The sequence below is a fragment of the Lysobacter enzymogenes genome (assembly GCF_017168095.1).
Lineage (GTDB): Bacteria > Pseudomonadota > Gammaproteobacteria > Xanthomonadales > Xanthomonadaceae > Lysobacter > Lysobacter enzymogenes_D.
On the sequence record NZ_LXSD01000298.1, the window covers coordinates 1 to 46054 of the forward strand.

General features: G+C 68.5%; 46 protein-coding genes and 1 pseudogene. 27 read left to right on the forward strand and 20 right to left on the reverse strand.

The window, feature by feature from the left end:
- The first annotated feature begins 237 nt into the window (after positions 1 to 237).
- The 3 genes from A7A76_RS09660 (at position 238) to A7A76_RS09670 (ending at position 4928) form a co-directional block, all read left to right on the forward strand.
- A complete protein-coding gene (locus A7A76_RS09660; protein WP_206411008.1) occupies positions 238 to 2622 on the forward strand; it encodes a TonB-dependent receptor in 2385 nt (794 codons plus the stop codon).
- Positions 2623 to 3066: 444 nt separating this feature from the next.
- Complete coding sequence (locus A7A76_RS09665) at positions 3067 to 4218, forward strand: metallophosphoesterase (protein WP_206411009.1); 1152 nt, start codon at positions 3067 to 3069, stop codon at positions 4216 to 4218.
- 191 nt (positions 4219 to 4409) lie between these two features.
- Positions 4410 to 4928 carry a hypothetical protein gene (locus A7A76_RS09670; RefSeq protein ID WP_206411010.1) on the forward strand — a complete coding sequence of 173 codons (519 nt, stop codon included), beginning with the start codon at positions 4410 to 4412 and terminating at the stop codon, positions 4926 to 4928.
- 71 nt (positions 4929 to 4999) lie between these two features.
- On the opposite strand, the gene A7A76_RS09675 is transcribed toward A7A76_RS09670, so the two are convergent.
- On the reverse strand, positions 5000 to 5428 hold the full coding sequence (locus A7A76_RS09675; protein ID WP_206411011.1) for an OsmC family protein: 429 nt from the start codon (positions 5426 to 5428) through the stop codon (positions 5000 to 5002).
- A 929-nt stretch (positions 5429 to 6357) separates the two neighbouring features.
- On the opposite strand from A7A76_RS09675, the gene A7A76_RS09680 reads away from it, so the two are divergent.
- Positions 6358 to 7512 carry a hypothetical protein gene (locus A7A76_RS09680; protein WP_206411012.1) on the forward strand — a complete coding sequence of 385 codons (1155 nt, stop codon included), beginning with the start codon at positions 6358 to 6360 and terminating at the stop codon, positions 7510 to 7512.
- Positions 7513 to 7603: 91 nt separating this feature from the next.
- Here the strand turns inward: A7A76_RS09680 and A7A76_RS09685 are convergent, their stop codons facing one another.
- From A7A76_RS09685 to A7A76_RS09700, 4 genes are all read right to left on the reverse strand, one after another.
- Entirely contained in the window at positions 7604 to 9712 is a 2109-nt protein-coding gene (locus A7A76_RS09685; protein ID WP_206411013.1) for an NHL repeat-containing protein, read from the reverse strand.
- 270 nt (positions 9713 to 9982) lie between these two features.
- On the reverse strand, positions 9983 to 10900 hold the full coding sequence (gene bla / locus A7A76_RS09690) for a class A beta-lactamase (protein ID WP_206411014.1): 918 nt from the start codon (positions 10898 to 10900) through the stop codon (positions 9983 to 9985).
- Positions 10901 to 11007: 107 nt separating this feature from the next.
- Complete coding sequence (gene bla, locus A7A76_RS09695) at positions 11008 to 11919, reverse strand: class A beta-lactamase (RefSeq protein ID WP_206411015.1); 912 nt, start codon at positions 11917 to 11919, stop codon at positions 11008 to 11010.
- Positions 11920 to 12494: 575 nt separating this feature from the next.
- On the reverse strand, positions 12495 to 14057 hold the full coding sequence (locus A7A76_RS09700; RefSeq protein WP_206411016.1) for an MFS transporter: 1563 nt from the start codon (positions 14055 to 14057) through the stop codon (positions 12495 to 12497).
- Positions 14058 to 14362: 305 nt separating this feature from the next.
- Between A7A76_RS09700 and A7A76_RS09705 the strand changes: the two genes are divergently transcribed.
- The 9 genes from A7A76_RS09705 (at position 14363) to A7A76_RS09740 (ending at position 24222) form a co-directional block, all read left to right on the forward strand.
- The gene (locus A7A76_RS09705; protein WP_206411017.1) at positions 14363 to 15244 is read left to right on the forward strand and encodes a LysR family transcriptional regulator; all 882 of its coding nucleotides are present in this window, start codon (positions 14363 to 14365) and stop codon (positions 15242 to 15244) included.
- A gap of 60 nt (positions 15245 to 15304) precedes the next feature.
- On the forward strand, positions 15305 to 15760 hold the full coding sequence (locus tag A7A76_RS26430) for a DUF6053 domain-containing protein (protein ID WP_428995117.1): 456 nt from the start codon (positions 15305 to 15307) through the stop codon (positions 15758 to 15760).
- 232 nt (positions 15761 to 15992) lie between these two features.
- Entirely contained in the window at positions 15993 to 17636 is a 1644-nt protein-coding gene (locus tag A7A76_RS09710; RefSeq protein ID WP_241200844.1) for a M28 family metallopeptidase, read from the forward strand.
- Positions 17637 to 17939: 303 nt separating this feature from the next.
- Positions 17940 to 19499, forward strand: coding sequence for a hypothetical protein (locus tag A7A76_RS09715; protein WP_206411019.1), 1560 nt, complete (start codon positions 17940 to 17942; stop codon positions 19497 to 19499).
- Positions 19500 to 20437: 938 nt separating this feature from the next.
- The gene (locus A7A76_RS09720) at positions 20438 to 21142 is read left to right on the forward strand and encodes a hypothetical protein (protein ID WP_206411020.1); all 705 of its coding nucleotides are present in this window, start codon (positions 20438 to 20440) and stop codon (positions 21140 to 21142) included.
- Positions 21143 to 21178: 36 nt separating this feature from the next.
- Positions 21179 to 22624 (forward strand): peptidoglycan-binding domain-containing protein, encoded by a 1446-nt coding sequence (locus A7A76_RS09725; protein WP_206411021.1) that lies wholly within the window; start codon positions 21179 to 21181, stop codon positions 22622 to 22624.
- A gap of 84 nt (positions 22625 to 22708) precedes the next feature.
- Entirely contained in the window at positions 22709 to 23164 is a 456-nt protein-coding gene (locus A7A76_RS09730; RefSeq protein WP_206411022.1) for a hypothetical protein, read from the forward strand.
- 142 nt (positions 23165 to 23306) lie between these two features.
- The gene (locus A7A76_RS09735) at positions 23307 to 23717 is read left to right on the forward strand and encodes a hypothetical protein (RefSeq protein WP_206411023.1); all 411 of its coding nucleotides are present in this window, start codon (positions 23307 to 23309) and stop codon (positions 23715 to 23717) included.
- A gap of 157 nt (positions 23718 to 23874) precedes the next feature.
- Positions 23875 to 24222: a hypothetical protein gene (locus A7A76_RS09740; RefSeq protein WP_206411024.1), complete on the forward strand. Its 348-nt coding sequence runs from the start codon at positions 23875 to 23877 to the stop codon at positions 24220 to 24222.
- A 102-nt stretch (positions 24223 to 24324) separates the two neighbouring features.
- On the opposite strand, the gene A7A76_RS09745 is transcribed toward A7A76_RS09740, so the two are convergent.
- The 5 genes from A7A76_RS09745 to A7A76_RS09765 all read right to left on the reverse strand — a co-directional run bounded on the left by A7A76_RS09745 (position 24325) and on the right by A7A76_RS09765 (position 29059).
- The gene (locus A7A76_RS09745) at positions 24325 to 25116 is read right to left on the reverse strand and encodes a hypothetical protein (protein WP_206411025.1); all 792 of its coding nucleotides are present in this window, start codon (positions 25114 to 25116) and stop codon (positions 24325 to 24327) included.
- Positions 25113 to 26780 carry an alkaline phosphatase gene (locus A7A76_RS09750; RefSeq protein ID WP_206411026.1) on the reverse strand — a complete coding sequence of 556 codons (1668 nt, stop codon included), beginning with the start codon at positions 26778 to 26780 and terminating at the stop codon, positions 25113 to 25115. The genes A7A76_RS09745 and A7A76_RS09750 overlap by 4 nt, the downstream gene beginning before the upstream one ends.
- Positions 26781 to 27544: 764 nt before the next feature.
- On the reverse strand, positions 27545 to 28015 hold the full coding sequence (locus A7A76_RS09755; protein WP_206411027.1) for an SRPBCC family protein: 471 nt from the start codon (positions 28013 to 28015) through the stop codon (positions 27545 to 27547).
- Complete coding sequence (locus A7A76_RS09760; RefSeq protein WP_206411028.1) at positions 28012 to 28377, reverse strand: ArsR/SmtB family transcription factor; 366 nt, start codon at positions 28375 to 28377, stop codon at positions 28012 to 28014. The genes A7A76_RS09755 and A7A76_RS09760 overlap by 4 nt, the downstream gene beginning before the upstream one ends.
- A 4-nt stretch (positions 28378 to 28381) precedes the next feature.
- Positions 28382 to 29059, reverse strand: coding sequence for a glutathione S-transferase family protein (locus A7A76_RS09765; RefSeq protein WP_206411029.1), 678 nt, complete (start codon positions 29057 to 29059; stop codon positions 28382 to 28384).
- Between the two features lie 170 nt (positions 29060 to 29229).
- Between A7A76_RS09765 and A7A76_RS09770 the strand changes: the two genes are divergently transcribed.
- Both A7A76_RS09770 and A7A76_RS09775 read left to right on the forward strand, forming a co-directional pair.
- Positions 29230 to 29739, forward strand: a complete 510-nt coding sequence (locus A7A76_RS09770) for an STM3941 family protein (protein ID WP_206411030.1) — start codon at positions 29230 to 29232, stop codon at positions 29737 to 29739.
- Positions 29736 to 30158, forward strand: coding sequence for a hypothetical protein (locus tag A7A76_RS09775; protein ID WP_206411031.1), 423 nt, complete (start codon positions 29736 to 29738; stop codon positions 30156 to 30158). Before A7A76_RS09770 ends, A7A76_RS09775 begins: the two co-directional genes overlap by 4 nt.
- 17 nt (positions 30159 to 30175) lie before the next feature.
- On the opposite strand, the gene fabR is transcribed toward A7A76_RS09775, so the two are convergent.
- Positions 30176 to 30838 (reverse strand): HTH-type transcriptional repressor FabR, encoded by a 663-nt coding sequence (gene fabR, locus A7A76_RS09780; RefSeq protein ID WP_241200845.1) that lies wholly within the window; start codon positions 30836 to 30838, stop codon positions 30176 to 30178.
- A gap of 112 nt (positions 30839 to 30950) precedes the next feature.
- On the opposite strand from fabR, the gene A7A76_RS09785 reads away from it, so the two are divergent.
- Together A7A76_RS09785 and A7A76_RS09790 are read left to right on the forward strand one after the other, a co-directional pair.
- Positions 30951 to 32057 (forward strand): ferredoxin reductase, encoded by a 1107-nt coding sequence (locus A7A76_RS09785; protein WP_206411033.1) that lies wholly within the window; start codon positions 30951 to 30953, stop codon positions 32055 to 32057.
- Between the two features lie 26 nt (positions 32058 to 32083).
- A complete protein-coding gene (locus tag A7A76_RS09790; RefSeq protein WP_206411034.1) occupies positions 32084 to 33229 on the forward strand; it encodes a fatty acid desaturase family protein in 1146 nt (381 codons plus the stop codon).
- A 96-nt stretch (positions 33230 to 33325) separates the two neighbouring features.
- Here the strand turns inward: A7A76_RS09790 and A7A76_RS09795 are convergent, their stop codons facing one another.
- Positions 33326 to 34036: a glutathione S-transferase family protein gene (locus A7A76_RS09795; protein ID WP_206411035.1), complete on the reverse strand. Its 711-nt coding sequence runs from the start codon at positions 34034 to 34036 to the stop codon at positions 33326 to 33328.
- Between the two features lie 104 nt (positions 34037 to 34140).
- Between A7A76_RS09795 and A7A76_RS09800 the strand changes: the two genes are divergently transcribed.
- Genes A7A76_RS09800 through A7A76_RS26440 form a run of 3 tightly spaced genes read left to right on the forward strand, consistent with a single transcriptional unit; the run spans position 34141 to position 35201 of the window.
- Complete coding sequence (locus tag A7A76_RS09800) at positions 34141 to 35058, forward strand: LysR substrate-binding domain-containing protein (protein WP_206411036.1); 918 nt, start codon at positions 34141 to 34143, stop codon at positions 35056 to 35058.
- A 13-nt stretch (positions 35059 to 35071) separates the two neighbouring features.
- Positions 35072 to 35146 (forward strand): DUF6053 domain-containing protein, encoded by a 75-nt coding sequence (locus A7A76_RS26435; RefSeq protein ID WP_428995118.1) that lies wholly within the window; start codon positions 35072 to 35074, stop codon positions 35144 to 35146.
- Positions 35112 to 35201, forward strand: a complete 90-nt coding sequence (locus A7A76_RS26440; RefSeq protein ID WP_428995119.1) for a DUF6053 domain-containing protein — start codon at positions 35112 to 35114, stop codon at positions 35199 to 35201. Before A7A76_RS26435 ends, A7A76_RS26440 begins: the two co-directional genes overlap by 35 nt.
- 62 nt (positions 35202 to 35263) lie before the next feature.
- On the opposite strand, the gene A7A76_RS09805 is transcribed toward A7A76_RS26440, so the two are convergent.
- On the reverse strand, positions 35264 to 35743 hold the full coding sequence (locus tag A7A76_RS09805) for an Lrp/AsnC family transcriptional regulator (protein WP_206411037.1): 480 nt from the start codon (positions 35741 to 35743) through the stop codon (positions 35264 to 35266).
- A gap of 135 nt (positions 35744 to 35878) precedes the next feature.
- Here A7A76_RS09805 and A7A76_RS09810 point away from each other — a divergent pair, with 135 nt between their 5' ends.
- A complete protein-coding gene (locus tag A7A76_RS09810; protein WP_206411038.1) occupies positions 35879 to 36496 on the forward strand; it encodes a glutathione S-transferase in 618 nt (205 codons plus the stop codon).
- A 23-nt stretch (positions 36497 to 36519) separates the two neighbouring features.
- On the opposite strand, the pseudogene A7A76_RS26445 reads toward A7A76_RS09810, so the two are convergent.
- The 4 genes and pseudogenes from A7A76_RS26445 to A7A76_RS09825 all read right to left on the reverse strand — a co-directional run.
- A pseudogene (locus A7A76_RS26445) lies at positions 36520 to 36579 on the reverse strand (DUF6053 domain-containing protein); the annotation flags it as partial.
- A 60-nt stretch (positions 36580 to 36639) separates the two neighbouring features.
- Positions 36640 to 37488 (reverse strand): sterol desaturase family protein, encoded by an 849-nt coding sequence (locus tag A7A76_RS09815; protein WP_206411039.1) that lies wholly within the window; start codon positions 37486 to 37488, stop codon positions 36640 to 36642.
- Positions 37488 to 37985 carry an SRPBCC family protein gene (locus A7A76_RS09820; protein WP_206411040.1) on the reverse strand — a complete coding sequence of 166 codons (498 nt, stop codon included), beginning with the start codon at positions 37983 to 37985 and terminating at the stop codon, positions 37488 to 37490. Before A7A76_RS09820 ends, A7A76_RS09815 begins: the two co-directional genes overlap by 1 nt.
- 145 nt (positions 37986 to 38130) lie before the next feature.
- Positions 38131 to 38817, reverse strand: coding sequence for an SIR2 family NAD-dependent protein deacylase (locus A7A76_RS09825; RefSeq protein ID WP_206411041.1), 687 nt, complete (start codon positions 38815 to 38817; stop codon positions 38131 to 38133).
- Positions 38818 to 39019: 202 nt separating this feature from the next.
- Here A7A76_RS09825 and A7A76_RS09830 point away from each other — a divergent pair, with 202 nt between their 5' ends.
- Positions 39020 to 40540 carry an amidohydrolase family protein gene (locus A7A76_RS09830; RefSeq protein WP_206411042.1) on the forward strand — a complete coding sequence of 507 codons (1521 nt, stop codon included), beginning with the start codon at positions 39020 to 39022 and terminating at the stop codon, positions 40538 to 40540.
- A gap of 10 nt (positions 40541 to 40550) precedes the next feature.
- Here A7A76_RS09830 and A7A76_RS09835 read toward each other — a convergent pair whose 3' ends face one another.
- Complete coding sequence (locus A7A76_RS09835; protein WP_206411043.1) at positions 40551 to 41459, reverse strand: hypothetical protein; 909 nt, start codon at positions 41457 to 41459, stop codon at positions 40551 to 40553.
- Between the two features lie 54 nt (positions 41460 to 41513).
- Complete coding sequence (ftrA, locus tag A7A76_RS09840; RefSeq protein WP_206411044.1) at positions 41514 to 42536, reverse strand: transcriptional regulator FtrA; 1023 nt, start codon at positions 42534 to 42536, stop codon at positions 41514 to 41516.
- Between the two features lie 92 nt (positions 42537 to 42628).
- Between ftrA and A7A76_RS09845 the strand changes: the two genes are divergently transcribed.
- The 4 genes from A7A76_RS09845 (at position 42629) to A7A76_RS09860 (ending at position 45191) form a co-directional block, all read left to right on the forward strand.
- Complete coding sequence (locus A7A76_RS09845; protein ID WP_206411045.1) at positions 42629 to 43039, forward strand: rhodanese-like domain-containing protein; 411 nt, start codon at positions 42629 to 42631, stop codon at positions 43037 to 43039.
- 59 nt (positions 43040 to 43098) lie between these two features.
- Positions 43099 to 43512, forward strand: coding sequence for a RidA family protein (locus tag A7A76_RS09850; RefSeq protein WP_206411046.1), 414 nt, complete (start codon positions 43099 to 43101; stop codon positions 43510 to 43512).
- Positions 43513 to 43657: 145 nt separating this feature from the next.
- A complete protein-coding gene (locus tag A7A76_RS09855) occupies positions 43658 to 44203 on the forward strand; it encodes an HD domain-containing protein (RefSeq protein WP_206411047.1) in 546 nt (181 codons plus the stop codon).
- Between the two features lie 100 nt (positions 44204 to 44303).
- On the forward strand, positions 44304 to 45191 hold the full coding sequence (locus A7A76_RS09860; protein ID WP_206411048.1) for an aldo/keto reductase: 888 nt from the start codon (positions 44304 to 44306) through the stop codon (positions 45189 to 45191).
- Positions 45192 to 45316: 125 nt separating this feature from the next.
- Here A7A76_RS09860 and A7A76_RS09865 read toward each other — a convergent pair whose 3' ends face one another.
- Complete coding sequence (locus A7A76_RS09865; RefSeq protein ID WP_206411049.1) at positions 45317 to 45706, reverse strand: YciI family protein; 390 nt, start codon at positions 45704 to 45706, stop codon at positions 45317 to 45319.
- Between the two features lie 144 nt (positions 45707 to 45850).
- On the opposite strand from A7A76_RS09865, the gene A7A76_RS09870 reads away from it, so the two are divergent.
- The coding region (locus A7A76_RS09870; RefSeq protein ID WP_206411050.1) for a hypothetical protein at positions 45851 to 46054 on the forward strand (204 nt) is incomplete at its 3' end.

The window sequence follows — 46054 nt, forward strand, 5'->3', positions numbered from 1 at the left end:
CCTCGCCGCGCGCGCACCACCGCGCCCGATCGACGGCGCTCCGGCCTCGCGCCAACCGCCGCGCCCCCGCCGTTTCCAGCGCCGACCCGCGCCCGCCGGGCTCGGCACAGCGCCTGCCACGGACGTGCAACACAGGTGACATACCTTGCCGCGGCGCGGAGAATACCGCCCCCCGCGGCCGGCCTCGCGCCAGCCGGACGCACTCGCAGCCAGGCGCCACGAAAGGATCCCACCCCCATGTCCGTTGTTTCCGCCGCACGCCTGCCGCAGCGCAGCCGCGTCGCCGTCCGTCCTTCCCGCCCGCTGGCGAAGACCGCGCTGGCCAGCGCCTGCGCCGGCCTGCTGCTGCTCGGCGCCGCGCTGCCGGCCGCCGCCCAGGATGCTCAGGCGAACGGCGCGTCGGCGGCGGAAAAACGCGCCGCCGACGCCAAGGCGACCTCGCTCGACGCCATCACCGTCACCGCCGAGCGCCGCGAGCAGAACCTGCAGGACGTGCCGGTCTCGGTCGGCGTGGTCCAGGGCGAGGCCATGCGCGCCTTCACCGCCGGCGGCGACGACACCTTGCTGGCGCTGTCGGGCAAGGTGCCCAGCTTCTACGCCGAAACCACCACCGGCCGCATCTTCCCGCGCTTCTATATCCGCGGCCTGGGCAATATCGATTTCTACCTCGGCGCGTCGCAGCCGGTGTCGATCATCCAGGACGATGTCGTGCTCGAGCACGTCGTGCTCAAGTCCAACCCGGTGTTCGACGTCGACCAGGTCGAAGTGCTGCGCGGTCCGCAGGGCTCGCTGTTCGGCCGCAACACCACCGCCGGCATCGTCAAGTTCGACAGCATCAAGCCGAGCCAGGACTACTCCGGCCGCCTGAGCGCCAGCTACGGCACCTACAACACCGTCTCGCTCGACGGCGGCATCGGCGGCCCGATCAACGATGTGCTGTCGTTCCGCGTCTCGGCGCTGTACCAGCACCGCGACGACTGGGTCGACAACACCTACGCCGGCCCCAGCGCCGACGGCACGGTGTCGCCGAAGAAGGACGCGATGGGCGGCTACGACGACCGCAACCTGCGCGTGCAGTTGTTGCTGCAGCCCAGCGAGACCTTCTCGCTGCTGGCCTCGGCCCACGCCCGCGACTACGAAGGTACCTCGACCCTGTTCCTGCGCAACGCGCTGAGCAAGGGCTCCAACGAAGTGCGCGTGCCGCGCGACAAAGTCGCCTACGACGAAGCCGACAACAACCCGCAGGCCTACAAGACCTACGGCGGCTCGCTGAAGGCCACCTGGCGCTTCAACGACCTGTCGCTGACCTCGATCAGCGCCTACGAGACCACCTCGGGCTACAGCCGCGGCGACACCGACGGCGGCGCGGCGGCGAACTATCCGGTGAACGGGCTGCCCAACGGCTACGGCCAGTCGATGGGCCAGGTGCGCGATCTCGACCAGTACACCCAGGAAATCCGCCTGGCCAGCGAAAGCGACAATCCGCTGCAATGGCAGGTCGGCGCGTTCTACTTCGACGGCAGCGATACCACCGATTTCTACCAGCGCGCCTGGTTCCTCAAGGGCGCCGCGCGCAACCCCAACAACTGGGTGCGCCTGCGCAACAGCAATACCTCGTGGGCGGCGTTCGGCCAGCTGAGCTACAAGTTCACCGACAAGTTCACCGTCACCGCCGGCGTGCGCGAAACCCGCGACAGCAAGCACACCCGGCTGCTCAAGACCGCCGACACCGTCGCCGGCGTGTCCACCTACAAGGGCCGCCGCGACGTGAAGATGTCCGACACCACGCCCAGCTGGGATCTGAGCGCGATGTACGAGATCGATCCGCAGCTCAGCGTCTACGGCCGCGTCGCCCGCGGTTTCCGCGGCCCGACCATCCAGGGCCGCTCGGCGGTGTTCAACGCCGACTTCACCACCGCCGACTCGGAAACCATCGTGTCGTGGGAAGCCGGCGTGAAGTCGAGCCTGTTCGACAACCGCCTGCGCCTGAACGCCGCCGCGTTCACCTATACCGTCGACGACATCCAGCTCAACGGCAACGACTCCAACGGCAACGGCGTGCTGTTCAACGCCGACAAGGCGCGCGCCTACGGCCTGGAAGCCGATCTGGACTGGCGCCCGATCCCGAACCTGTCGATCACCGCCGGCGCCAGCTGGCTGCACAGCGAGATCCAGGACAAGCGCGTCTACGCCCAGGTCTGCGGCCTCAACGGCGTGGTGGTTTGCACCGTCAACGACCCGACCATCAAGATCGGTTCCAACGTGTTCGCCCAGATCGACGGCAACCCGCTGCCGAACGCGCCCAAGTACAACCTCAGCCTCGGCGCGCGCTACGACATTCCGGTGAACGACGCCGGCGCGTTCTTCGTCGCCGCCGACTGGAACAAGCAGGGCTACACCAGCTTCGTGCTGTACGACTCCAAGGAGTTCAACTCGCGCGGCAACTTCGAAGGCGGCCTGCGCGTGGGCTACACCGGCGGCTACGGCGCGTACGAAGTGGCGCTGTTCGCGCGCAACATCACCAACGAGAAGAACCTCAAGGGCGTGATCGAGAACTACATGGCGGCGGTGTACAACGAGCCGCGCGTGGTCGGCGTGTCGGTCAACCTCAACTGGCCGTGAGCCGTCGCGCCGGCCCGCCGTGCGGGGGCTGGCGCGGGGCGGCCTGAGTTCGCTCTGGACGGGGCTCTTCGGAGCCCCGTTTTTTATTGGGTGGGCGGCAAGCGGAGCTGCGTCGATGGGGCTTCGAGGCGGGGGCGCTGCTGGCTGCATCGAGGGAAGCGAGAGCGAAGGCAACGTCAAAATAGGTTCCGGCTTTCGCCGGAATGACGGGAGTGGAGGCGCCGTCTCCAAGGGCCGTCATTCCGGCGAAAGCCGGAACCCATTTTGATATGGCTGTTCGCCCTGTCGATCCTCAGCGACGCCCGCAGCCGCCTCCACTCAGCGAGCGCGGCCCGGCCACCGGCTGCCATCGCTTCCCGCCTGCCGCTGCAAGCTCCGGCCCTTGCCCATCCCCGCACCAGACGCCAAGCTCGCACGCTGTCCGTCGAATCCGCGGGAGCCCGCTTGAACGCGTTCGCTGTTCGTTCCTGGAGCCTGGGCCTGGCCCTGTACGCCGCCTGCCTGGGCAGCGCCCTCGCCGAAGCGCCGACCGCCGCCGCGCCGGCGTCCGCCGCGGCCGAAGCCGCATTCGACGACGGTCCCTACATCCGCTACGGCGACGGCGAGATCGTCGCGCGCTGGGTCTGCGCGGGCAACGTCGTCGAACGCCGCTACCCGGCCAAGCGCTGGCCGGTGCGGGTGCCGCCGCGCTGCGGCGTCGACCGCCCGATCCTGGTGCGCGCGCCGGCGCCGCCACAGGCCGACGCGCCGGCCGGCGCGGTCGCGCGGATCGCGGTGCTGTCGGACGTGCACGGCCAGTACGACCTGCTGGCGCGGCTGCTGCGCAGCAACGGCATCGTCGGCCGCGACCTGCGCTGGCGCTACGGGCGCGGCCATCTGGTCGTGGTCGGCGACGTGTTCGACCGCGGCCCCAAGGTCAACCAGGCGCTGTGGCTGCTGTACGCACTGGAGCAACAGGCGCGCGACGCCGGCGGCGCGGTGCATTACCTGATCGGCAACCACGAAACCATGGCCCTGGGCGGCGACCTGCGCTACGTCAACGCCGGCTATCAGCGCAGCGCCGCCGCGCTGGGCCAGAGCTATCCGCAGCTGTACGGCCCCGACACGGTGCTCGGCCAATGGCTGCGCACGCGCCAGACCATCGCCCGGGTCGGCGACAGCCTGTTCGTGCACGGCGGCATCGCGCCCGACTACGTCGCCGCCGATTTCGACACCGAACGCAGCAACGCCGGCTACCGCGCCTCGCTCGGCACGCCCAAGGCGCAGTGGAAGGACGACCCGACGCTGCTGCCGCTGTACAACGGCAAGACCAGCCCGATCTGGTACCGCGGCTATTTCACCGACCCCGCGCTGACGCAGGCGCAGGTCGACGGCATCGCCGCCAAGCTCGGCGTCGCCCGCATCGTGGTCGGCCACACCACCCACCACCACATCGCCAGTTACTTCGACGGCCGCGTGATCGGCGTGGACAGCGGCATCAAGAACGGCGAGAGCGGCGAGATCCTGCTGATCGAAAACGGCCGGTTCAGCCGCGGCACCGCCGACGGCGCGCGCTTGCCGCTGCTGCCCGGCGAGCGGCTCAAGGACGAAGACTGAACGCGGCGGCGCCGTTGTGCCGGCGCGCGCGCACAGCGAGTGTGCGCGGCGTCGGCCGCGCGCCGAGAACCTGATCGGACCCCGAGCGCACCGCCGCACGCTGCAATATCCGTTGCGCATGCCTGCGCTATCCTCGCGCCGCTCGCGCAGCGCAGGCCGCGTGGCGCATTCATACGACAGGAGCTGCAAGGATGAATACGCGCAAGTCGGTTCGGGCCGCGGCGATCGCGGCGGTGTGGGCGCTGGCGCTGGCCGGCGCGGGGTTGCCGGCGGCGGCGGCCGATTGGGTACACAGCGGCCGTTACCAGTACTTCAGCGAAGGTCCGCTCGGCGGCAACGGCGTCAACGACTGCCAGAATGGCGCCACCCCGCTGCCCTCGGGCGATTGCGTCGCCGACCCGGCCACCGGCTGGGCCGCCAACTTCAACGCGGCGATGGCCGCGGCCGACGCGGTCGAGGCCAGCGGCATCTGCGTGCTCGGCTATCAGTATCCGTCCTCGTGCCGCTTCGCCGGCTACGCGATCAACGGCCGCGGCGTATCGACGGCGGAGACCTTCGACGCGCTGCGCGACCTGCCGCGCCCTTGCCTCGCCGGCACCCACGCGGTGGCCTACGTGATCGCGCGCCGCGTCGTCGACAGCCAGGACGGCAGCGCGGACGATCGCGGCATCGAAAGCGACTACCTGGCCGACGAATACCGTTGCCGCTGAGCTTGCGGCGCTGAAGCGGATCCGCCGTCGCGATCGCCGTCGCCATCAGCGGCGGCGATCGGGCGTGCGTTTCAGCCCTGCGCGGCCGCGTCCAACGCCGTGGCGATGCGCACCTCGCCGGTCAGCACCTTGTGGATCGGGCAGGCGTTGGCGATCTGCAGCAGGCGCTCGCGCTGCTCGTCGCTGAGTTCGCCGCGCAGGACGATGCGGCGTTCGATGTCGGTGCCGGCGGCGGGCTTGCCGTCCGGATTGAAGCGCAGCGCCACCTCGACCTGCGCCAGCGGCCATTGCTTGCGCTCAGCGTACATGCGCACGGTGATCGCGGTGCAGGCGCCCAGGCTCGACAGCAGCAGGCGTTCGGGCGACGGCGCGGTGTCGCCGCCGCCGACCTCGGCCGGCTCGTCGGCCTGCCAGCGATGTTGGCCGTCGTCGACGAAGGTGACGAGATAGGGCGCGGCTTCGCTGCTGGCGTGGACGGTGGGAACGGCGGCGGTGGACATGCGGGGCTCCTGGGACGGGGGACGAGGGCGTTGCGTCCACGACAGTAAGGCCGATGCGCGCGCGGCGACAGAGGGGATGGCCGCATGCAGCGTCCTACGCGGCGAACGCCGTGGTGGGGCAGATAGGGTAGTCGTTGCGAGGTGGGTTTCGCCTCGTCTCCCTCACTCCGTCATTCCCGCGAAAGCGGGAATCCAGAGACTTCAGAGTCATGTCGCGATGAAGCCCTGGATCCCCGCCTTCGCGGGGATGACGTTAGGTGGGTTTCGCCTCGTCTCCCTCACTCCGTCATTCCCGCGAAGGCGGGAATCCAGAGACTTCAGAGTCATGTCGCGATGAAGCCCTGGATCCCCGCTTTCGCGGGGATGACGATGGGTGGGTTTTGCCGCGCCTCTCTCCACTTCGTCATTCCCGCGAAGGCGGGAATCCAGAGACTTCAGAGTCATGTCGCGGTGAAGCCCTGGATCCCCGCTTTCGCGGGGATGACGACGGGTGGGTTTTGCGACATGACGGTGAATGAGCTCGCCTCGCCTCTCTCACCCGGTCATTCCCGCGAAGGCGGGAATCCAGAGACTTCAGAATCATGTCGCGATGAAGCCCTGGATCCCCGCCTTCGCGGGGATGACGGTAGGTGGGTTTTGCCGCGCCTCTCTCACCCCGTCATTCCCGCGAAGGCGGGAATCCAGAGACTTCAGCGTCATGCCTCACCGAGCTTGCGTCGCACATGCAATGTCGCGGTCGCGGCTCGCGCCGCTCCTACAGGGAGATCGCGGGGATGACGGTAGGAGAGAGGCGACAGGCGCCAGCTGCCTCCGCGTTCGCGACAGCCCTCCCACCCCCCATTGGCTTCACTGCATAAAGGTGACCTTCGACAGTGGGAAGCGCCCCCGCGCCGCACCGATCATCGGGCGATCCCATCGGAGAGACCGCCATGCCGTTCAAACCGCTCGCGCTGCTGCTGGCGCTGTCGCCGCTGTGCGCCGCCGCGCAGACCTTCGGCGTGGCCGTGGATTCCAAGGTGATCCTGCGCAACGGCGCCGGCGCGATTCCCGAACGCCCGGCCGGCGATTCGGCCGCGTTCTTCAAGCTCGAAGACGGGCGCCTGCGCAAGCTCGGCGAGGTCGCGGTGCCGACCAGCTATCTCGGCCCGCCGACCTCCATCGCGGTGTCGCCGCGCGGCGATCTCGCGCTGGTGGTCTCGTCGTCCAAGGTCGATCCGGCCGATCCCACGCGCTACGCCGCCGACGACCGGCTGTCGGTGGTGGACCTGTCGGGCAAGGCGCCCAGGCTCGTGCAGACCCTCGCGCTCGGCGTGCGCCCCTCGTCGGTCAAGTTCGACCGCAGCGGCGACACCGCGCTGGTCTCGTCCAATCCCGACAACGGTTTCGTCTACCTGTCGATCCGCGGCCGTCGCGCCGCGATCGCCGAAAAGTCGACGCTGGCGCCGAACATGGGCCCGCTGTCGAGCGCGTTCGCGCCCGACGGCAAGCGCGTGCTGGTCGCGCAGTCCGACGCCCAGCGCGTGTCGCTGTACGACTGGCGCGACGGCCGCATCGTCCAGCCTGCGATCCGCGACATGGCCGCCGGCGTCACCCCGTTCACCGTCGCCTGGTGCGGCGCCGACCTCGCCGTGGTCGGCAATTTCGGCATTCCCGACAGCGGCAACGGCGATATCGACACGGTCAGCCTGATCGATCTGGCCGGCGCCAGGCCGCGGGTGATCGACACCGTCGCGGTCGGCTCCGCGCCCGAGGACGTGGCCTGTTCGCCCGACGGCCGCTACGCCGCCGCCGCGGTGCAGAACATGAGCAATCGCCCGGCCGACCATCCCTGGCATTCGCCGCACAGCCTGGTGGTGCTGCTGAAGATCGAAGACCGCCGCCTGCGCCGCATCGACGCCGCGCCGATCGGCGCCTGGGCCGAAGGCGTGGCCTTCGGCGACGACAGCCGCACCGTGCTGGCGCAGAGCATCGACGACCGCGCCCTGCACCTGCTGCGGATCGAAAACGAGCGCCTGAAACCGGCCGGCGCGCCGGTGGTGTTCGGCAACGGCGCGCCGGCCGCGATCGGCGTGGCCGGGCGTTGATGGCAGCGCTTTCGAACCCGCGCGTTGCCCCGCTGCGCGCCGCCGCAAACCCGGATGCGTTGCGGCCCGCAAGCCGCGCCGCCGCGGCGCGTCACTGCACCCGGATCGCCAGCTCGCGTCGCCCGCCGGCCTCGTTGCCGCTGTAATCGCGCGCCGTCACCCGCAGCGTGTAATCGCCCGGCGCCAGTTCGCTGGGCAGCCACAGGCCTTCGCTGACCCGGCCGCCGCGCACGGTGTTGCTGAGCACGTAGCGGAAGCGGGTGACCGCGCTGCCGTGCACGGTGATGCCGCTGCCGGGCGCATAGATGATCTGGGTGGCGTCGTCGGGCGGCAGGCGGTCGAACTCGATGTTCATGCGCGGCGCTTCGTAGCCCGGCAGCGGTTCGCCGTTGGCGTCGAGCCATTGGTAGCCCAGCGTGTACAGGCCCAGGCGCCGGCGCGGCAGGTTGTCGTCGACCTGATCCCAGCCTTCGGCGACGATCTGCAGCCCCGACAGCGCGCGCGACACCAGCAGGCGGCCGTCGCGCTTGTCCTTCAGCGGCTGGCCCAGCGTGTCGATCAGTTCGATGCGCTCCAGCCGCGGCGCCACGTGATCGGCGTAACCGACGAAGTTCAGCGCGATGGCGTTGCGCTCGTAGCCGCTCGGGCCCAGGCTCAGATGCACGTGCGCCATCGGATTGATCGTGCCGAGCGTGTCGCCGACGACGAAGCGTGTGCCGCGCCGCAGGCGCATGCGTTCGAGTCGCCTGTCGTCGCCGTAGATCGGCTTGAACCGGGCCGGATCGAGCGGCTCGCCGCGCGCGTTGCGGCCCACGCGCATGTGGATGTAGGCCAGCCGGCCGAGCTCGGCGCCTTCGCCGAGATTGCCGAAGCCCCACGAGGCCACCGGCGCCGACACCTTGGCGTCGGCGATCGCCAGCACCGCCTGGCCGATGTCGCCGCGGATGTCGAGGCCGCCGTGCAGGTGATGGCGCGCCTCGCCGTTGCCGTCGCCGCGCACTTCGCCGAGCGTGCCGACCACTTCGTGCCAGCCGTCCTGCGGCTGCAGCGGCCAGCGGCCGGCGGTGTCGGGCAGCGGGTCCGCCTCGGCCGGGCCGACCGGGCCGTTGGCCAGCGGCGCCACCGCCGGCGCCGCAGGCGCGATGCGATGCAGGCGGTGGCTGGCCGCGTCGGTCGCGTACAGCGAACCGTCGCCGCCGAGCGCGAGTCCGCCGGGACGCGACAGGCGTTGATCCTGGGTATCGCCGCTGATCACCACCCAGTTGCCGTCGCGACGGATCTGGAAAATCATGCCCATCGACTGATCGGCGACGTAGAACAGGCCGTCGTGGGTGATCGCCAGCGCCGCCGGCCGCGCCAGCGGGCTCTGACCCAAGGTCGAGGGCAGCAAGGACAGCGTCGACACATCGCCATCGGGTTGCACCCGCCGCAGCGCCTTGTTGCGCGTATCGGCGACCCACAGCAGACCTTGCGCATCCAGCGCCAGCGCGGTCGGCGTATCGAATTGCGCGATCGCCGCCGCGCCGTCGGCGAAGCCGGGCTTGCCGTTGCCGGCCAGCGTGCTCACCGTGCCGTCGGGCTCGATCACGCGGATGCGGTCGTTGTAGGTATCGGCGACGAACACGCGCCCGCGCCGGCTCACCGCCACGCCCATCGGCCCGTCGAACTGCGCTTGCCTGCCTGCGCCGTCGCGATAACCGGGCGTGCCGTCGCCGGCCAGCGTGGTGACTTCGCCGCGCTTGGAAATCTTGCGGATCGCATGGTTGCCGGTGTCGGCGACGTACAGATTGCCGTCGCCGTCCAAGGCCAGGCCCGAGGGCGTATTGAACGCAGCGGCCAGACCGACGCCGTCGACGAAGCCTTCCCTGGAGCCGGCCACCGTCGCCACGCGCCCGTCGGGCGTCATCAGGCGGATGCGGTTGTTGTCGCCGGCATCGCTGAAGTACAGCGTGCCGTCGCCGCTGCGCACCAAGCCGTAAGGATCGTCCAGGCGTGCCTGCCGTGCCGCGCCGTTGCGCAGGCCGCGCACGCCGTCGCCGGCGATCCACTCCACCTGCGCGCTCCAGTCGTACGGCGTCGGCGGCGGCGGAGCGGGCTTGAGCGCGAGCAGCGCGCCCGGCTTGGGCTGGAATACGAAGGTGGCGGCGAGGGCGAGGCCGGTGGCGGCGACGGCGAGCAGGATCCAGGGCTTGCGGGACATGCGGTTCCTTGTGGCGCGCGCCGGTTCGCGGCGCGCGGGGGCTTCGGTTCCGATTCTAGACCGGCACTTTCTAGACCGGCACTTTCTAAACCGGCAGCTTCTGAACCGGCACGTTCCGAACCCGTACTTTCCCGGCCTGCACTGCGCGATCTCTCGGCCGCGCGCCACGACGGCTTCGTTTGCCCGGCTTCGATAGGAGCGTTGTGGAGGCGCCGGCAGGCGTGCCCGCGGTCGCGGCTGCGATCGCAAGCGCAATCGCGTCGTTGCCGCTTACGCCTCGACGATCCAATGCGCGGCCAAGGTCCGCGCCACATCGGCCAGCACCGCGTTGCGCAGTTCGTCGTCGCCCCAGGCGTCGGTGAGGTAGCTGGCGATCAGCACCGGCTTGCGCCGGCCCGGCCAGACGATGGCGATGTCGTTGGCGGTGCCCTGGCCGGTGCCGGTCTTGTGGCCGACGCGCCAGCGCCGAGGCAGGCCCGCGCGCAGCCGCGTGGCGCCGGTCTTGCTGGCCAGCATCCAGTCGGTCAGGCGCTGGCGCGAGGCCGGCGTCAAGGCATCGCCGAGCAGCAGACGCTGCAGGGTGGCGAGCATGGCGTTGGGCGTGGTGGTGTCGTTGGCGTCGCCCGCGCGCAGCGGCGCGCCGGGCGTGCGCTGCAGGCGCGAGACGTCGTCGCCGATGCCGTGCAGGAACCGGTTGACCCCGGCCGGATCGCCGGCCAGCGGCAGCAGCAGATTGGCCGCGGTGTTGTCGCTGATCGTCATCGACGCTTCGCACAACTGGGCGACGCTGGCGCTGCCGCCGGCGCGGGCGATCGGCGCGGTGGCCGGCGAATACGGCACCAGCGCGGCCGGCGGCACGGCGATGCGCGCGTGCAGATCGATCTCGCCGAGCTCGGCCTTGCGCAGCACCGCCGCGACCAGCGGCAACTTGTAGGTGCTGCACATGGTGAAGCGCTCGTCGCCGCGGGTGGCCCAGCGGCGGCCGTCGGCGGTATCGAGCACCGCCACGCCCAGGCGCCCGCCGCTGCGTTGTTCGAGCTTGGCAAGACGCTCGCCGAGCGCGTCGCCGCCGTTGGGTTCATCGCCTTCGACGGGCGCGGCCGCAACCACGTGCGGGGCGAAGCCGGCGCCCGCACCGGCGATCAGCAGGAAGGTCACCGCGCTTTCCAGGAAATTGCGTCGTTGCATGGCCGGGCTCCAACGGAAGAGGAGCCTGGATTATTCGAAGCGGCGGACGCGGCCACAAACGAAGAATTCTCGTCCCAGGCAAAAGATTTCCTGCTGGCGCGGCGGCCTCAGGCTGCGCCGATCCAGTGCTGCGCCAGCGCGCGCGCCGCATCGGCGAGGATCGCGCTGCGCGCGTCGTCCTCGCCCTGCGCCTGGGTCAGATAGGTCGCGATGAACACCGGCTTGCGTCTTTGCGGCCAGACGATGGCGATGTCGTTGGTGGTGCCGTTGCCGCTGCCGGTCTTGTCGCCGATGCGCCAGTCTTTCGGCAGCCCCGCGCGCAGGCGCTTGTCGCCGGTCTGGTTGGCGATCAGCCAATCGGTGAGCTGGCGGCGCGAGGCGGCGCTCAGCGCATCGCCGAGCAGCAGCGTGCGCATGCTCGCCAGCATCGCGTTGGGCGAGGTGGTGTCGCGCGGGTCGCCGGGCAGGGCAGTGTTGAGCTCGGGCTCGTTGCGGTCCAGGCGGGTGACCTTGTCGCCGATGCCGCGCAGGAAGCGGGTCAGCCCGGCCGGATTACCGACCAGCGGCAGCAGCAGATTGGCGGCGGCGTTGTCGCTGATGGTCATGGTCGCCTCGCACAACTGGGCGAGGCTGGCGCTGCCGCCGGCCTCGGCGATCGGCGTGGTGATCGGCGAATGCGCGATCAGCGCCGACTTCGGCACGGCGAGCCGCTGCTGCATGTCGAGCTCGCCCCGATCGGCCTTGCGCAGCACCGCCGCGGCGAGCAGGAACTTGAACGTGCTGCACATGGCGAAGCGCTCGTCGCCGCGCACATCGAAACGGCGGCCGTCGGCGGTGTCGAGCGCCGACACGCCCAGGCGCCCGCCGCTGCGCTTTTCCAGTTCGGCCAGGCGCGCGCGCAGCGCGGCATCGGCGGACGCGGCGGGCTTCGGGCTCAGCGCCGACACGCCGAAACTGGCCGCGGCGCCGCCGGCGAGCAGCAAAGTGCCGGTGCATTGGAGGAACGCGCGTCGTTGCATGGGGGACTCCTTCGGGGCGGACCCCGATTATTGGCAGCGCTGCGGGCGGCGGCAAACGAGGAATTCTCGCGGCTGGCAAAAGAAATCCTTGCAGCGGATGGGGAGGCGCGCCGCAGTTTGCGCAAACGGTCCGATGGCGTGTCGGATCGAGATGAACGGGCGATGCGCCCCCGCGCTGCATCGCGATCTCCCTGTAGGAGCGGCGCGAGCCGCGACCGCGACACTGCGCCTGCGACGAAACGTTCGCCGCGAGCCGTTACGCCGCGGTCGCGACTCGCGTCGCTCCTACAGGGTCTTCGGCCACTACGCGATCTTCCTGTAGGAGCGGCGCAAGCCGCGACCGCGACTCTACGCTTGCGACGAAACGTTCGCCACGAGCCGATACCCCGCAGTCGCGACTCGCGTCGCTCCTACAGGGTCTCCGGCCACTACGCGATCTTCCTGTAGGAGCGGCGCAAGCCGCGACCGCGACACCGCGCTTGCGACGAAACGTTCGCCGCGAGCCGTTACCCCGCAGTCGCGACTCGCGTCGCTCCTACAGGGGGCTTCGGCCGCTTCGCCTTCGTCTTGCGGCGTCAATGGCAAGCCCGCAACGTCGAATTCGTCCGCGCCGCCTCGCCCCGCGCATGCGCAAGCCGCTGCGCCGCGAACAGCCGCCAGCTCAGCGCCGCCAGCGCCACGACACCCGCTCCGCCGTACCACCACAGCCAGGCGAATCCGTGCACCAGCGCCTGGTGCGCGGCCGCACCGGCGTCGGTGCCCAGGCCGAGGCGCTGCGCCGCATCCAGATCGCCGACCGCGATACGCGCCGCCAGCGCGCGCAGGGTCGCGCCGTCCAGCGCCGCGCCGACGGCGCTGCGCAGATGCGCGGCGATGCCCGCGATCAGGATCAAGCCCATCAGCGCGATATTGATCGCCAGCGTGATCAGGCGCGCGCTCATGTCGATGCCCGAGGCCATGCCGGTGCGCGAGGCCGGCACCGAGCCGGTGGTGGTGTTGCTCACCAAGGTGTTGGTCAGCCCCAAGCCGATGCCCGACAGCACCGCGCCGGGAAGGATCGTCTTCCAACTGGCGGCGTCCGGCAGGCTGCCCGCGTACATCGCCAGGAACCCGACGCCGATCAACGCCAACCCCAACGGAATGATCCGCCCGGCGCCATAGCGCTGCGCCCAGCGCTCGGCCAGCGGCGGCATCGCCAGGGTCGGCACGGTGTAGGCGAGCAGGGCGGTGCCGGCGCGGACCGCGTCGTAGCCCAGCGCGCTCTGGAAATAGATCGGCAGATAGATCATCAGCGGCCAGAAACTGAAGTTCATCCCGATCGAGCCCATGATCGCGCCGGAAAACGCGCGGATGCGGAACACGCCGAAGTCGAACATCGGATGCGCGCGGCGCCGTTCGATGCGCACGAACGCGACCAGGCTCACCACCGCGGCGGCCAGCACCGCCAGCAACGGCGCATCGCCGTAGCCGGTTTCCGGCGCCTGGGTGATGTAGTACGTGAGCCCCAGCACCGCCAACGACAGCGTCGCCAAGCCGGCCACGTCGAGCGGATGGTTCTGCGCCTCGCGCGATTCCTGCGCGCCCAGCGCCACCATCGCCCAGGTCAGCGCCGCCAGCGGCGCGTGCACCAGGAACACCCACGGCCAGCTCGACAGCGCGACGATGCCGCCGCCGATGATCGGCCCGAACCCCAGGCCGAAGCCGAACACGATGCCGAACACCGCGAACGCGCGGCTGCGCTCGCGGCCTTCGCGGAACTGGTGCGAAAGGATCGCGAACTGGCTGGTCAGCATCGCGCCGCCGGCCAGTCCTTGCAGGAAGCGTCCGGCGATCAGCACCGGCATGTTCGGCGCCAGCCCGCACAGCAGCGAGGTCAGGCCGAAGGCGACGGTGCTGATGACGAACACGCGCCGGCGCCCGTAGCGGTCGGCGAAGGTGCCGGCGGCCATCAGCACCGTGGTGCAGGCCAGGGTGTAGGCGTTCATCACCCACTGCAGGTCGCGCAGGCTGCCGTGCAGCTGTTTTTCCAGGGTCGGCAGGATCACCGGCACGCTGGAGATCTCCAGGCCGAACATCAGCGCGGCCAGGCTGATCGCGCCGAGGGCGAGCGCGTTGCGTGTGGAGACGGACAAAGTCATGAGGGCATCCGTGTAGGTGGTCGGCGAAGCGCGGGCGAGCGGACGCGCCGCGGGCCCGCGGGCTTCGCGTGTGGGGCAGGGCGGGGCGAGCGGACGCGCCGGCGGATCAGCCTCGCGCGGGGCTGCTGCCAGCGTGGTGGCGGTGGCGCCGGTTCGCGCGAACCGGTCGCTGCGGCGGAATGCCGGCGGCGATGCGCGCGGCATCGTCCCGGCAGCGCAGCCATTGTGTTCCCCGGCTACTCATGAGGGAAATGATTTGATTTTGTAGAATCCATCGACAGCCATCATCAATCGTGAGGCGCGCCATGGACTTCGACCCGACCCTGCTGCGCACCTTCGTCGCCGTGGTCGAAACCGGCGGCTTCACCCGCGCCGGCGAGCGCCTGCACCTGACCCAGTCGGCGATCAGCCACCAGATCCGCCGGCTCGAAGACCAGGTCGGCCGCGCCTTGCTCCACCGCACCACGCGCCGGCTGACGCTGACCGAGGACGGCGAGGACTTCCTGCGCCACGCGCAACAGATCCTGCAGTCGCTGGAAGCGCTGGCGCGGCGCTTCCAGCCCTCGCCGATCGCCGGCAGCGTGCGCTTCGGCGTGCCCGAGAACTTCATCGGCGACCGCCTGCCCGGCCTGCTGCGCCAGTTCGCCTGCGCGTTCCCGAACGTGCGCATGGACGTCAACGTCAGCATGAGCATGGACCTGCGGCAGATGGTCGACAACGACGAACTCGACCTGGCCGTGGTCATCGGCCTGCCCGAACGCAGCGGCGAACAGGTGCTGCGGCGCACGCGCTTCGTCTGGGTCGCCGCCGATCATTTCGACATCGCCGCCGGCCGCTCGCTGCCGTTCGCGTTCTTTCCTTCGCCCTGCGTCAACCGCCACATCGGCGTGTCCGCACTCGACGGCACCGGCGTGGACTGGCATGTGGTGTTCACCTCGCCGAGCCAGCAAGGCCTGCTCGCCGCGGTCGCCGCGGGGCTGGGGATCACGGTGATGGTCGAAGACGACGTCGAGCCCGGCATGCGCATCGTCGACGGCCACTACGGCCTGCCGAAACTGCCGCCGGCCGAGTTCGTGCTGCTGCGCCGCCCGGGCGCGTGCACGCCGGCGGTGGCCGCGTTCGGGCGGATGATCGAAGAACTGCCCGACAGCGCGCCGAGCCCGGCGCGCACATTGCGCAGCGCCTGAGCACAGCCGGCGTGCTCTTGCCGGTGGTCTTTGTCGGGATAGGTCCTGCCAGCGCTTCTTGTGGGAGGGCCTTCAGGCCCGATGCTCTTGTTTCAGATCGAAGTGAACCGAGCGCAGAGCATCGGGCCTGAAGGCCGTCCCACAAAAGCGCGCGATACCGCGCGACCTGCAGACACGAGTGGTTCGACCTCAGCGGCGTTATCCAACCTGGTTCGCCGCATGCGCGGGCGTGGCCAACGCGCGCCGGCATTCGCAATGGCGCGGTCGCGGCTCGCGCCGCTCCTACAGGCAGATCGCGACACGGCCGAAGCCCCTGTAGGAGCGACGCAAGTCGCGACCGCGCCACTACAAATGCCGGCGCCACCCAACCCACACAACCGCCCAAACCGCCCCGAGCCCACCGAAGCCTCCTGTAGGAGCGACGCAAGTCGCGACCGCGCCACCTCCACCACCGGCGCAACCCGCCGGCCGCGATATCCCCCGGCCGCCCCTCTGATCGCCGAATCCCCCCTGTGACGCCGCTCACGCCTCGCCACTGGCTGTCGCGGCCACGACGGGCACCGGCACCGCGCCCCGGCCCGGCGGCCACCCCGCGAAAATCCCCGCGCCACCCGCCCGCGAACCGCCGCCCCATCCGCCAATAGACCCGTCACGCCGGGCTGGCTAGTATCGGCCGACCACCCCTGGGGCCCCACCTATGAAATTGATCGCCACACCGTTGGCGGTGCTTTGCGCCGCCGTCCTGTCGATGCCCGCCTACGCCGCCAAGCCGGCCAAGGCGCCGAAAGCGCCGAAGACGCCGCTGTTCGACACCAAGCGCCTGTCCGAGGAAGTCAAAGTCCTGTCCTCCGACGAGTTCGAAGGCCGCGGCCCGGCCACCGAGGGCGAGAAGAAGACCATCGATTACCTGATCGCCCAGTTCAAGGCGGCCGGCGTCCAGCCCGGCGGCGACCTCAAGGACGGCAAGCGCCTGTGGACCCAGGCCGTGCCCCTGCTGCGCTCGCAGATCAGCGGCACCCCGACCCTGTCGGTGGCGGTGAAGAAGAAGGCCCGCCCGCTGGTACAGGGCAACGACATCGCCGTGCGCGCCGCGCTCGACGGCTCCAAGGCGGTCAACATCAAGAACGCGCCGCTGGTGTTCGCCGGCTACGGCGTCAGCGCCCCCGAGCGCCAGTGGGACGACTTCAAGGGCATGGACCTCAAGGGCAAGGTCGCCGTGGTCCTGATCAACGACCCGGACTTCGAAACCGGCGCCGGCCCGTTCGGCGGCAAGGCCATGACCTACTACGGCCGCTGGACCTACAAGTACGAAGAAGCCGCCCGCCGCGGCGCGCTCGGCCTGCTGATCGTGCACGAGACCGACCCGGCGTCCTACGGCTGGGCCACGGTCAAGAACTCCAACACCAACACCATGTTCGACGTGGTCCGCGACAACCCCGGCGCGACCCACCCGACCCTGGAAGGCTGGATCCAGCGCGACACCGCGGTGAGCCTGTTCAAGAGCGCCGGCCTGGACTTCGAAAAGCTCAAGAAGCAGGCCCAGACCCGCGAGTTCAAGCCGGTGGTGCTGAAGAACGTCACGTTCTCGGCCAACTACAACGTCGACAGCGAAGTGATCACCTCGCAGAACGTCGTCGGCCGCGTCGAAGGCAGCAAGCGCCCCGACGAAACCGTCATCTACAGCGCGCACTGGGACCACCTCGGCATCGGCCAGCCCGATGCCAAGGGCGACACCGTCTACAACGGCGCCATCGACAACGCCACCGGCACCGCCGCGCTGATCGAAATGGGCCGCACCTTCGCCAAGGCCAAGAAGCCGCTGCGCTCGGTCGTGTTCCTGGCGGTGACCGCGGAAGAAAAGGGCCTGCTCGGCTCGGAGTACTACAGCGCCAAGCCGCTGTACCCGCTGGCCAAGACCGTCGCCGTCATCAACACCGACGCGCTCGACCCGGGCGGCATCGCGCGCGACTTCACCACCTCCGGCAGCGCCAAGCAGGAACTGCTGGACGAACTGATCGCCACCGCCGCCAAGTGGAACGTCGCCTACGCGCCCGACCCCAAGCCCGAAGCCGGCCACTTCTTCCGCTCCGACCACTTCCCCTTCGCCAAGCGCGGCGTCCCGGCGGTGTCGTTCGGCTCGGGCGAAGACAAGGTCGACGGCGGCGTCGCCGCGGGCAAGGCCGAAGCCGAGGCCTACGTGAAGGACCGCTACCACCAGCCGGCCGACCAGTGGGAAGCCAGCTGGACCTTCCAGGGCATGGCGCGGGATTTGCAGATTCTCTATACGTTGGGGAGCGATCTGGCGAATTCGACGCGGTGGCCGAATTGGGCGGAGGATTCGGAGTTCAGGGCGGCTAGGGATGAGTCGGCGGATCAGCGCGCTACAAAATAAGTAGATTCAAATCCCAGTAGGTAGTAGCTCGAGTGATGCGATTGGAGCTGAAATGGCCGCGGTTCAGTCCAAACTGACCGCGGCTTTTTTATTTTGATTGCTGAGATCGCGATAGTGTAACGATGGCGCTAGGGCATTGAATTTTCCACAAATTTTGTGTGTGTTATGCGTACTTGCTGCATCGTCTGTATCAAATATGTAACTCTCGTTGGAGTGCGTAGTTGTTAGGGTGCGCCTTTGCGTGCTAAAGCTGTTGCCCGCTATGGAGCAGTTGTCTTTGGGCTTGTCAAAGGAGGGGGGGCAATGGCGAGTAAAGAGAAGGAGCTGAATAAGCTTCGTGTACTAATTCAGGAAAATCTTCGCGTACAACGAGGCGGGGCGGATCGAGTTAAGTACATTGATGGCGGAACTGCGCTGGTAGATGCGATCAGTAGACAGAATCACGTTGTTTTCGCGAGGCGAGGGTGTGGCAAGTCTCTATTGCTGCATTCATCCGCAGGCATGTTGGGTGACGGCAATAAAGCCATTTATCTGAACTGCGAGGACTTCAAAAGGCATTCCTTTCCTAATGTGCTGATAGAGATACTTGATGCGTTATTCGGTGAGTTGGAAGCGCATCTTTGGGGATGGTTTGGAAAGAAGAAAAAATCCAAATTATTGATTCAAAAAATTCGTCAGGATCTTGCTTCATTGCGGCAGAAGGAAGATGTGTCAGAGCAGCAGGTTCGCGAAGTCGAAGCGAACGGAAGCGGGAGGTCAGGCGGGGCTGATGTCGAGGTGATGGCTCCTGGCGGGGCGGGTTTCAAGTTGGGGGCTAAGCAAGAAGAAACGAAGAAGAAAGAGATCGAAAGAACATTCAAGACGCGGAGCGACAAACTTCGGGACTTAGATAACTGGCTTCCTTCACTAAAAAAGCAAATCGCTGAGTTCTTTGCGTTGTCCTCTTCCGTGGAAACAGTTTTAATCCAGGTTGACGATTTTTATCATCTTCGCCGTGAAGATCAGCCTTTTGTCGTCGATTACATACATAGGCTCTGTAAGGATGTGCCGCTATATTTCAAAGTGGCTACCTTGAAGCATGCATCAATTCTATATGTTGATCGTGATGGACAGCCTATTGGCGCCCAAGAGCGCCATGACTATCAGCCGATCAATATTGACTATACATTAAGCGATTTTCAAAAGACGCAAGGTCAAAACAAAAGAATTCTCACTGAGTTCTGCCGTTTGGCAGGGCTTGGTGCTAACGCAGTCCCTACTCTATTTAAAGGGGAGGGCTTCTCGCGCTTAGTCATGGCTGGCGGCGGAGTGCCGCGAGATACGTTGTCTCTTTTTCTAGAAGCACTTCGTGATGCGCAAGCCAATGGTGATGGGCGTATCGGTAAAGATGACGTGCGCGTTTTGAGTCGGTCTAATTTTGAGCGCCGTATTGAGGAACTCAAACATGACTCTCAAACGGGCGATCATGAGCCCCTTATAAAGGGGATTTACGTGTTGCGAGAATTCTGCCTTGAGAAGAAAACTAGCTGCTTTCTGATTGCAGAGCGTGTGCTCCAACAAGATGATCAGTTCAGGAGCTTGATTTATCGGCTGCTTGACTATCGGATTGTTCATAACGCCGGGACCGCTCTCACTCATAAGTCGCATTCCGGATCCTTCCAGGCATTTGCGATAGACATTGGTTGCTATGCGCACCTGCGTAAGCTGCAAGGAAGGATGAATGAAGTTGATCTTTCAAAGGCCGACGCACATGAGCGACTTCGATCTGCTCCTGTGTTGGATTTGACCTCGTTTCAGAGCAAGTGGACATCTGTTCCAAGCGACGCAGAAGCTCGGATGACTAACGAAGAGGTCGAGCATTAAGGTCGAAGTGAAAAGTCCATATGGACTGCTGGAAACCGTGCGTTGGCGTGGCACTATTCAACTATTGCATGGATTCGAGATGAGAAAGCCCTTGCTCTTCGGCAGGTCCGTATGAGTTCAAATTCCGTCAAGCCTACAGGTCGTCTCGTATATGGGCCGGCCTGCTAGGGGATTTACTCTCGCCTACTTCTAAGCCGCCTCTAAGCCGACAACAGCGATGTAGTTGAGTGGTCTTCGTTTTGAGCGTGCTGCCCGAGAGCGATCAACGCGAACTTGAGGTGGAGTTGACGGCGCGGGTGAGCACGTCGGAGGTTAGGGAGCCTTCGCGCGTTGCTCGCCGATCCTCTCGTGCAGCCTTGGCGCCCGTCCGCGCCAACTCGCCATTGGATGATCCCAGGCGCGCTCCACGGGGGGGGCGTGCAAGTTTTAAGTATTTTTTCAATCCGCGATTCCAAAAAAGCTCTGCGCGAGTTCTAAAAAGCTCCATGTGTAAGCCTAATTAGCTGACACGAGCCCCCGAAAAGCTTCACGCGTACGCCAAATTGGCTCGTTCGAGTCCGAAACTTGCTCACGGGAGAGCAAAAAAGCCTCTGGCGAGTCACGAATTAGCTTATCGAAGAGCGAAAAAGACTCTCGCGAATTAAAGCGTGGCGCTTCGGAGGACAGAAAAGGCCTACGGGAGTCTGGCTGCCGCGCTCCAACGCATACGGAGTCAGTGGCGGCTTCCGGGATCGTTGCATCCGATGATGAAGATCTCTCTTGAGTTGGGGGGGGGGCGGACTTGGCATAGAGGCGGCGTGCATTGAGCACGCGAGTTCACCCTTTATGTCTCCACCAGCCACACTAAAGGTGAGCAGCGCTCCCGCGGCAACGAACTGGAACTTCCCGTGCGGGACTGGGCAGCCTAATGTGGCCGTCAGCGTGATAGGAGAAAGCGCATGGGCTTTGCTCAGGGGCGTCTGGTTTACGGTGTAACCAACCGGTTTTTTCGGGCCGCGATGATGGCGAGCGTGTTGGTGTCGCTGCTGGCCTGCGACAACGAAGTGAGTTCGCCTGCGCAGGCGACTCCTGTTGCCGCGGCGGCGTCTCAGGACAGGAAGGCATATACACCGAAGGCATCGGTAAGCGAGAGCGCTCAGCCCGAACCCGCCTGCCCTTCCCAGCAATTCGACACCTTCCTCAAGGCCTTCGCGAACAGTGCGGATCTGCAGGACGCCTTCTCGTCGCATCCCGTCCGCCACAAGTATCCGTACTACTGGAAGCACAACACCCAACCCGGCGACCCGGCGCATCCGAAGTGGGTGGTGGACGACGAGCCCGGCGCTGCGCGGGTCAAGTACCGCTACGACGCGGCCAGCGACCGGTTCATCTGGTCGGGCAAGAAGCTAAAGGCGGGCCAGCGGTGGACCAGCATTCAAGCGGACGAGACGGACGTTTCCTACGCGGCGCTTGCCGACTTCCGCATTCGGCGCGTGTCCGGTGTCCGCTATGAGGTCGAGTACGACGAAGGAGATATCGATACCTACGAACTGATCTCCGGCTGCTGGCGTTTCGCCCAGCGCTGGGAGCGCGAAGCGATCGTGGAGTGCAAGTGGCCTGATGAGTGCCGCAGCCAGCGCGAGTTCGAGGCGCCGATGAAGTAGGGCTACGCGACAGATCAAAGGCAGAAGGAGTCGGTCATGGACGACAAAGACGGTACGCCCTACAGGGTTGAGCAACTGGGCCCGCCGCGGGGACGCGCGGGGTTGCAGATCAACGAACCGGTAGCGGACTTCGACGGACTGGCCACGCATCATCCGGGCGACAACCGGCATGCGAAGTTGCGGGATGGGTTGGTGGTGGACGGCCAATCGGGGCGATTGCACGCCGTTATCGGCGGGGAAATCCAGGAAATCGAAATGGCCCGGGGCGGCAGGGATTTCGGTGGGTTGAAGCCCGATCAGGTTTTGCTGAAGAAAGATTTCCTCCTGGAAGACTCCACCAAGCCCCGAGGTGGCGGCCGCGATGTGGACGTGCCCGCGCCGGTGGACGGCTATGTACAGAGAATCAGCCGGGGCGAAGGTCTGGTCGATATTTACGACCGAAAGGACGGCGATCTGATCGCCCGCTTGCGGCATATGAGCAAGATTCCCGACCTGGAGGGGAAACAGGTCGTCTATGGACAGACGCTGGGTCAGCAAGACGATGTGGCGACCAAAGGCAAGCATGTCCACCTCGAGATGGACACCCGTTATTACCGGCAGTTCGAGAACTATGTCGCCGACCTGACCGAGGGGCGATTCAAGTTGGAGCCGGAGCATCGCGCAGGCGTCCGGCCTCGTCCCGTCATGGATGACGGCATGCTGAGATTGGGCGAATCCAGCACACGCATACGGGATTTGCAGGAACATCTGAACGGACTTGGCTACATAGGCGCGGACGGGCAGGCATTGACGGCCGACGGCGTCTATCGATTGAACATGCAACGCGCCGTGTTGGACTACCAACGCGAGCAGTGCCTGCCGCAAACCGGTGATATCAGCCGCGAGATGCTGCAAGCGGTGCCTGCGCGAACACCGGGCCCGTTCGATCCGGCGTTGGGAGGCATCCCCGCACAGGGATTGCCGTATGCCCCAATGCCGCATCCCTTCGGTATGGGCTCCGATGATCGCCCCTGCGCGCCGCCGACGCCTCAGCAAATCGAGGACGCTGCGGAAAGGCGCCGGCCGTTGGAGCCGGTGTTTTCCGTGGCGCCGCCGTCGATCTCCAACGATCCGTTGGTGCAATCGATCCGCGAACGGCTGCCGCAGGCGTTTGCCAGTCACGGGGCCGTGCCGCCGGAGACGGATCTGGACCGCATCGCCGCCGGTTTGGCGGTCGAATGCCGTAAGCAAGGCATCGAGCGTCCCGACCATATCGTGGTCGGCAATCCGGCGGCCGATGGTTCCGGACGCCACGTTTTCGCCGTGGTGGGGGATCTGCGCGATCCGGCCAGTCATCGGGTCGACGTGGCCGGTCAGGCCGCGGCGCAAGTTCCGGCTGAAGCGTCGCTGCGCAAGCTCGATGAGCTGCAGGCTTCGGCGCCTGCGTTGGCGCAGGCGGATCAGGCTCAGGAACCACAGAAGGCTCCGGCGATGCGAGTTTGATGGGCACGTAAGCGTCGGCGACAATGCGCAACGCAATCGCAGTAGACGGCCGCGCAGATACGTACAGACGACGATGGAGCCCAGATGAAACTGGTTGCAGATGTGATCCGCCTGTCGTCCGGTTGCCCGTCTTGGCGGCTGTATGCGACCGATGGCCCGAAGAGCGCCTGCGATGCCGTGACCGGTACGTTGTTAGACCTGGTCGGAATGGCGCACGACACGATCGAGGAGGTGTTCGGCTTGCTCGATCGGGTGCAATCGGGAAGCTATGTCCGCGAGCATCCGCAATTGGCCGATTTCGGCTTCAATGATGTACTGGTGTGGGTGTGCCCGCCCGAGGCCGCGCCGGGCTCGCTGACGATTTCCAAGGAGTATGTGCCCGAGTGGTCGCTGGAGTTCGGTGCGCCGCAACGGTTTACCACGGCCCAGCTTCGCGCTGCGGTCTCGCACTTCGAGGCGTTCAAGCGTGCGGTCGATTTGCGCGACCTGGAAGCGTCGGTGGGTTATCGGTCCGAAACCTCGTTCGTATGGGAGCCATAATGGTCGGTTTGGACCTGGCCCATGCGCGGCGGAGCATTGACGGAGTGCGCACGCGTTCCATGACCGGGCTTCGCTCCTCACGGCGTCGCGGCGGGCAGGCGCGACTTCGCGCAGCCGCATTGATGCGAGGGACGCCAGCGCCATGATCGTCTATCGCTTCGGACCGCATAGCGCCGACGAGCTGACCGTGTGGTTCGACATGGCCGGCGCCGAAACCATGCTCTGCGCGTTGAATGCATTGGCGACGAGCGAACAGGACGAGACCAGCGAAGAGCTGCATGCGACACGCCTGCTTGAGGCATCGGCGGCTCCGGCCCGCATCGTGCTGGCGCGCTCGGCGCAGGATGCGATGGTCAAGTCCGATGCTGCGGTGCGTTTGTCGATGGCCGACGAAACCGTGGACTATGCGGTCATCAAGCTGCGCGACTTCCTCGGCTCCAGGGATTTCTCCCCGGCCGAGTTCGCGGCCTTCGTGCGCGAGGGCCGCAAGTACGATACCCAGGTCTATTTCTGCAGGCTCGACGAGCAGACCGCGCTGCGCGCCGGCGGGTGACGGCTTGCGGGCGATGCCGCGCGGTTGCCATTTGTGACCGAACGCAGATAACGCTCGCCTGATCGATGTCCCGCCCATGCCATGATGAATGGCCCGCGCAGTGGAAGCGCATGGCGCTTCGGCTGGCGGCGCTCATCGTTATTCAAGGAGGAAGTACATGATCGGCAAGAAGCTAAGCGTCCTGGCCGTGGGCCTGGCTGCGTTCGGGTTTTGCGCGATGGCGCAGGCCGCCCTGGTTCGCGAGGTGCGGACCTACTGGATCTACGGTTATCCGCAGGAGCCCCACACCCGCGATGCCTGGGTCTACTGCCTGCCTGGCGAGATCGCCACCGGCGGCGGTTACGACACCAACGAGATCTTCGAGCTGAAGATCATCAAGAGCGCGCCGATCACCTACGCGCCCGATGGCCGGCAGGGGTGGACGGTCCGCTACGTAAGTCCGTATGGCGTGCCGACTGCGATCAGCATGGGGACGATCCATGTGATCTGCATGAAGGAGCAGTAGTTCGCCGGTTTCATGCAAGTCGTCACGGGCGGCGCCTCGGCGTCGCCCGTGACGTGGGCCTGCAGCTGAGCGGAGGGCATCGGGAGCGAACTCCCTTCCGCGTCAATGCGCGTGGCCGTTGCGCTTGATGTAGGCGGCGGCGAACGGGTCGAGTTCCATGTCGCCGAGGTCGGCGTAGTCAGTCTCTCGATAATCGCCGGTGGCGGTAAATGCGGTTTGCGCGCCGACGCGTTCGAGCTTGACCAGCTTCAGTTCGTAGAATCCGGCGTCGCCCTTCTTCGGTTTCGCCGGGCCCGTGCGGTAGTACGCCGGCAGGCCTTCGCCAGACAGCCATTCCAGCGCGATCGCTCGCCCTTCCGCGCTTTCGCCGCGATAGCGCTCCGCGCTCAAGCCCAACACCTTGGCCGAACCATCGCGTCGGAGCGTCTCGCGCAACCGCGGATTGATCGGGCTAGCCAGCTGTTCCCACTGCGGCATGCGGCCGGTGGTGCGCAGGTCGCCCGGAGCCCAGGCCACACTGCGTTTTTCCGCGGCGAACAGCTCCAGCCGGGCGATGCCGTCGGGCGTCTGCCGCCACAGTTCGACCGGTTCGCCGGGTTGGCGGTATTCGATGCGATCGGCGGTGCGCACCAGGGTCAGCGTGCGTTCGCCGCGGGCGTCGCGCACGGTGTAGTGCGCGACCAAGGCCTGCGCGTCCGGCGCGGCGGCGGGGGCGATCACGGCGTCCGCGACGCCGGCGGCAGGCGCGGCGTTCGCCGTGGCCGCGTCGCCGGCCCAAGCGGGGCCGGCGAGTGCGAACACGAAAGCGAGCGCGAGGACGCTACCCATCCCGACCCGCCGCACGCCGGCGGCAGGTCGCTTCGATCCAGAACCCATCACGGCCGCAGCGATCACAGCTTGGCCTGATTGCGCGCCATGCCTTCGCGCAGGTCCTCTTCCATCAGCGGCGCGGCCAGGGCGCCGCGGCCGTGGCTCCAGTTGCCGTTGCCGCAGTAGCCGAACAGCGCGCACAGGAAGGCGCTGGTGTTGCGCTGCGACTGCGCCATCACGTGGAAGATCGTGTTCTGCTCGACCACGCCCTGGAACGCGTGCGCGCCGGGGCCGCGGGCGTAGATGCCGACGTCTTCGGCGGCGTGGGTCTCGTCGCCCAGCGGCACGGTCGCTTCCTGCAGGTAGTCCGGGTGCGCGGTGTCGACGTTGCTCAGGTCCGGGCGCGCGTTCGGGCCGCGGTAGCCGGGGCCGTTGACGTAGCCCAGCGTGGTGTAGGGCTTGCCGTTCTTGTCCAGGGCGAGCTGGCCGTTGGTGACGACCTTGCCGAGGATGTCGTTGCCTCGGTCCGGGTAGCCGGCGACGGTGAAGGTGTGGCTGTGGTCGGCGGTGACGATGATCAGGGTGTCGCGCTCGTCGGTCTTCTTCAGCGCGGTGCGCACGGCGTCGGACAGGGCGATGGCGTCGGTCAGCGCGCGGCTGGCGTTGCCGGCGTGGTGGGCGTGGTCGACGCGGCCGCCTTCGACCATCAGGAAGTAGCCCTTGCGGCTGTTGTTGTCGAGCACGTCGATGGCCTTGGCGGTCATCTCGGCCAGGCTCGGTTCCTTGCCGGTGTCGTTCGGGCGGTCCTGTTCGTATTCCATGTGCGAGCGTTCGAACAGGCCGAGCAGGTGGCGGGTGCGGCGCGGGTCGATGGCGTCGAACTGGGCCTTGTTCCAGACGTAGCTGGCGCCGGCGCGCTTGCTCCATTCCTGCGGCAGGTTGCGGCCGTCCTTGCGCCGGCCGGCGGCGCCGGCGTCTTCCGGGTCGCTCACGGTGTTGGGCAGGAAATAGCTGCGGCCGCCGCCGAGCGCGACTTCCAGGCCGTCGCCGTAGGGGAATTCGATCAGCTGGCGGGCGATGTCCTTGCAGCCGTTGGCCTTGGCTTCGGCGCTGAGTTCGGCGTCGCTTTCCCAGTCGCGGTTGGGCGTATGCGCATAGGTCGCCGCCGGGGTGGCGTGGGTGATGCGCGCGGTGCTGACGATGCCGGTGGCCAGGCCCAGTGCCTCGGACAGTTCCAGCATGGTGACCACGCCCTGGCCGCGCGCGGACGCGCAGTCGCCGTACTTGGCCTTCTGGGTGACGCTGAGCACGCCCTGGTTGGTCTTGATGCCGGTGACCATCGCGGTCATGGTCGGCGCCGAGTCCGGGGTCTGGCCGTCGACCGAGTAGGTCTTGGACAGACTCACGTAGGGCAGCTTTTCGAACGAGAGGAAGTTCTCCTCGCCGCTGCCGCCCTTGAGCTGGCCTTCGCGGATGCGCGCGGCGGCGACGGTGGAGATGCCCATGCCGTCGCCGACGAACAGGATCACGTTCTTGGCCTTGAACGGCAGCGGGCGCAGGTTGGCGCCGTCGCGCGCGGTTTTGGCGCCTTCCTCGAACCAGCGCTGCGCGCTCTCTTCGCGCGGCGGCGCCTTGCGCGCGGCCTGCCTGGGCGCGGCCAGCGCGGGCAGCGCGATCAGCACGGTGGACAGGGCGGCGCCCAGAATGGTGTAAGCGGGCAGGGCGGTACGATGCGTGGAAGCGCGCATGGGACGGGGCTCGTCGGTGGTTCGGGGGAGCGGCCACTGTCGGACGGCTTGATTGCAGTCGCATGACTGACTGGGAAGCGCATCGCAGAAGCGCGACCTGCATCGTGATTGGCGCGCCGTGCGCTCGCGCACGGACGTGCGGCGCGCTTCGCGATGGCGTTCGCAGTTCGCCGCTGCGCGCGCGAGCGCTTCCCGTTTCGCCCCGATTCGTTCCCGCAATCGTCCTCGCCGCGGTGCGTGCGCCTGAGTAGTGTGGAGCTCGCGGGGCGGACGTGCGCTGCGTGTCGTTCGGCGGGCAGTCCGGGCTGCAGGAGCGTCCCGGCCGTTTTTCATTCATCCAAGGAATCGGACAGGAGCAAGCTTCGCCTGCGGCGCGCACGCGCCGGCGGCGTTCGTCAAGCCGTGGTCGCTCGGCAACGGCTGGGTGCATCAGCACGATGAGGATTGGTTCAACCAGAACGCCTGGTGCGGCTAACCGGACGGTGCGATGAGCGGCGGCGGCAACACCTGGCGCGGCATCGCCCGCATGCGCTGATCGTTCACGCGACGCCGAATCCGCGTTACCGCCGCACCGCGGCCGCCGCCGTTCTCCCTGTGGACGGCGCCGGCTCGCGGTGCGGTTCTATTTCGGCCGAAACGGAGCCGCGAGGTCCGACGGTAGGAGCTGCGCAAGCTGCGACCGCGACATCGCGCTTACCGCGCAACCGGCTACCCCACGGTCGCAGCTCGCGCAGCTGCTACCGTCGGCATCGAGGCCGCGTCGATCAGTGCGGCGGCGCTTCGTGCAGATACAGGGCGATGTTCTCGAACAATACCTGCGTCCCCTCGCGCCGGTCCTCGAGCGTCTGCAAGCCGTCGAAGAACGCCAGTTGCTCAGTGAACACCATGCGCGCCCCGTCGCCGTCGGCGTGGAACTGCACCGTCGCCAGCGACGCGGTCAGCCGGTCGTCGCCGACGTCCATCGAGAAGCCGTACACGATGCGCTGGTTCTCGACGATGTCGAAGTAATGGCCATGAAAGCGGTGGATCAACCCGCCCGGCCCGCGATTGACGATGACCTCCTCGCCGCCGCAGCGGAAGTCCATGCGGTGTTCGATCACCTCCATGCCGTCCTGGCACGTACTCCAGGCGCGCTTGGCCTGAGGGTCGGCCCAGGCGCGGAACAGCTTCCGCGGGCTGGCCGCGAACCGGCGTTCGATGGTGAATTCGCCGTGCTGCACGCTGCGCTCGCTCATGCTTCGTCCTCGTCGTCGGGTTGGCTGGCCAGATAGCGTTCGAGCGCGTCGAACTGCATCTGGTAGCGGGCCTTGCGCTGCGCGAGCCAGGTTTCCACCAGGGCCAGCGCGTCCGGCGCGATGCGGTAGGTGCGCACGCGGCCGCGTTTTTCCGAAAGCACTATGCCGCCGGATTCGAGCACGGCCAGATGCTTGACCACCGACGGCAGCGCCATCGCCAGCGGTTGAGCCAGTTCCGACACCGAGGCCGGGCCGGCGCTGAGACGGTCGATCATGCTGCGGCGGCTGGCGTCGGCGAGCGCCTGGAACAAGCGGTCCAGGCGCGCGGGGTCTTCGCTGCGGCGTCCGGTGCGCGGCGGCATGGCGTCAGTCCTGCAGGAAGCGCGCGGGGATCGCCGCGTGGAACGGGTACATCGGGAAGTAGGGCCGCGCCTCGGCCAGGGTGCGGCGCACCGAGGCGCGGTCCATCAGGCGTTCGTAATAGCTGCGCAGGCGCGCGTGTTCGGGCGCGAACGGCGCGACGATGGCGGCGTAGAACAGCGCCGGCGCGGCCGCGCAATCGGCCAGGGTGAACGCGTCGCCGCAGATCCATTCGTGCAGCGCCTGGCGTTCGATCATGGCGTAGGCGGTGGTGAGGGTGGCGCGCGCATCGGCGACGCCGCGCGGGTCTTTCTCATTGGGGCCGCGCAGTTCCTCCAGCACGATGCGCTGCATCGGCGTCTGCACGTACAGATCGAAGAAGCGGTCCCACAGGCGCACCTCCAGGCGCGCGTCGGCATCGGCCGGCAGCAGCGCGCGCGGGCCGGGATAGTGTTGTTGCAGGTACTCGATGATGATCGAGGTCTCCGGCACCGTGCGTGCGCGCGCTTCGTCGCGCAGCACCGGCATCTTGCCGACCGGCCACAGCTCGAGGAAATCGGCCTTGCCGCCGGGATCGCCCAGATCGACCAGGTGGGCCTGGAACGGCGTGCCGTTCTCGTACAGCGCGATCAGCACCTTGTGGCAGAACGAGGCCAGGGGGTGCGAGTACAGATGCAGGGACATGGCGGGCTCGCGGAGAGGGTGAAAGTTTCCTGTTCGGCTAAGTATTGCCTCGTCCCCGCGGCGATTGCAAGAACTCTTTCCCGTCCGGCTAAGTATTGGCTGGCCAGCCGTCCGAGCTACAGTTCGCCCGGCGGCGCGGCCGCGGATTCGAGCGCACGAGGAGCGCAGGGATGCAGGCGGACAGGTGGGTGATCGCGAACGCGCGCGGCCGATATGCGTGGTTGTTGCTGCTGTCTTCGGCGTTCGTGGCCCTGGGCGCCGCGATCGTGCTGCGCAAGCCGGGTCTGGAGGCTTACCTGATCGGCGGCGCCTCGATCGTGTTCTTCGGCGCCGGCGCGGTGCTGTTCGCGTTCGAGCTGATCGACCGGCGGCCGCGCTTGATCCTCGACCACGAAGGCCTGTACGACCGCACCCTCGGCGTCGGCACGATCCCGTGGCGCGACATCGCCGGCGCGCAGTTGCTGTCGACGCGCGGTCACGCGTTCGTCTGCCTGCAGTTGCGCGATCCCGAGCACTGGTTGAGCAAGCTGCCGCCGCGGCAGCGACGCTTGGTCGCGCTCAATCAGCGGCTGGGATTCGCGGCGCTCAACGTGAACCTGTCGGGCGTGCCGGCCGATCCGGTGGCGGTGCTGGAGCGGATATTGAAGTATTCGGCGATGTACGAGCCGGGCAGGGGATGAGCGTGAGCGAAGGTTCCGCTCAACGCGAGCAATCGTGTTTGCTGGAGTTTTTGCAGGACGAGTGGCGCCGCCGTTCGCCCGTGCAGCTGCGGCGCGGCGTCTGGATCTCCCAGCACGAGGCTGTCGCAGCGGATGCGTTAGAGGTGTCTGTGCTGTCGCTGCCGTTGCGGCGCGCGTGGTGGATGGATTGGGATGGGATCGAGCCGCGTCAGGCGCTGTCGTTCAAACGCTTCTGCGACTATCTGTCGCCGCGTGGCGCGCAGGCGCCCTATGAGATCGGCATGTCGAACTTCGCGGCGTTTCCGCAAGCGCCGTTCTACCGCATCGACCATACCCGCGGCCCACTGGACGCGGATGGCTGGCGGGTGCGGGTTGCGCCGCCTGCAGTAGAAGTATTGGAAAGACGCTGGATGTCGTGAGGACGCCCAGGGCGTACTCAGCGCGCCCTGCGCCCGCGCGTCGCCTTGCTGCGCTCCGCCATCGCCCGCGACCCCGCCAGGATCATGCGCACCATCGCGCTCATCTGTTCGATCAGCTCGGGATCCTTCTCGCGCGGCATGTCCATCGCGGTGGCGCCCATCGCGAACACCAGGCGGGTGATCGAGCGCGCGACCAGGGCCGGTTCGTACAGTTCGACGTCGTCCACGGCGGCCAGGCGGATCAGGTCCACGCGCAGCTCTTCTTCGAAGAACGACAGCTCGCGGTCGACCGCGCGCTTGAACGCGTCCGAGCCGACCGTGCCTTCGCGCAACAGCACGTGCAACAGGCGGTCATCGGACCGCAACTGTTCCATGAAAGCCTCGATGGAGCTGCGCACGATGCTGCGCCGCGTGGCCAGCCGGTGGCGCGCTTCGCCGACGATCTTGCGCAGCGACTGGCCGGCCAGGTCGATCAGCGCCACCGCCAGTTCGTCGGTGTCGCGGAACTGGCGGTAGAAGCTGTTGGGGGCGATGCCGGCTTCGCGCGCGACCTCGCGCAGGCTCAGCGTAGACACGCTGCGGTGCGGGCCGACCAGTTTGAGCGCGGCGTAGATGATGTCCTCGCGCGAGATCGTCGCCTTGCGGCCCGGGTGGCTGTCGACGTCGATGTCGGTGGTCAGGCGTTGGGTCACGGGGCGGCGGCGCGAAGACGGGCAGCGCACATGATACTCCCGTTGCTGAATTAATATACGGGTGTGCACACATCTGTGCGGATATCTGTATAGTGGCCCCATGAACGCTGCCGTCCGCCCCGCCTCCGCCCGCCCGCGCAGCCGCCTGCGCCGGCTGGTTTCGCCCTTCGTTTCGCCGCAAGTCTTTGATTTCTGGGCCTCCCGGTTCCATCCGACCTGGTCCTGGGAGCGCCCGCTGGCGCGCATCGTCGGCCGCAGCGAGGCCTCGGCCGACGCGGTGACCCTGCTGCTGGCGCCGAACCGGCACTGGCGCGGCGCCGTCGCCGGCCAGCATCTGCTCATCGGCGCGCGCATCGACGGCGCCCTGGTGACGCGCAGCTACAGCCTGTCCGACGCGCCGCGCGCGGACGGCCGCATCGAAATCACGGTCAAGGCGATCGAGGGCGGCAAGCTCAGCGGCTATCTGCATCGGCGCGCGCGCATCGGCGAAGTGCTCGAACTCGGCCCGGCGTTCGGCGAGATGACCCTGCCCGAACGCGCCGACGGCTCGCGCCTGTTCCTCGCCGCCGGCAGCGGCATCACCCCGCTGATGGCGATGGTGCGCGCGCAGGCCGCGCAGGGCATGGCGCAGCCGCTGACCTTGCTGTACTGGGCGCGTCGCCGCGAGGAGCTGTGCTTCGTCGACGAACTGCGCGCGCTGGCGGCGCAGCACCCGAACTTCCGCGTGCGCTTCCTGCTGACCCGGCAGGAACCGCGCGCCGGCGACGAAGACGCCGGCCGCATCGACGCCGATCTGCTCGCGCGCCACGCCGGCGACCTGGGCGAACGCGCGGTGTTCGCCTGCGGCCCGGGCGGCTTCGTCGACAGCGCGCGCGCGCTGGCCGACGGCGCGGCGCGCTCGTTCGCCAGCGAAGCCTTCACCCCGCCGCCGCGCGGCGACAGCGAGGACGGCTACGCCGAAGTCGTGCTGGCGCGCAGCGGCCGCAGCTTCCAGCTGCCGCGCGGCGAATCGCTGCTGACCGCGCTGGAGGCGCAGGGCCTGCAACTGCCGTCGGGCTGCCGCATGGGCCTGTGCAACACCTGCGCCTGCGGCAAGTCCGCCGGCGCCACCCGCCATCTGCACACCGGCCAGGTGCACGCCGAGCCGGCGTCCGCGCTGCGCCTGTGCGTGAGCGCGCCGGCCGGCGACCTCGTTCTCGATCTTTGACGCTGACTCCTTCTGAAGCCCACCGCATGAGCAAGCAACGCAACCGCGCGCTGAGCGCGCAGGAACTGGACCGCTTCGGCGAAGAACTCGACGCGCTGCGCGCGCGCACCCTGGCCCAGGTGGGCGAGGTCGACGCGCGCTACATCCGCCGCGTGGTCGCGGCGGTGCGCTGGACCGGCTTCGCCGGGCGCCTGCTGCTGTACGTCGGCGCGATCGGCGGCGCGTTCGTGTCGTGGCTGCTGTGGCCGGCCTGCGTGCTCGGCGCGCTGCTGCTGGCGGCGTCGAAGATCATGGAGAACATGGAAGTCGGCCACAACGTGATGCACGGCCAGTACGACTGGATGCGCGACCCGCATCTGGACGGCCGCACCTACGAATGGGACATCGTCGCCACCGGCGACAACTGGCGCAAGACGCACAACTACCAGCACCACACCTGGACCAACGTGCGCGGCATGGACGACGACATCGGCTACGGCCTGCTGCGGATCTTCCCGGAGCAGCGCTGGCGCCCGTTCTATCTGCTGCAGCCGCCGATCGCGGTGGTGTTCGCGCTGTTGTTCCAGTGGGGCGTGGCGATCCAGGAACTGCGCGTGGGCCGCTGGCTCGCGGGCAAGACCACGCATCGGCAGATGTGGCGCAAGTTCGCGCCGGTGGGGCGCAAGATGGGCAAGCAGCTGCTCAAGGACTACGTGCTGTTCCCCGCGTTGGCCGGCCCGTTCTTCCTGCCGGTGCTGCTCGGCAACCTGGTCGCCAACGGCATCCGCAACGTGTGGACCTATGTGGTGATCTTCTGCGGCCACTTCACCCACGACGTGGAAGTGTTCCCGAAGGAATCGGTGCGCAATGAATCGCGCGGCCATTGGTACCTGCGCCAGCTGCGCGGTTCGGCCAACCTGACCGGCGGCAAGGCCATGGATCTGATGACTGGCAACCTCAGCCACCAGATCGAACACCATTTCTATCCCGACATCCCGGCCTGGCGTTACGCCGCGATGGCGGTGGAAGTGCGCGATATCTGCGAGCGCTACGGCCAGCATTACGACCGCGGCTCATTGCCGGGGCAGTTCGCCGAAGTCAGCTGGCGGATCCTGCGCCACGCCTTCCCCAGCCGCCCGCGCAAGCGCCGGCCGCTGGTGCGGGCCGAGGTCGCGGTGGAAGCGCAGGGCTGAGCGTCGCGCAGTCCGGCCGCTAACGCTACGAACGAGTCCCCCGGCGTCCGCGCCGGGGGATTCTTCCTTTGGGCGCCGGCCGATGCGCAGCCGCGCTCAGGCCGCGCGCGCGAACGCTACCGATTCGGCGATGCCGATTTCGCCTTCGAATCGCCCGGTGCTGGTCGCCGGCCGCTGCTGCTCGATGGCGTGGGCGAAGACCACCGCCGGGTCGGCTTCGAGCCGGTCGAACAGGCGCTGCAGGTTCGGGAAATCGCGGCGGTCGACCACGTTGTGGTACTTGGTCCAGCGCGCGATGCCGATGAAGTAGGCGTCGGCCAGGGTGCGATGTTCGCCGAGCAGCCAGGGCTTGTCGCCGAGCATGCGTTCGAGCTCCTGGTGCGCGCGCACCACGCGGATGCGGCCGTATTCGGTCAGCGCGCGCTTCGTGTCTTCATCGGATTCGTGCTCCAGCAGCCACCACAGCGACGAGAACGAGCCGAAGAAGGTGGTGTTGAGGAAGGCCAGCATGCGGTTGAGTTCGTCGAATTCGCGCGTGCCCTGCTCGAACGAGATCCCGGCCTGCAATGCGCCCGGCAGCGCGCCGATGTGGTTGAGGATGGCCATGCTTTCGGCCAGATGGTCGCCGCGCGCGGTCTGCAGGGCCGGGGTTTCGCGCACCGGGTTGATCGTGGCGAACAGTTCGGTCTGCATGTCTTCGGGCATGTTCACGCGCGCCAGCCGATAGGGCTGGCCGGACCATTCCAGCGCGACGATGGAGCCGAACGAGCAGCCGGAGGGGACGCCGTAGTAGAGGATCGGGGACATGAGGGTTCCTTCGCTTGAGTGGGCCGCGGTGTTCGCGGCGGGTGTGGCCACTCTAGGTTCGTGGACTTTGGCCGTGTAGTCGGCGAAAAGTAGACTCAAAGTCCATGCATGTGTACTTTGCCGGCATGTTGAACCTCAACGACCTGGTCCTGTTCGCCACCGCCGTGGACAGCGGCGGCTTCGCCGCGGCCTCGCGCCGGCTCGGCGTGCCCAAGTCCACGATCAGCAAGCGCGTGGCCGCGCTCGAGGACGAACTCGGCGTGCGCCTGATCCACCGCACCTCGCGCAGCTTCGTGCTGACCGACACCGGCCGCGATTTCCACGAGCACGCGCGCGCGGCGCTGATCGAAACCGAGGCGGCCGAGAACGCGGTGCGCCGGCGCGTGGCCGAGCCCAGCGGCCGGGTCCGCATCACCTGCGGCGTGCCGACCGCGCAGGACCATCTGGCGCCGCACCTGCCGGCGCTGGCGCGCGCGTATCCGCGCCTGCAGGTGGAAGTCGACGTCAGCGACCGCTTCGTCGATCTGGTCCAGGAGGGCTACGACATCGGCGTGCGCAGCCACTTCGCGCCGCTGCCGGATTCGGGGCTGATCCAGCGCGTGGCCGCGGTCGAGCCGATCGTGGTGCTGGCCGCGCCGGCGTATCTGGCCGAACGCGGCGCGCCGCGCGCGCCGCAGGAACTGGCCGAGCACGATGGGCTGCTGACGGGGCCGGCGAATACCGAGTGGACCTTGCGCGACGAAGCCGGCGCCAGCGTCGCGGTGTCGCCGCGGCCGCGCATGGTCGCCAACGAGGGCCGGGTGCTGGCCGCGGCGGCGATCGCGGGGCTGGGCATCGCGGTGTTGCCTGAGCGGCTATGCGCGGTCGAGCTCGGCGATGGGCGCTTGCAGCGGCTGTTGCCGTCGTGGAATGCGGGGACGGTGACCACGAGCTTGGTGATGCCGCATCGGCGCGGGCAGTTGCCGGGCGTGCGCGCGGCGGTGGAGTTCCTGGTCGAGTGTCTGGGGCGCCAGCGCGGCTAGCGGCAGTACGCTTGTGGGAGGGCCTTCAGGCCCGATGCCTTTGGATCAGGTGGCTGCGTTGCCTCGGAAACAACAGCATCGGGCCTGAAGGCCCTCCCACAAAGGCCTCCCACAAAAGCCCCCACAAAGGCCTCCCACAATGAGCCGCTGCAATGAGCTGCTGCAATGAGGCGCTGCCAAGGCTTCGCAAAAACGCCTCGCCGTCTCAATCGCCCGCATCGTCCTCGTCCACCGGTATCGCCAGCCCGCGCTTGACCAGGCTCAGCGCGACATTGGTGGTGAAGCGCCGCACGTTCGGATTCTCCGCCACCAGCCGCAGCATCAGCGCGTCGAAGGCTTCGGTGTCCGGCGCGGTCGCCACCAGGACGAAGTCGGCTTCGCCGGTGACGTAGAACGCCTGCTGTATCTGTTCGCACTCGGCCAGCCAGCGGCGCAGTTGCGCCAGCAGCTCCGGACGTTCGCGCTCGACCTGCAGCGAGACCACGAAGAACGTCGGCTTGCCGACCTGCCTGGGGTCGAGCACGGCGGCGTGGCGCTCGATCACCCCGGCTTCTCGCAGCCGCCGCAGCCGGCGCTGGATCGCCGAAGGCGACAGCGCGACCTGCTCGGCCAGGCGCTCGGCGGTTTGGTCGGCGTCGTGCTGGATCCGGTTGAGCAACTGGCGGTCGAAGCGGTCGAGTTTCATGGCGCCATTCTAGGTGCGCGCCGGCGCGGCGGGCCGCGTTCGCGCCGGAAAAACGCGCAAGCGCGGCCGCGAACGCGGCGCAGGCGCGCGGCCTCGCCGTTAGCCTGATGCGCCCCGCACCCGGAGCGCCGCCGCATGCGCCTGCTGTACCAGACCCACTCGCCGTTCGCCCGCAAGGCCCTGGTGTTCGCCCTGGAAGCCGGGCTCGGCGAGCGCATCGAGGTCGTCCACCACGAAACCAGCCCGACCCTGCGCAACGAGCAGGTCTACGCGCAAAACCCGCTCGGCAAGGTGCCGGTGCTGCTGCGCGCGGGGCTGGCGCCGATCTTCGATTCCGACGTGATCTGCGCCTACCTCGATACCTTGCACGACGGCCCGTCGCTGATCCCCGCCCGGGGCGAAGCGCGCTGGCACGCGCTGCGGCTGCAGGCGGTGGCGCAGGGACTGGCCGACTGCGGCATCAAGGTGCGCTGGGAAACCGTGCGCCGGCCCGAAGCGCTGCGCTACGAAGCCTTGCGCGAGGGCTATACGCAGAAGCTGCTGGAAAGCTACGACTGGCTGGAGCGCGAGCTCGATATCGACGCGCCGCTGCACGTCGGCCATATCGCGGTCGCCACCGCGTTGAGCTGGCTGGAATTTCGCGAACTGCCCGATTTTCGCGCCGGCAGACCGCGCCTGTCGGCTTGGCAGGACGCGTTCGAGCGGCGCGCTTCGATGCGGGCGACGCCGTTGTCGGGGCAAACCCACGACTGAGCCGCGATTCGATCCATGTGGGAGCCCTTGGCCTTTGTGGGAGGGCCTTCAGGCCCGACGCTTTTCGATCCGATGCAGCGCAGCGACCTGAGCCAAGAGCATCGGGGCTGAAGCCCCTCCTACAACAGCGCCGCCGCTCGCGTTTACTCGCTGCGCGCCCGGTCCAGATGCGCGAGCGAGCGCTCCGGCGGCCCGAACAACTGGCCCAGCGCGCCGCGCAGGCCGCGTGCGCGCCAGGCGTCGGCGAACATCGCGATCCATTCGTGGAACGTCAGCCGGATCGGGTTGTGGCTGCGGATCTGGCCGACGATGCCGTACTCGCACGGTGTGTCGTCGGCTTCCTCGACGTAGGTGCCGAACAGTTTGTCCCAGACGATCAGCACGCCGGCGTAGTTGCGGTCGATGTACTCGGGATTGCGCGCATGGTGGACGCGGTGGTGCGAGGGCGTGTTGAACACCTGCTCCAGCCAGCCCAGCTTGCCCACCGCCTCGGTGTGGACGAAGAACTGGAACGCCAGGTTGATCGCCACCACCGCGACGATGTGCTTGGGCTCGAAGCCGATCCAGGCCAGCGGCAGCCAGAACACCCACATGCCCGAGATCGGATAGGTCAGGCTCTGGCGGAACGCGGTCGACAGGTTCAGCCGTTCCGACGAGTGATGGGTGACGTGCGAGGCCCACAGCCAGCGGATGCGGTGGCTGGCGCGGTGGAACCAGTAGTAGAAGAAATCCTGGGCGACGAACAGCGCGGCGATGGTCCAGGCCGAGGCCGGCAGGTCGAACAGGCGATGGGCGTAGACCGCGTAATACAGGCCGATCACGATCAGCCAGGCGAGCGCGTCGCTGGCCTGGTGCATCAGCGCCAGCGCCGCGTTCGACAAGGTGTCGCGCAGGCTGTACTGGCCGGGCCGGCGCTTGCGCCAATACCATGCTTCCAGCGCGATCAGGGCCAGGAACACCGGCGCCAGCGCCAGCAGGATCCACTCTTCCATCAGCGCCGCTCCCCGCGCCAGGCGCCTTCCAGCGCCTGCGCCATGCGTTCCAGGCAGCGCGCCATCGCCGCGCGCATGCAGCCGCGCAGCAGCGGCGCCGCCAGCGGCCAGGCCAGCGGCGAGGTCAGTAAGAATTCGTAGCGCCACATCACCCGGGTGGCGTCGCCGCCTTCGCTGCGGTCGGCTTCGAACTCCCAGCGCGCATGGCCTTCGCGCGTCAGCCACGCCAGCGGCGGACCCAGGCCGCTGAGGGTGTAGGCGTGCACGCGCGGCGGCTCGAGTTCGGTGATGCGTTCCATCAGCTTGGAACCGTCGCTGTTCTCCAGCGAGCGCAGCGCGCCGACCGCCGGCGGCGCCAGCGGTGTGATGCGCTTGAGCGCCGGAATCGGGCCGTAGCCGGGGAACAAAGCGGGGAAGCGGTCGCTGTCCAGGGCCAAGGCGAACACCGCCTCGGGCGGCGCGTCGATGCGGCGTTCGGCAGTCAGGGACAGGCGCATGGGGCGAGTCTAGGAGCGGGCCGGAGGACTGTCCACACGCTTGCGTATGTTTCGTGGGCGATACCTCAGGTGCGCGGCGCGGGCCGGATCGGCCGCCTTCGCCGCAACGCGGCGGCGATCCGCCGCCGCGCCCGCGTCCGCAGGCTCAGGCCTGCGCCAGCCACTGTTCCACCAGCGGCGGCACCTTCTCCACCGCGGTCCCGCGCAGGAAGCGGTAGTGGTCCGGGATGTCTTGCTGGTCCGGCGAGACGAACACCCGCTCGATCCCGTTGCGCGCGTAATCGACCAGCCCGGCGGCCGGCCACACCGTCAGCGAGGTGCCGATCGCCAGCACCTTGTCGGCCTGCGCGAAATGCCGCGCCGCTTCGCGCAGGAAGCGCACGTTCTCGCCGAACCAGACCACGTCCGGGCGCAGCTGGCTGCCCAGTTCGCACAGCTCGCCCAGTTCGATCAGCGCGCCGCGCATCGGGTAGATGCGCGAATCGTCGGCCGTGCTGCGCGCCTTGAGGATTTCGCCGTGCACGTGCAGCACCCGGGTCGAGCCGGCGCGTTCGTGCAGGTCGTCGATGTTCTGGGTGACGATGGTCACCTCGTACTTGTCTTCGAGCCGGGCGATGGCCGCGTGCGCGGCGTTGGGGCTAGCCGCCAGCACGCCCAGGCGGCGCTCGTTGTAGAAGCGCAGCACGGTGGCCGGGTCGCGCCGCCAGCCCTCGGGCGAGGCCACGTCTTCGAGCCGGTGCTCGTGCCACAGCCCGCCCATGTCGCGGAAGGTCTTGAGCCCGCTTTCGGCGCTGACGCCGGCGCCGGTGAACACCACGATCTTCGGTTTCATCTTCCTGTCGTCCATGCCAGCGAAAAAACGCGCCCGTCGCAGGCGCGTTTCAACCATAGCGCGGCGTACCGCATCTGCCCATGCCGCCGGTCCGCGACTTCTGGTTCGCGACCGCCGGTCGCGAGCTCACGCCCGGGACTTCAGGCCGGTGCGCGCGCCGCATCGCGCTGCTTATGATCCGTCCATGCCGCAGGAGAACCGCATGAACCGCCATTCGTTGTCGTTGGGTTTGTTCGCGTGCCTCGCACTGGGGCTGGCCGCGGCCGCCCCCGCCCGGGCCGAACCGGCCGGGCGCTACCTGGTCCGCGACGTCGCGGTGATTCCGCTCGATGGCGATGAAACCCTGGCCCATCGCGACGTGCTGATCGAGGACGGGCGGATCCGCCTGATCGTGCCGACTGCGCAGGGCGCGCGCGCGGACGCGGCGACGGTGATCGACGGCCGCGGCAAGTTCCTGCTGCCCGGCTTCGTCGACGCGCACGTCCACCTCGCCACCGAAGGCGCGATCGCCGACAGCAAGAATCCGGCGATCAAGGGGCTCGACCTCGGCGCCGGCCACGAGTACGACCGCCATGTGATGCTGAGCCTGCTCAAGGCCGGGATGACCGGCGCGGCCAACCTCGGCGGCAGCGCCGGCAGCGACGACGATCTGCTGCGCCTGCGCGGCGAGATCGACGCCGGGCGTGTGCCCGGCCCCAAGCTCTACGTCGGCAAGCTCATCAACGGCCCGCGCGCGGCGGTCGCGGTGAAGCCCGACGGCCAGCCGGTGCCGGCGTCCAGGCCCGAAGCGCCGACCACCGCCGCCGACGGCATCGCCGCGGTGCAGCGCGCCAGGCAGCGCGGCTACGACTTCATCAAGCCCTATCAGTTCCTCAATCGCGACACCTACCTGGCGGTGATCGAGGAAGCCCGGCGCCAGGGCTACATCACCACCGGCCACCTGCCGGAACTGGGCTGCGCGAGCTGCGCCGACCGCGCCTTCGCCTTCGCCCATCCGCTCAACAACATCGCCCACAGCGAGGAACTGGCGCGCTACGCCCGCATCGGCAGCGACCTCGCGCCGGCCGACATCGAAGCGCTGGCGCAGGCGGTTGCGGACAGCGGCGCGTCGGTCACGCCGACCCTGGTCACGCTCAAGACCATCGTCGCCATGTACGTGCAGCGCGAAGTGCCGGCGGTGCCGGCCGGCTGGCTGGACACGGTCGATCCGGTGACCCGGATCGACTGGGCGGCGCCGGCCAACCGCTATCTCAGCCAGGCCTTCCGCGACCAGGAAGGCGCCGACACCTTCTCCGCCGGCTACGACTTCGCCCGCGTGCTGACCCGCGCGCTGTACAAGCGCGGCGTGCCGCTGACCGTCGGCACCGACGCGGCCCTGCCCGGGCTCGCGTTCGGCGTGTCGGTGCGGCAGGAAATGATCGAACTGCGCGAGATCGGGCTGACGCCGCTGGACGTGCTGCGCGCGGCCTCGCTCAACGCCCACCGCCTGTTCGACCCGCACGCCGGCAGCGGCGCCGCGCGCGAGGGCGAACGCGCCAACCTGGTCCTGCTAGACGCCGATCCGCTCGCCGATATCCACAACGTGGCGAAGGTCGCCGGCGTGTTCGCGCAGGGGCGTTGGTGGCCCATCGCCGAGATCGACCGGCAACTGGCGCAGGGCCAGGCGTTCGAGCGCGGCTTGCAGCGGCAGATCGAGCAGCGCAAGGCCGCGACGGCGAATTGAACGGCTGCGCTCAGGACGAGGCGGCGAGCGCTTCGTCCAGGCCGACGGCCCAGATGCCGCCGGCGGCGTGGAAATACAGCGTGTCGGCGCGGCCGTGGAAGCGGTCCGCGGACAAGGCCTCGCCGTCTTCGTCGCAGGGCCGGAAGCGGGCGAGGACATCGCAATGCGCGTTCTCGCCCAGCCGCAGCAACGTCAGCGTGTCGAACTGGCCGTAGCCGCCGGTGAACAGCGCATGCTCGCCGCGCACGGCGAAGGCGCGCGCGCCCGCGACCGGTACCTTCCAGTAACGGCTGACCCGGCGTTCGCGCACCAGCACCAAGGGAAACTGGTTGTAGTAGTACAGCCAGGTTTCGCGGTCGTCGGCGACGTTGAGCGCGTAGCAATCGCAGATGTAGTCCAGGCCGGCGAGGTCGGGATGGAAGCGGTAGGTGCATTCGCCCGAGGCATCCCAGGCGGCGAGCCCGTGCGCGGACACCGGGTCGTCGCCGAACACGCCCTCGTCGAAATAGGCGGTCCAGATCGCTCCTTTGCGCGTGGTCTGCAGGTGTTCGATGCTGTCGCCCAGGACCAGTTCGCGCAGCCGCCGGCCTTCGCGCGAGTACACCTTGCCGTTGGCGGCGCCGACCGGCTTGCCGGGCGGGACGGACGCGAACAGCAGGTCGGCGCCCAGCGGCTGCAGCGCATAGAGCATGTGGGGCTCGTCGTCGATGCGCGTGTCCAGCACGCACTGGCCGTCGAGCCAGGCGCGCACGCGGTAGGCCGGCGGCGGCCGCCCGTGCGCGTAGGCGCCGAACGCGTGCAGCGCGTACACGGCGCGGTCGGGGCCGACGGCGAAGGCGATCAGCGCGTCGTCGCTGCCGCTTTCGAATTCGACGAGGCAGTGGGCAGGCAGCGGGAAAGTGGTGGGCGATTCGGCCATGATCCGAGTCCCGATCCTTGAGACCAGACGGGATGGTAACGCTTCGCGCGCGCCTCAGCGCGATCCGCGCGCGAAGCGCTCGCGGTAGTCGCGCGGCCCGATCCCGAGCTTGCGGCGGAAGTGGTGGCGCAGGGTGATCGCGCTGCCGAAGCCGGCGTCGCTGGCGATGCGTTGCAGCGGCGCGTCGGTGGTTTCCAGCAGTTCGCGCGCGCGCTCGACCCGCGCCTGGATCAGCCAGTCGGCCGGGCTGGCGCCGGTGGCCTGCTTGAAGCGGCGCAGGAAGCTGCGCTCGCTCATCGCCGCCAGCCGCGCCAGTTCGGCCACGCTCCACGGCTCGGCCAGGCGCTTGCGCATGCGTTCGAGCAGCGGCGCCAGCGCGCCGCGTTCGCTGCGCTGCACCGGCCGTTCGATGTACTGGGCCTGGCCGCCTTCGCGGTGCGGCGCGATCACCAGCCGCCGCGCCACGTGGTTGGCGATGCGCGCGCCCCAGTCGCGCCGCACCAGGTGCAGGCACAGGTCCAGGCCGGCGGCGCTGCCGGCCGAGGTCAGCACCCGGCCTTCGTCGATGTAGATCGCGCCGGCGTCGACGTCGATGCGCGGATAGCGTTCGCGCAGGGCCGGTGCGTAGCGCCAGTGGGTGGTGGCGCGGCGGCCGTCGAGCAGGCCGGCGGCGGCCAGCGCGAACGCGCCGGAACAGATCGACAGCACCCGCGCGCCGCGCGCATGCGCCTCGCGCAGGGCTTCGGCGATGTCGGCCGGCACCGGCTCGTCGCAGCCGCGCCAGCCGGGCACGATCACCGTGCCGGCCTCGGCCAGGCGCTCCAGCCCTGCGTCGGCGCGCAGGCTCAGGCCGTACTGGCCGCGCAGCGGCCGACGCTGCGCGGCGCAGGTTTCGAAGCGGTACCAGGGGCGGCCGCGCAGTTCGGCCTGCAGTTCCGGGCGGGGCAGGCCGAATACTTCCGCGGCGCAGCCGAACTCGAACGCGCACAGGCCGTCGTAGACCAGCACCGCGACCCGCGGATTGGCGGGGCCGCCGCGGCGCAGCGGCGCCGGAGCGGACGAAGGTTTGGGCGACATTGGCGGGATTTGATCGATCAATGGCGATTGCGCCAATCCTCGCGCAAGCGCGCGCGGCCGACAATGGCCGCGTCCCCACCCGGAGCCGCGCCATGCGCAACGCCGTCACCGAAGTCCCCGCCGCCGCGCCCGCGCAGGCGCTGGCCCATTTTCGCGCCCAGTTCGAATTCGAAACCGATTGCTGGGACGTGCATGCCGCGCTCGCCGCCGGCGAGCCCGGTTTTGTCCTGGTCGACGCGCGCGGGCCGCAGGCGTTCGCCGCCGGCCACGTGCCCGGCGCGGTCAATCTTCCGCACCGCAAGCTGATCGCGTCCAAGCTGGCCGGGTATCCGCCGCAGACCTTGTTCGTGGTGTATTGCGCCGGCCCGCACTGCAACGGCGCGGCGCGCGCGGCGGTGCGGCTGGCCGAACTGCGGCGGCCGGTGAAGCTGATGGCCGGCGGCGTGACCGGCTGGCTCGACGAGGGCTTCGCGCTGGCGCGCGCCGCCGACGCCGCGGCTTGATGTCACCACGCGCGGCGGTGCATCGTCGTCCCGATGACGTCCCCCTTTCAGGATTCGCGATGACCGCTTCCGTGTTCACCCTCGACAATCCCGCCGGCCTCTACGACCCCGCGCCCAACGGTTACTCGCACCTCGCCCGCGTCGCGGCCGGCGCGCGCTGGGTGCTGGTGGCCGGGCAGGGCGGCGAAACCGCCGACGGCGCGCTGGCCGCGGACTTCCGCGCCCAGGTGCGGCAGGCCTTCGCCAATCTGGCCACCGCGCTGGCCGCGGCCGGCGCCGGGCCGCGCGACGTGGTCAAGCTGACCGTGCTGGTGGTCGAACACAGCCACGCGCGGCTGGCGATCTTCGGCGAAGAACTGGCCGCCGCGTTCGGCGGCGACCACCGCCCGGCCTGCACCCTGATCCCGGTGCCGCGGCTGGCGCTGGACGGCATGTTGTTCGAGATCGAGGCGATGGCGGCGCTGGCGCCCTGAGCGCGCCGCGCTCGCGTTAGAATGGGCGGGCGGCCGCGACGGCCGCGTCCCGCGGCGGATCGCCGCGAATTCCCCCGACCGTTCCGCGTCGCGCAGCCTCCGGCCGCGCGACGCCGACGGCTGGACGACACCCGCAGGAGCACGCATGCACCCCGATCAAGCACTCGTCCTGCGCGCCGCGGCCTTCGCCGCGCAGCGCCACCGCCGCCAGCGCCGGCTCGACCCCGAGCGCAGTCCTTACATCAACCATCCGCTGGCGCTGGCCGACACCCTGGCCAACCTCGGCGGCGTCGCCGACCCGGTGGTGCTGTGCGCGGCGCTGCTGCACGACACGGTCGAGGACACCGCGACCACGTTCGAGGAACTCGAGCTGGCCTTCGGCGCGCGCATCGCCGCGGTGGTGCGCGAAGTCACCGACGACAAGGCCCTGCCCAAGGCCGAGCGCAAGCGCCTGCAGGTCGAGCACGCGCCGCACATCTCGCGCGAGGCGCAGCTGGTCAAGCTGGCCGACAAGATCAGCAACCTCGGCGATCTGCTCGACGCGCCGCCGCCGTGGCCGCAGCAGCGCAAGCGCGACTACTTCGACTGGACCGCGCAGGTGGTGGCCGGGCTGCGCGGCGTGCATCCGGCGCTGGAAGCGCGGTTCGACGCGCTGTACGCGCGCATCGACGAGCTGACCGACAGCGCCTGACGCGCGCGTCGCAACCGCGCGCAACGCGCGCCGCAGCCCCGCGCCGGGGCGCGTTCGCACGGGCTAGACTGCCGGTCCCCCCCGCACGGTACCGACCCGCATGAGCGCCGCCGATCCGCTGAGCCTGTCCCCCATCGTCGCCGGCTGCTGGCGCATGGCCGAATGGAACCTCGATGCCGCCCAGCGCCTGCGCTGGATCGGCCAGGCCCTGGACCTGGGCATCGACAGCTTCGACCATGCCGACATCTACGGCGATTATTCGGTCGAAGGCCTGTTCGGCGAGGCGCTGGCGCTGCAGCCGGCGCTGCGTTCGCGCATCCGCCTGATCGGCAAGTGCGGGATCAGGCTGACCTCGGCGCAGCGGCCCGCGCATACGATCAAGTCCTACGACAGCTCGCGCGCGCACGTGCTGGCCAGCGTCGAGAACTCGCTGCGCGCGCTGCGCACCGATTACCTCGACCTGCTGTTGATCCACCGCCCCGACCTGCTGATGGACGCCGACGAACTCGCCGCGACCTTCGCCGAGCTCAAGGCCGCGGGCAAGGTGCTGCATGTCGGCGTGTCGAATCACACCCCGGCGCAGCTGGCGCTGCTGCACGCGCGGCATCCGCTGGCGACGCATCAGGTCGAACTCTCGCCGCTGCACCTGCCGCCGCTGGACGACGGCACCCTGGAGCAGTGCCAGGCATTGCGGTTGCGACCGATGCTGTGGTCGCCGCTGGCCGGCGGGCGCCTGTTCGGCGGCGGCGACGAGCGCGCCGAACGCGTGCGCGCGGTGCTGGCCGATCTCGGCCGCCGCCACGGCGGCGCGTCGGTGGCGACGATGGCTTACGCCTGGCTGCTGCGGCATCCGACGCGTCCGTGGCCGATCACCGGCAGCGGCCGCGAACAGGGCTTGCGCGACGCGGTCGACGCGCTGGCGATCCGGCTGTCGGCGCAGGAGTGGTACGAAGTGTGGCAGGCCAGCGCCGGCCGCGAAGTCGCGTAATCCGCGCAAACCCCGCGATCTCCCTGTAGGAGCGACGCAAGTCGCGACCGCGACACCGCGCTTGCGTCGCGACTGCGAGGTCGCGGTCGCGACTCGCGTCGCTCCTACAGGACGTTACGGCTGGATCACGGCTGGCCGACCGCCTTGCGCACGTCCTCGGGGAAATCCTCCATCCCCATGATCTGCCGCACCTCGATGGTCTCGTTGTCGGTGGCCGGGCAGCGCCGCGCCCATTCGATCGCTTCCTCGCGCGAGCCGACTTCGATCACCCAATAGCCGCCGAGCACTTCCTTGGCCTCCGGGAACGGCCCGTCGATCACCCGCGCCACGCCGCCGCGGAAGCTCACCCGCGCGCCCATCGACGGCGGGTGCAGGCCGTCGAGCGCGCGCAGCACGCCGGCTTCCTGCAGGGAATGGTTGTATTTGGTCATCGACTCGATCCGATCGACGCTGGGCAGCGTGCCGGGCGCGGCGGACTCGTAGCCTTGGGGGATCATCAGCATCATGAAGCGCATGGCGGTTCTCCGGTGTGCGGCAGGGGCGGGCCGGTTTTCGGCCGCTGTCGTCATGACGACGAACCGGGCGGGCCGCGATCGACATCGTATCGGCGGCCCGGACGAACGGTCGGGCCGGTGCCGCGGAACTGAATCGAATCTGTCTTGCGCGTGCCGCCGCGTGCCGGCAACCGCCCCGCGCTTGCTTACCATCGCCGCTTCATTGACCTGGGCGGGGCGGCGATGGAAGCGGCACGCGGACACTTCGGCCGGACCACCGGCGCGGCGATGGTAATGGCGTTGATGGCGGCCGCGGCCGGCGCGGCGACGCCGGCCAGGCCCGGCGCGCGGCCCAAGCCGCGGCCGGCG

Excerpts from the sequence above, each read along its gene's own strand:
- A7A76_RS09660 (WP_206411008.1), top strand. The coding sequence starts at position 238 with ATGTCCGTTGTTTCCGCCGCACGCCTGCCGCAGCGCAGCCGCGTCGCC.
- A7A76_RS09670 (WP_206411010.1), top strand. The coding sequence starts at position 4,410 with ATGAATACGCGCAAGTCGGTTCGGGCCGCGGCGATCGCGGCGGTGTGG.
- A7A76_RS09675 (WP_206411011.1), bottom strand. The coding sequence starts at position 5,428 with ATGTCCACCGCCGCCGTTCCCACCGTCCACGCCAGCAGCGAAGCCGCG.
- A7A76_RS09680 (WP_206411012.1), top strand. The coding sequence starts at position 6,358 with ATGCCGTTCAAACCGCTCGCGCTGCTGCTGGCGCTGTCGCCGCTGTGC.
- A7A76_RS09685 (WP_206411013.1), bottom strand. The coding sequence starts at position 9,712 with ATGTCCCGCAAGCCCTGGATCCTGCTCGCCGTCGCCGCCACCGGCCTC.
- bla (WP_206411014.1), bottom strand. The coding sequence starts at position 10,900 with ATGCAACGACGCAATTTCCTGGAAAGCGCGGTGACCTTCCTGCTGATC.
- bla (WP_206411015.1), bottom strand. The coding sequence starts at position 11,919 with ATGCAACGACGCGCGTTCCTCCAATGCACCGGCACTTTGCTGCTCGCC.
- A7A76_RS09700 (WP_206411016.1), bottom strand. The coding sequence starts at position 14,057 with ATGACTTTGTCCGTCTCCACACGCAACGCGCTCGCCCTCGGCGCGATC.
- A7A76_RS09705 (WP_206411017.1), top strand. The coding sequence starts at position 14,363 with ATGGACTTCGACCCGACCCTGCTGCGCACCTTCGTCGCCGTGGTCGAA.
- A7A76_RS09710 (WP_241200844.1), top strand. The coding sequence starts at position 15,993 with ATGCCCGCCTACGCCGCCAAGCCGGCCAAGGCGCCGAAAGCGCCGAAG.
- A7A76_RS09715 (WP_206411019.1), top strand. The coding sequence starts at position 17,940 with ATGGCGAGTAAAGAGAAGGAGCTGAATAAGCTTCGTGTACTAATTCAG.
- A7A76_RS09720 (WP_206411020.1), top strand. The coding sequence starts at position 20,438 with ATGGGCTTTGCTCAGGGGCGTCTGGTTTACGGTGTAACCAACCGGTTT.
- A7A76_RS09725 (WP_206411021.1), top strand. The coding sequence starts at position 21,179 with ATGGACGACAAAGACGGTACGCCCTACAGGGTTGAGCAACTGGGCCCG.
- A7A76_RS09730 (WP_206411022.1), top strand. The coding sequence starts at position 22,709 with ATGAAACTGGTTGCAGATGTGATCCGCCTGTCGTCCGGTTGCCCGTCT.
- A7A76_RS09735 (WP_206411023.1), top strand. The coding sequence starts at position 23,307 with ATGATCGTCTATCGCTTCGGACCGCATAGCGCCGACGAGCTGACCGTG.
- A7A76_RS09740 (WP_206411024.1), top strand. The coding sequence starts at position 23,875 with ATGATCGGCAAGAAGCTAAGCGTCCTGGCCGTGGGCCTGGCTGCGTTC.
- A7A76_RS09750 (WP_206411026.1), bottom strand. The coding sequence starts at position 26,780 with ATGCGCGCTTCCACGCATCGTACCGCCCTGCCCGCTTACACCATTCTG.
- A7A76_RS09755 (WP_206411027.1), bottom strand. The coding sequence starts at position 28,015 with ATGAGCGAGCGCAGCGTGCAGCACGGCGAATTCACCATCGAACGCCGG.
- A7A76_RS09760 (WP_206411028.1), bottom strand. The coding sequence starts at position 28,377 with ATGCCGCCGCGCACCGGACGCCGCAGCGAAGACCCCGCGCGCCTGGAC.
- A7A76_RS09765 (WP_206411029.1), bottom strand. The coding sequence starts at position 29,059 with ATGTCCCTGCATCTGTACTCGCACCCCCTGGCCTCGTTCTGCCACAAG.
- A7A76_RS09770 (WP_206411030.1), top strand. The coding sequence starts at position 29,230 with ATGCAGGCGGACAGGTGGGTGATCGCGAACGCGCGCGGCCGATATGCG.
- A7A76_RS09775 (WP_206411031.1), top strand. The coding sequence starts at position 29,736 with ATGAGCGTGAGCGAAGGTTCCGCTCAACGCGAGCAATCGTGTTTGCTG.
- A7A76_RS09785 (WP_206411033.1), top strand. The coding sequence starts at position 30,951 with ATGAACGCTGCCGTCCGCCCCGCCTCCGCCCGCCCGCGCAGCCGCCTG.
- A7A76_RS09790 (WP_206411034.1), top strand. The coding sequence starts at position 32,084 with ATGAGCAAGCAACGCAACCGCGCGCTGAGCGCGCAGGAACTGGACCGC.
- A7A76_RS09795 (WP_206411035.1), bottom strand. The coding sequence starts at position 34,036 with ATGTCCCCGATCCTCTACTACGGCGTCCCCTCCGGCTGCTCGTTCGGC.
- A7A76_RS09800 (WP_206411036.1), top strand. The coding sequence starts at position 34,141 with ATGCATGTGTACTTTGCCGGCATGTTGAACCTCAACGACCTGGTCCTG.
- A7A76_RS09805 (WP_206411037.1), bottom strand. The coding sequence starts at position 35,743 with ATGAAACTCGACCGCTTCGACCGCCAGTTGCTCAACCGGATCCAGCAC.
- A7A76_RS09810 (WP_206411038.1), top strand. The coding sequence starts at position 35,879 with ATGCGCCTGCTGTACCAGACCCACTCGCCGTTCGCCCGCAAGGCCCTG.
- A7A76_RS09815 (WP_206411039.1), bottom strand. The coding sequence starts at position 37,488 with ATGGAAGAGTGGATCCTGCTGGCGCTGGCGCCGGTGTTCCTGGCCCTG.
- A7A76_RS09820 (WP_206411040.1), bottom strand. The coding sequence starts at position 37,985 with ATGCGCCTGTCCCTGACTGCCGAACGCCGCATCGACGCGCCGCCCGAG.
- A7A76_RS09825 (WP_206411041.1), bottom strand. The coding sequence starts at position 38,817 with ATGAAACCGAAGATCGTGGTGTTCACCGGCGCCGGCGTCAGCGCCGAA.
- A7A76_RS09830 (WP_206411042.1), top strand. The coding sequence starts at position 39,020 with ATGAACCGCCATTCGTTGTCGTTGGGTTTGTTCGCGTGCCTCGCACTG.
- A7A76_RS09835 (WP_206411043.1), bottom strand. The coding sequence starts at position 41,459 with ATGGCCGAATCGCCCACCACTTTCCCGCTGCCTGCCCACTGCCTCGTC.
- ftrA (WP_206411044.1), bottom strand. The coding sequence starts at position 42,536 with ATGTCGCCCAAACCTTCGTCCGCTCCGGCGCCGCTGCGCCGCGGCGGC.
- A7A76_RS09845 (WP_206411045.1), top strand. The coding sequence starts at position 42,629 with ATGCGCAACGCCGTCACCGAAGTCCCCGCCGCCGCGCCCGCGCAGGCG.
- A7A76_RS09850 (WP_206411046.1), top strand. The coding sequence starts at position 43,099 with ATGACCGCTTCCGTGTTCACCCTCGACAATCCCGCCGGCCTCTACGAC.
- A7A76_RS09855 (WP_206411047.1), top strand. The coding sequence starts at position 43,658 with ATGCACCCCGATCAAGCACTCGTCCTGCGCGCCGCGGCCTTCGCCGCG.
- A7A76_RS09860 (WP_206411048.1), top strand. The coding sequence starts at position 44,304 with ATGAGCGCCGCCGATCCGCTGAGCCTGTCCCCCATCGTCGCCGGCTGC.
- A7A76_RS09865 (WP_206411049.1), bottom strand. The coding sequence starts at position 45,706 with ATGCGCTTCATGATGCTGATGATCCCCCAAGGCTACGAGTCCGCCGCG.